General features: G+C 73.7%; 47 protein-coding genes (2 of these 47 only partly in view). 32 read left to right on the top strand and 15 right to left on the bottom strand.

Translation table 11 applies throughout. The features are described 5' to 3' along the window. From ABIH81_RS01625 to ABIH81_RS01595, 7 genes are all read left to right on the top strand, one after another. Positions 1–422 carry the 3' portion of a DUF4397 domain-containing protein gene (locus ABIH81_RS01625; protein ID WP_349878682.1) on the top strand. It extends 412 nt beyond the left edge of the window, so the window shows 422 of its 834 coding nt (coding positions 413–834); the start codon falls outside the window, past its left edge; it ends in the stop codon at positions 420–422. Beyond that, the gene (locus tag ABIH81_RS01620) at positions 419–1,084 is read left to right on the top strand and encodes a class F sortase (protein WP_349878681.1); all 666 of its coding nucleotides are present in this window, start codon (positions 419–421) and stop codon (positions 1,082–1,084) included. Before ABIH81_RS01625 ends, ABIH81_RS01620 begins: the two co-directional genes overlap by 4 nt. An 87-nt stretch (positions 1,085–1,171) precedes the next feature. Beyond that, a complete protein-coding gene (locus tag ABIH81_RS01615; RefSeq protein WP_349878680.1) occupies positions 1,172–2,347 on the top strand; it encodes a cysteine desulfurase family protein in 1,176 nt (391 codons plus the stop codon). Positions 2,348–2,384: 37 nt separating this feature from the next. Beyond that, complete coding sequence (gene mnmA / locus ABIH81_RS01610; protein WP_013284461.1) at positions 2,385–3,461, top strand: tRNA 2-thiouridine(34) synthase MnmA; 1,077 nt, start codon at positions 2,385–2,387, stop codon at positions 3,459–3,461. Positions 3,462–3,491: 30 nt separating this feature from the next. Further along, entirely contained in the window at positions 3,492–4,496 is a 1,005-nt protein-coding gene (locus ABIH81_RS01605) for a methionine synthase (protein ID WP_349878679.1), read from the top strand. A gap of 37 nt (positions 4,497–4,533) precedes the next feature. Further along, positions 4,534–4,902, top strand: a complete 369-nt coding sequence (locus ABIH81_RS01600) for a VOC family protein (RefSeq protein WP_349878678.1) — start codon at positions 4,534–4,536, stop codon at positions 4,900–4,902. A 26-nt stretch (positions 4,903–4,928) separates the two neighbouring features. Continuing rightward, the gene (locus ABIH81_RS01595) at positions 4,929–5,966 is read left to right on the top strand and encodes an ADP-ribosylglycohydrolase family protein (protein ID WP_349878677.1); all 1,038 of its coding nucleotides are present in this window, start codon (positions 4,929–4,931) and stop codon (positions 5,964–5,966) included. 184 nt (positions 5,967–6,150) lie between these two features. On the opposite strand, the gene ABIH81_RS01590 is transcribed toward ABIH81_RS01595, so the two are convergent. After that, positions 6,151–6,762, bottom strand: a complete 612-nt coding sequence (locus ABIH81_RS01590; RefSeq protein WP_349878676.1) for a type II toxin-antitoxin system PemK/MazF family toxin — start codon at positions 6,760–6,762, stop codon at positions 6,151–6,153. A gap of 201 nt (positions 6,763–6,963) precedes the next feature. On the opposite strand from ABIH81_RS01590, the gene ligA reads away from it, so the two are divergent. The 7 genes from ligA (at position 6,964) to ABIH81_RS01555 (ending at position 19,254) form a co-directional block, all read left to right on the top strand. After that, entirely contained in the window at positions 6,964–9,099 is a 2,136-nt protein-coding gene (gene ligA, locus ABIH81_RS01585) for an NAD-dependent DNA ligase LigA (protein ID WP_349878675.1), read from the top strand. Positions 9,100–9,252: 153 nt separating this feature from the next. Further along, positions 9,253–11,793 carry a bifunctional diguanylate cyclase/phosphodiesterase gene (locus tag ABIH81_RS01580; RefSeq protein ID WP_349878674.1) on the top strand — a complete coding sequence of 847 codons (2,541 nt, stop codon included), beginning with the start codon at positions 9,253–9,255 and terminating at the stop codon, positions 11,791–11,793. Positions 11,794–11,898: 105 nt separating this feature from the next. Next, entirely contained in the window at positions 11,899–12,204 is a 306-nt protein-coding gene (gatC, locus tag ABIH81_RS01575) for an Asp-tRNA(Asn)/Glu-tRNA(Gln) amidotransferase subunit GatC (protein WP_013284468.1), read from the top strand. 76 nt (positions 12,205–12,280) lie between these two features. After that, positions 12,281–13,756 (top strand): Asp-tRNA(Asn)/Glu-tRNA(Gln) amidotransferase subunit GatA, encoded by a 1,476-nt coding sequence (gene gatA / locus ABIH81_RS01570; RefSeq protein WP_349878673.1) that lies wholly within the window; start codon positions 12,281–12,283, stop codon positions 13,754–13,756. 254 nt (positions 13,757–14,010) lie between these two features. Continuing rightward, entirely contained in the window at positions 14,011–15,165 is a 1,155-nt protein-coding gene (locus ABIH81_RS01565) for a putative Ig domain-containing protein (protein ID WP_349878672.1), read from the top strand. Positions 15,166–15,286: 121 nt separating this feature from the next. After that, positions 15,287–16,780, top strand: a complete 1,494-nt coding sequence (gatB, locus tag ABIH81_RS01560; RefSeq protein WP_349878671.1) for an Asp-tRNA(Asn)/Glu-tRNA(Gln) amidotransferase subunit GatB — start codon at positions 15,287–15,289, stop codon at positions 16,778–16,780. Positions 16,781–16,896: 116 nt separating this feature from the next. Next, positions 16,897–19,254, top strand: a complete 2,358-nt coding sequence (locus ABIH81_RS01555) for a pyruvate dehydrogenase (protein WP_349878670.1) — start codon at positions 16,897–16,899, stop codon at positions 19,252–19,254. A 155-nt stretch (positions 19,255–19,409) separates the two neighbouring features. Here the strand turns inward: ABIH81_RS01555 and ABIH81_RS01550 are convergent, their stop codons facing one another. The 3 genes from ABIH81_RS01550 to ABIH81_RS01540 form a co-directional block, all read right to left on the bottom strand. Further along, positions 19,410–21,023 (bottom strand): metallophosphoesterase, encoded by a 1,614-nt coding sequence (locus ABIH81_RS01550; RefSeq protein ID WP_349878669.1) that lies wholly within the window; start codon positions 21,021–21,023, stop codon positions 19,410–19,412. Between the two features lie 53 nt (positions 21,024–21,076). Further along, entirely contained in the window at positions 21,077–22,252 is a 1,176-nt protein-coding gene (locus tag ABIH81_RS01545) for a PQQ-dependent sugar dehydrogenase (RefSeq protein ID WP_349878668.1), read from the bottom strand. A gap of 61 nt (positions 22,253–22,313) precedes the next feature. Continuing rightward, the gene (locus ABIH81_RS01540; RefSeq protein ID WP_349878667.1) at positions 22,314–24,119 is read right to left on the bottom strand and encodes a SpoIIE family protein phosphatase; all 1,806 of its coding nucleotides are present in this window, start codon (positions 24,117–24,119) and stop codon (positions 22,314–22,316) included. Positions 24,120–24,261: 142 nt separating this feature from the next. On the opposite strand from ABIH81_RS01540, the gene ABIH81_RS01535 reads away from it, so the two are divergent. Continuing rightward, a complete protein-coding gene (locus ABIH81_RS01535) occupies positions 24,262–25,188 on the top strand; it encodes a 2-hydroxyacid dehydrogenase (protein ID WP_349878666.1) in 927 nt (308 codons plus the stop codon). Here ABIH81_RS01535 and ABIH81_RS01530 read toward each other — a convergent pair. Continuing rightward, positions 25,182–25,574: a PH domain-containing protein gene (locus tag ABIH81_RS01530; RefSeq protein WP_349878665.1), complete on the bottom strand. Its 393-nt coding sequence runs from the start codon at positions 25,572–25,574 to the stop codon at positions 25,182–25,184. The two genes, ABIH81_RS01535 and ABIH81_RS01530, sit on opposite strands and share 7 nt — an antisense overlap. A 458-nt stretch (positions 25,575–26,032) precedes the next feature. Between ABIH81_RS01530 and ABIH81_RS01525 the strand changes: the two genes are divergently transcribed. Further along, positions 26,033–28,474: an EAL domain-containing protein gene (locus ABIH81_RS01525; RefSeq protein ID WP_349878664.1), complete on the top strand. Its 2,442-nt coding sequence runs from the start codon at positions 26,033–26,035 to the stop codon at positions 28,472–28,474. Between the two features lie 11 nt (positions 28,475–28,485). On the opposite strand, the gene ABIH81_RS01520 is transcribed toward ABIH81_RS01525, so the two are convergent. After that, positions 28,486–29,511 carry a LacI family DNA-binding transcriptional regulator gene (locus ABIH81_RS01520; RefSeq protein ID WP_349878663.1) on the bottom strand — a complete coding sequence of 342 codons (1,026 nt, stop codon included), beginning with the start codon at positions 29,509–29,511 and terminating at the stop codon, positions 28,486–28,488. 350 nt (positions 29,512–29,861) lie between these two features. Here ABIH81_RS01520 and ABIH81_RS01515 point away from each other — a divergent pair, with 350 nt between their 5' ends. From ABIH81_RS01515 to ABIH81_RS01490, 6 genes are all read left to right on the top strand, one after another. Then, positions 29,862–31,145 carry an extracellular solute-binding protein gene (locus ABIH81_RS01515; RefSeq protein WP_349878662.1) on the top strand — a complete coding sequence of 428 codons (1,284 nt, stop codon included), beginning with the start codon at positions 29,862–29,864 and terminating at the stop codon, positions 31,143–31,145. Between the two features lie 70 nt (positions 31,146–31,215). Further along, positions 31,216–32,229 (top strand): sugar ABC transporter permease, encoded by a 1,014-nt coding sequence (locus ABIH81_RS01510; protein ID WP_349878661.1) that lies wholly within the window; start codon positions 31,216–31,218, stop codon positions 32,227–32,229. Then, the gene (locus ABIH81_RS01505; protein WP_349878660.1) at positions 32,226–33,086 is read left to right on the top strand and encodes a carbohydrate ABC transporter permease; all 861 of its coding nucleotides are present in this window, start codon (positions 32,226–32,228) and stop codon (positions 33,084–33,086) included. The genes ABIH81_RS01510 and ABIH81_RS01505 overlap by 4 nt, the downstream gene beginning before the upstream one ends. After that, entirely contained in the window at positions 33,083–35,530 is a 2,448-nt protein-coding gene (locus tag ABIH81_RS01500; protein ID WP_349878659.1) for a glycoside hydrolase family 2 protein, read from the top strand. The genes ABIH81_RS01505 and ABIH81_RS01500 overlap by 4 nt, the downstream gene beginning before the upstream one ends. A gap of 78 nt (positions 35,531–35,608) precedes the next feature. Beyond that, positions 35,609–35,947 carry a metalloregulator ArsR/SmtB family transcription factor gene (locus tag ABIH81_RS01495; RefSeq protein ID WP_013284484.1) on the top strand — a complete coding sequence of 113 codons (339 nt, stop codon included), beginning with the start codon at positions 35,609–35,611 and terminating at the stop codon, positions 35,945–35,947. Continuing rightward, entirely contained in the window at positions 35,944–37,635 is a 1,692-nt protein-coding gene (locus tag ABIH81_RS01490; RefSeq protein WP_349878658.1) for a SulP family inorganic anion transporter, read from the top strand. Before ABIH81_RS01495 ends, ABIH81_RS01490 begins: the two co-directional genes overlap by 4 nt. Here ABIH81_RS01490 and ABIH81_RS01485 read toward each other — a convergent pair. Then, positions 37,632–38,315, bottom strand: a complete 684-nt coding sequence (locus ABIH81_RS01485; protein ID WP_349878657.1) for a DUF4386 domain-containing protein — start codon at positions 38,313–38,315, stop codon at positions 37,632–37,634. The two genes, ABIH81_RS01490 and ABIH81_RS01485, sit on opposite strands and share 4 nt — an antisense overlap. Before the next feature lie 84 nt (positions 38,316–38,399). Between ABIH81_RS01485 and ABIH81_RS01480 the strand changes: the two genes are divergently transcribed. Beyond that, a complete protein-coding gene (locus tag ABIH81_RS01480; protein ID WP_349878656.1) occupies positions 38,400–39,104 on the top strand; it encodes a TetR/AcrR family transcriptional regulator C-terminal domain-containing protein in 705 nt (234 codons plus the stop codon). A 104-nt stretch (positions 39,105–39,208) separates the two neighbouring features. Further along, a complete protein-coding gene (locus tag ABIH81_RS01475) occupies positions 39,209–39,382 on the top strand; it encodes a hypothetical protein (protein WP_349878655.1) in 174 nt (57 codons plus the stop codon). 86 nt (positions 39,383–39,468) lie between these two features. Here ABIH81_RS01475 and ABIH81_RS01470 read toward each other — a convergent pair whose 3' ends face one another. Then, positions 39,469–40,191: a hypothetical protein gene (locus ABIH81_RS01470; protein ID WP_349878654.1), complete on the bottom strand. Its 723-nt coding sequence runs from the start codon at positions 40,189–40,191 to the stop codon at positions 39,469–39,471. 82 nt (positions 40,192–40,273) lie between these two features. Beyond that, positions 40,274–42,121 carry a dihydroxy-acid dehydratase gene (ilvD, locus tag ABIH81_RS01465; RefSeq protein WP_349878653.1) on the bottom strand — a complete coding sequence of 616 codons (1,848 nt, stop codon included), beginning with the start codon at positions 42,119–42,121 and terminating at the stop codon, positions 40,274–40,276. Between the two features lie 110 nt (positions 42,122–42,231). On the opposite strand from ilvD, the gene ABIH81_RS01460 reads away from it, so the two are divergent. The 5 genes from ABIH81_RS01460 to serA all read left to right on the top strand — a co-directional run bounded on the left by ABIH81_RS01460 (position 42,232) and on the right by serA (position 50,257). Further along, complete coding sequence (locus tag ABIH81_RS01460; RefSeq protein ID WP_349878652.1) at positions 42,232–44,679, top strand: bifunctional diguanylate cyclase/phosphodiesterase; 2,448 nt, start codon at positions 42,232–42,234, stop codon at positions 44,677–44,679. Between the two features lie 180 nt (positions 44,680–44,859). After that, positions 44,860–46,755, top strand: coding sequence for an acetolactate synthase large subunit (locus ABIH81_RS01455; protein ID WP_349878651.1), 1,896 nt, complete (start codon positions 44,860–44,862; stop codon positions 46,753–46,755). Then, positions 46,756–47,271: an acetolactate synthase small subunit gene (gene ilvN, locus ABIH81_RS01450; protein ID WP_030500879.1), complete on the top strand. Its 516-nt coding sequence runs from the start codon at positions 46,756–46,758 to the stop codon at positions 47,269–47,271. 58 nt (positions 47,272–47,329) lie between these two features. Next, the gene (ilvC, locus tag ABIH81_RS01445) at positions 47,330–48,343 is read left to right on the top strand and encodes a ketol-acid reductoisomerase (protein WP_349878650.1); all 1,014 of its coding nucleotides are present in this window, start codon (positions 47,330–47,332) and stop codon (positions 48,341–48,343) included. Positions 48,344–48,658: 315 nt separating this feature from the next. Continuing rightward, positions 48,659–50,257 carry a phosphoglycerate dehydrogenase gene (serA, locus tag ABIH81_RS01440; protein WP_120571297.1) on the top strand — a complete coding sequence of 533 codons (1,599 nt, stop codon included), beginning with the start codon at positions 48,659–48,661 and terminating at the stop codon, positions 50,255–50,257. Positions 50,258–50,317: 60 nt separating this feature from the next. Here the strand turns inward: serA and ABIH81_RS01435 are convergent, their stop codons facing one another. Together ABIH81_RS01435 and ABIH81_RS01430 are read right to left on the bottom strand one after the other, a co-directional pair. Next, entirely contained in the window at positions 50,318–50,674 is a 357-nt protein-coding gene (locus tag ABIH81_RS01435; protein ID WP_262014727.1) for a hypothetical protein, read from the bottom strand. A gap of 342 nt (positions 50,675–51,016) precedes the next feature. Next, the gene (locus tag ABIH81_RS01430) at positions 51,017–51,889 is read right to left on the bottom strand and encodes an FAD:protein FMN transferase (RefSeq protein ID WP_349878649.1); all 873 of its coding nucleotides are present in this window, start codon (positions 51,887–51,889) and stop codon (positions 51,017–51,019) included. Between the two features lie 220 nt (positions 51,890–52,109). Between ABIH81_RS01430 and ABIH81_RS01425 the strand changes: the two genes are divergently transcribed. Further along, positions 52,110–53,141: a 3-isopropylmalate dehydrogenase gene (locus ABIH81_RS01425; protein ID WP_349878648.1), complete on the top strand. Its 1,032-nt coding sequence runs from the start codon at positions 52,110–52,112 to the stop codon at positions 53,139–53,141. Between the two features lie 188 nt (positions 53,142–53,329). Next, the gene (locus ABIH81_RS01420; RefSeq protein ID WP_349878647.1) at positions 53,330–54,424 is read left to right on the top strand and encodes a branched-chain amino acid aminotransferase; all 1,095 of its coding nucleotides are present in this window, start codon (positions 53,330–53,332) and stop codon (positions 54,422–54,424) included. Between the two features lie 17 nt (positions 54,425–54,441). Here ABIH81_RS01420 and ABIH81_RS01415 read toward each other — a convergent pair whose 3' ends face one another. From ABIH81_RS01415 to ABIH81_RS01400, 4 genes are all read right to left on the bottom strand, one after another. Then, a complete protein-coding gene (locus ABIH81_RS01415; protein ID WP_349878646.1) occupies positions 54,442–55,182 on the bottom strand; it encodes a tyrosine-protein phosphatase in 741 nt (246 codons plus the stop codon). A gap of 51 nt (positions 55,183–55,233) precedes the next feature. Continuing rightward, complete coding sequence (locus tag ABIH81_RS01410; protein ID WP_120571231.1) at positions 55,234–55,698, bottom strand: PRC-barrel domain containing protein; 465 nt, start codon at positions 55,696–55,698, stop codon at positions 55,234–55,236. Positions 55,699–55,899: 201 nt separating this feature from the next. Beyond that, on the bottom strand, positions 55,900–56,430 hold the full coding sequence (locus ABIH81_RS01405) for a carboxymuconolactone decarboxylase family protein (RefSeq protein ID WP_120571230.1): 531 nt from the start codon (positions 56,428–56,430) through the stop codon (positions 55,900–55,902). A 2-nt stretch (positions 56,431–56,432) separates the two neighbouring features. Beyond that, a complete protein-coding gene (locus tag ABIH81_RS01400; protein WP_128138778.1) occupies positions 56,433–56,993 on the bottom strand; it encodes a peroxiredoxin in 561 nt (186 codons plus the stop codon). A 316-nt stretch (positions 56,994–57,309) separates the two neighbouring features. Between ABIH81_RS01400 and cimA the strand changes: the two genes are divergently transcribed. Next, positions 57,310–57,671 carry the 5' portion of a citramalate synthase gene (gene cimA, locus ABIH81_RS01395; RefSeq protein ID WP_349878645.1) on the top strand. The gene runs 1,237 nt beyond the window's last position, so only the first 362 of its 1,599 coding nucleotides appear in the window; its start codon is at positions 57,310–57,312; the stop codon falls past the right edge of the window.

The raw sequence follows: 57,671 nt of genomic DNA, 5'->3' as shown, positions 1-57,671 counted from the left end.
TGATCGTCCGGCACACCGCCGCCGCGCCGGCCGTCGACGTGCGGGCCGGCGGGAAGCCGGTCTTCGAGGGCCTGACGAACCCGAAGGAGGCCAAGGCAGACGTGGCCGCCGGCTCGGTCGAGGCGGACGTGGTGCTCGCCGGCACCGACACCGTCGCCATCGGCCCGGCCGACCTGAACCTGAAGGAGGGCACCGCCACCATCGTCTACGCGATCGGCTCGGCCGAGGCGAAGAACCTGAGCGTGGTCGCCCAGACCATCAGCGGCCTGCACTCGGCGCCGGGCGGCGTGCCCAGCGGCACCGGCGGCCAGGCCGGCACCGGCGTGGACACCTGGTGGTACGTGCTGGCCGGGGCCGGCGTGCTGCTCCTGGTCGGCGGCGGGGCGCGGGTGGCGGCAACCGCCCGGGCCGGGCGCCGGTGACGGTGCGCAACCGCGGGGCGCTGGCGGCGATGGCCGCCGGCGCCGCCGCGCTCACCCTGGCGACCGTGGTGGCGTGCGGATCCGAGCCCGCCGAGGACGTCGGCGGCGACGAGGTGACGGCCCTGGCCAGCGCCACGCCCACGCCGGCGCCCTCGGCGACCGGCGGCGGCCCGGTCCCGGTGAACCCGGGCACGCTGCCCGCCGGCAGCGAGATCGTGCCGCCGGTGAAGCTGCGCATCCCGCCGATCCGGGTCACCGCCACCGTCAACCCGGTCGGCGTCAACGAGCGCACCGACGAGTTCGAGGTGCCGCCCAGCGTCGACCAGGTCGGCTGGTACCGCTACGGCCCGGGCCTGGAGGCGGACGCCGGCTCGGTGGTGATCGCCGGGCACGTGGACAGCGCCGAGCAGGGCAAGGGGGCGTTCTTCCGGCTGCGTGAGCTGGACCAGGGGGACGAGCTCACCGCCACCGGCTCGGACGGCCGCGAGCGCTCCTACCGGGTGGTGGCCCGGGAGGAGTACCGGAAGTCGAAGATCCCGCTGGAGCGGTACTTCGCCCGCGACGGCCGGCCCCGCCTCACGCTGATCACCTGCGGCGGGCCGTTCGACGCGAAGACCCGCAGCTACCGGGACAACATCGTCGTCACCGCAGTTCCCACCTGAGGCGCCGGACCGCCCGTCCCACCCCCGCGCGGGACGGGGCGGTCCGGCCCCCGGTGCCGGGTACGCAGGCCGTTAGGCTGAACCGTGATGGCATACCTTGATCACGCGGCGACGACCCCGATGCTGGACGAGGCACTCGAGGCGTACGTCGCTGTCGCCCGCGAGGTCGGCAACGCCTCGTCGCTGCACGCGGCGGGCCGCCGGGCCCGGCGACGGGTGGAGGAGTCCCGCGAGCGGGTGGCCGCCGCGCTCGGCGCCCGCCCCTCCGAAGTGATCTTCACCGGCGGCGGCACGGAGAGCGACAACCTCGCCGTGAAGGGCGTCTTCTGGGCCCGTCGCGCCGCCCGCGCCGACCGGATCCGGGTGGTCTCCAGCGCGGTCGAGCACCACGCCGTACTCGACGCGGTGGACTGGCTGGTCGAGCACGAGGGCGCGCAGGCCGGCTGGCTTCCGGTCGACGCCGCCGGGCGGCTCGATCCGGAGCGACTGCGCGCCGAGCTGGCCGAGCACGGCGAGCACGTCGCGGTGGTCACCGCCATGTGGGCGAACAACGAGGTGGGCACCGTCCAGCCGGTGGCCGAGCTGGCCGCCGTCGCCGCCGAGCACGGGGTGCCGTTCCACACCGACGCCATCCAGGCGGTCGGGCAGGTGCCTGTCGACTTCGCCGCCAGTGGCGTGTCGGCGCTCACCGTGACCGGGCACAAGCTCGGCGGCCCGGCCGGTGTGGGCGCGCTGCTGCTGGCCCGCGACGTGGCGGCCACCCCGCTGCTGCACGGCGGCGGCCAGGAGCGCGACGTACGCTCCGGGACGCTCGACACCGCGGGCATCGTCGCGTTCGCGGTCGCCGTCGAGAGCGCGGTCAAGGGCCAGCAGGAGTACGCCGCCCGCGTCGCCGCGCTCCGCGACGAGCTGGTCGAGCGGGTCCGGCAGGCCGTCCCCGAGGTGATCTTCAACGGCGACCCGGCCGACCGGCTCCCGGGCAACGCGCACTTCTCCTTCCCCGGCTGCGAGGGGGACGCGCTGCTGCTGCTCCTGGACGCCCAGGGCATCGCCTGCTCGACCGGGTCGGCCTGCTCCGCCGGGGTGGCCCAGCCCTCGCACGTACTACTGGCGATGGGCGCCGACGACGACCGGGCCCGGTCCTCGCTGCGTTTCACGCTCGGGCACACGAGCACCGGCGCGGACGTGGACGCGCTGATCGCCGCGCTGCCGGCCGCGGTGGAGCGGGCCCGCCGCGCGGCCGCCCTCCGCACTCCCCGCTGACCCGGATACGCTCGGTGAGGACGAGGGGAGTGGGCCGGTGAGGGTTCTTGCGGCGATGTCGGGCGGGGTGGACTCCGCCGTCGCGGCGGCACGGGCGGTGGAGGCCGGGCACGACGTGACGGGCGTGCACCTGGCCCTGGCCCGTAACCCGCAGACGTACCGCACCGGCGCCCGGGGCTGCTGCACGCTGGAGGACTCCCGGGACGCCCGGCGCGCCGCCGACGTGCTCGGCATCCCGTTCTACGTGTGGGACATGGCCGACCGGTTCCACGACGACGTGGTGGACGACTTCGTCGCCGAGTACGCCGCCGGGCGTACCCCGAATCCCTGCCTGCGCTGCAACGAGAAGATCAAGTTCGCCGCGGTGCTGGACCGGGCCGTGGCCCTGGGCTTCGACGCGGTGGTGACCGGCCACCACGCCCGGCTCGGCGCCGACGGCCTGCTGCGGCGCAGCGTCGACGCGGCCAAGGACCAGTCGTACGTGCTGGCGGTGCTGACCCGCGCGCAGCTCGACCGGTCGATCTTCCCGCTCGGTGACTCGACGAAGGCCGAGGTGCGCGCGGAGGCCGCCCGGCGCGGCCTCGCGGTGGCCGACAAGCCGGACTCGCACGACATCTGCTTCATCGCCGACGGCGACACCCGCGGCTTCCTGGCCGAGCGGCTCGGCGAGGCACCGGGCCAGGTGGTGGACGCGCTCACCGGCGCGGTGGTGGGCAGCCACAGCGGCGCCTACCAGTACACCGTCGGGCAGCGGCGCGGCCTGCACCTGGACCGCCCGGCGCCGGACGGCCGGCCTCGCTACGTGCTCTCCATCACCCCGACCACGAACACCGTGACGGTCGGCCCGGCCGAGGCGCTGGAGGTCTCCGACGTGCGCGCCACCCGCCCGGTGTGGACCGGCGGGCCGCGCCCGGACGGGCCGGTCGAGTGCGAGGTGCAGCTCCGGGCGCACGGCGACGTGGTGCCGGCCGCCGTCGAGGTCGACGCCGACGGACTGCGCGCGTCGCTGCGCCGCCCGGTCCGGGGTGTCGCAGCCGGCCAGGCCATCGTGGCCTACCGGCCGGACCCGGCCGGCGACGTGGTCCTCGGCTCCGCCACCATCACCGCCGCCTGACCTCGAACGGGCAGCGGATAGGCTGCGGCAGTGACTGAGCAGGCATGGCCCTGGCCCACCGGCGCGGCGACCGGCATCGGGTCGCTGCCCGGCACCGACATCGCCGAGGCGCAGCGGATCGTGCTCGGCGAGCTGCCCGCCCTGCCGCACCTGCCCGAGCTGCCCGCGCGAGGGCCGGGCGCGGACATCGTCGGCCGCACCGCCGGCCTGCTCGTCGAACTTCCGGTCGAGCTGTACGCGGCCCGCTGGCGGATCGCCCCGCGCCCCGGCCGCGACCTGCGCCGCGCCCGCGACCTGATGGAACGCGACCTCGACCAGCTCGCCGAGCAGGCCGAGGAGTACGCCGGACCGGTCAAGGTCCAGGCCGCCGGCCCGTTCACCCTCGCCGCCGCGCTGGAGCTGCCGATCGGCGGCCGGATGCTGCGCGACCCGGGCGCGGTACGCGATCTCGCCGGGGCGCTCGGCGAGGGGCTTCGCGGGCACGTCGAAGCGGTGACCCGGCGGCTGCCCCGCGCCTCGGTGCTGCTCCAGCTCGACGAGCCGTCCCTGCCGGCGGTGCTGGCCGGCCGGGTGCCCACCGAGAGCGGCTTCGGCACCCACCGACCGGTGGAGACCGAGGTGGCGCGCGGGCTGCTGCACGACGTGATCGCGGCGGCCGGCGTCCCGGCGCTCGTGCACTGCTGCGCGCCGGACGCCCCGCTGGAGCTGATCCGGTCCGCCGGGGCCGTGGGCGTCGCGCTCGACCTGTCGCTCGTCACCGACCTCGACCCGCTCGGCGAGGCGATCGACGCCGGGCTCGGGCTGCTGGCCGGCGCCGCGCCGACGCTGCCGCCGCCGTCCGGCCGGGCGCCGACGTCGGCCGAGGTCGCCGACCGGGTCCGGGGCGTCTGGGACCGGCTCGGCTTCCCCCGCCGCCGGCTGGCCGAGCAGGTGGTGGTCACCCCCGCGTGCGGCCTGGCCGGCGCCACCCCGGCGTACGCCCGCGCGGTGCTCGCCGCCTGCCGCGAGGCGGGCCGGCGGCTCGCCGAGGACTGACGTTTTTCCGTCGTACCCGCCGGGCACGATGACCGGCATGATTGGACGACTGCGTTCCACAGTGATCGACTGCCCCGATCCGCACGCGCTCGCCGCCTTCTACTCCGAGCTGCTCGGCCTGCCCGTGGTGGAGGAGAACTCCGACGGCGACGAGTGGGTGGTGCTCGGCGGCCCGCCCGGGCACCAGCCGCGGGTGGCCTTCCAGCGGGCGCCGGGCCTGCGCGCCCCCGACTGGCCCGACCCGGCCCGGCCGCAGCAGTTCCACCTCGACGTGACAGTCGACGACATCGAGGCGGCCGAGAAGGCGGCGCTGGCACTGGGCGCGCGGCGGCTGCCAGGCGAGGGGGAGGGCTTCCGGGTCTACGCCGACCCGGCCGGTCACCCGTTCTGCCTCTGCTGGGACTGATCTTCCGCGACTTGCGCGGCGGGGGCATGATCGCCACCGTGACCGCCTCCACCGCCACCGGCCGCGCCGCCGGTTCGCTGTTCGGATTGGCCTACGGCGACGCCCTGGGCAAGCCGACCGAGTTCCTCACCGTCACCGAGATCGTCCGGCGCTACGGCCCGGCCGGTCCGCGCGAGCTGACCGGCGACCCCGCCCTGGTCACCGACGACACCCAGATGGCGCTGGCCGTGGCGTGGGCGCTGCACGACGCGCCCGCGTACACGGCCGGGGTGGTGGCGCCGCTGCTGCGGCAGCGCTTCGTCGACTGGTCGGTCAGCCCGGAGAACAACCGCGCCCCCGGCATGACCTGCCTGCGGGCCTGTGCCGAGCTGGCCCGGGGCGCACGCTGGCAGGAGGCCACCGTCGCCGGCTCGAAGGGCTGCGGGGCGAACATGCGGGTCACCCCGGTCGGGCTGCTCGACGTCGACCTGGACACGATGGCCGGGCTGGCCCAGCTCCAGGCCGGTCTGACGCACGGCCACCCGACCGGGCTGGCGGCGAGCGAGCTGACCGCGTACGCGATCCGGCTGCTGCGCGACGGCGCGGCGCTGCCGGAGCTGCCCGGCCTGCTCACCGAGCGGGCCCGGGAGCAGCGCACCGTCTACCGGGACGACTGGCTCGGTGACCTGTGGCAGCGGCCCGGCGAGAGCAGTGCGGCCGAGTTCGTCGCCCGGGGCTGGGACGACTGCCTGCGCGTGCTCGCCCGGCTGGAGGCGGCGGTGGCCCGCCCGGACGACGGCGGCGACCCGTGCCGGTTCACCGGCGAGGGGTGGATCGCCGAGGAGGCGCTCGCCACCGCGCTGCTCTGCGCGCTGCGCCACACCGACGACCCGGTCGGCGCGCTGGCCCGGGGTGCCACCACCGCCGGTGACTCGGACTCCATCGCCGCGCTGGCCGGCGCGTTCGTCGGCGCCGCGTACGGCATGGCCGCCTGGCCCGCCGGGTGGGCCGGCCGGATCGAGTACGCCGGCCAGCTCACCGCGCTCGCCGAGGCGTTCGACGGAGGGGCCGAGCCCGCGCGCTGAGGTCCGGACAGCCGCACCGGCTCCGGCGGGCGCGGGCGGTCCGGACGCCGCTCCGGCTCACGCGGGCGGTCCGGACGCCGCTTCGGCTCGTGCGGGCGGTCCGGACGCCGCTCCGGCTCGCGCCGAGGGGCGGGCGTCGCTTCGCCTCGTGGGGTGGGCGGGTCCGGGTGCCGGCTACCGGGGTTCAGCCGGTGAGGTGGTCGAGGCGGCGGATGCCGCGCCACAGGGCCGGGTCGCAGGTGCCGGCCCGGTCGGCGAACGCGCTCAGCGGCACCGGGATCGGCTCGCTGACGTCGAGGTAGCTGTCGTGGCCGGCGTCCGGATCCCAGTCCCGGGTCGGGATCGGCAGGTGGTCGTCCCGGCCCGACTTGTCCTGGCTGGTGATCTTCAGCACCTCGGCGTCCCGGCCGTCGACCCGCAGCACCAGACAGGGCCGCACCTTCGAGCCGGTTCCGTCGGCGTAGGGCACGTCGGCCCACCAGATCTCCCCGGGCCGGGGCTCGTCCCGGCCGGTCCGTCCGGCGCCCCGCGGCCTCGGCGGCGCGCCGGCGCGCTCACCTCGCGACCCGCCGCCGGCCCGGTCACCGCGGCGCCCGCCGCCGGGCCGGTCAGTGCCGGTCCGGTCGCCGCCCGGCCCGCTGCTGCGGCTGCCCCGGCCGGTGCCCGGCCGCCGTCCGCCGGACCGGTCGCGCGTCCCGGCGGCGCGTTCGGCCGACCGGCGGCGCCACTCGTTCCACAGCCAGCCGGCCGCGACGCAGGCCACGATCACCAGCGCCCAGATCACCCCGTCGCGCATCCGTCGCCCGCCTTCCGACCGTTGTCGCTCAGCACCGCCGACGCGATCGTCGCACGGCCGGGGCCGACCCGCCCGGGTGCCGCGACCGGCGCCGGTTCGCCCTGCTCGGCGCGGGTGGCCGGACGACTGTCACCCCCGACCGCTACGGTTCTCGGGTAGTACGAACACGGGAGGTCGACAGCAGTGTCCGAAGGCGGCGGCGTGTCCGAAGAAGCGGTTCCCCCAGCGGTCGACGCGGCCCAGGACGCGGCGGCGGGTGCCGAGCCGACCCCGGCGGCCCGGGAGCGGCACGCCACGCTCAGCCAGGAGCTGACCGAGCACCAGTACCGCTACTACGTGCTCGACGCGCCGACCGTCACCGACGCGGAGTTCGACAGGCAACTGCGGGAGCTGGAGGCGCTGGAGGCGGAATACCCGGCGCTGCGCACCCCCGACTCGCCCACCCAGCGGGTCGGCGGCACCTTCTCCACCGACTTCACGCCCGTCGCGCACGCCGAGCGGATGCTCTCGCTCGACAACGCCTTCGCCGACGAGGAGCTTGCCGCCTGGTCCGAGCGGGTCGAGCGGGACGCGGGCGGCCCGGTGCCCTACCTGTGCGAGCTGAAGGTCGACGGGCTCGCCATCAACCTGACCTACGAGAAGGGCCGGCTGGTGCGCGCCGCCACCCGGGGCGACGGCCGCACCGGCGAGGACGTCACCGCCAACGTGCGCAGCATCAAGGGCGTGCCCGCCCGGCTGACCCCGTCCGACGACTTCCCCGACGTGCCGGAGCTCCTCGAGGTGCGCGGCGAGATCTACTTCCCGGTGGCCGCGTTCGCCGACCTGAACGCGAGCCTGGTCGAGCAGGGCAAGGCGCCGTTCGCCAACCCGCGCAACGCCGCCGCCGGCAGCCTGCGGCAGAAGGATCCGCGGGTGACCGCCTCCCGCCCGCTGCGCCTGGTGGTGCACGGCATCGGCGCGCGCACCGGGTTCCGGCCGGCCGCGCAGTCCGAGTCGTACGCCGCGCTCAAGGCGTGGGGGCTGCCCACCAGCGATCGGTGGCGGGTGGTGGACGACCTGGCCGGGGTCGCGGACTACATCGCCTACTACGGCAAGCACCGGCACGACGTCGAGCACGAGATCGACGGCGTCGTGGTCAAGGTCGACCCGGTCTCCATCCAGGGCCGCCTCGGCTCGACCAGCCGGGCGCCCCGCTGGGCGATCGCCTTCAAGTACCCGCCCGAGGAGGTCAACACCAAGCTGCTCGACATCGACGTCAACGTCGGGCGCACCGGCCGGGTCACCCCGTTCGCCGTCCTCGAACCGGTCCGGGTGGCCGGTTCCACAGTCGCGCTGGCGACGCTGCACAACGCCCGCGAGGTCGAGCGCAAGGGTGTGCTCATCGGCGACACGGTGGTGCTGCGCAAGGCCGGCGACGTGATCCCCGAGGTGCTCGGCCCGGTGGTCGAGCTGCGCCCGGCCGACGCCCGCCCGTTCGTCATGCCGACCACCTGCCCGGCCTGCGGCACCCCGCTCGCGCCGGCCAAGGAGAACGACGTCGACATCCGCTGCCCCAACGGGCGGGCCTGCCCCGGCCAGATCCGCGAGCGGGTCTTCTACCTGGCCAGCCGCAAGGTGCTCGACATCGAGGTGCTCGGCGAGAAGGGCGCGGCGGCACTGCTCGACGCGCAGATCATCGCCAACGAGGGCGACCTGTTCCAGCTCGACGCCGAGCAGTTGAGCCGGTCGCCGTTCTTCGTCAACAAGGACGGCAGCCTGGGCAGCAACGCCACCAAGCTGCTCGACAACCTCGCCGAGGCCAAGGAACGCGACCTGTGGCGGGTGCTGGTGGCGCTGTCCATCCGGCACGTCGGCCCGACCGCCGCCCAGGCGCTCGCCCGGCACTTCCGCTCGGTCGCCGCGATCGAGGCCGCCGGTGAGGAGGAGCTGTCCTCGGTGGACGGCGTCGGCCCGACCATCGCGTCGAGCGTGAAGGAGTGGTTCGCCGTCGACTGGCACCGCGACGTGGTGCGCAAGTGGGCCGAGGCGGGCGTCCGGATGGCCGAGGAGGCCGCCGACGAGGGGCCGCGACCGCTCGACGGCGTCACGGTGGTGGTCACCGGCACGCTCAGCGGGTTCAGCCGCGACCAGGCGGCCGAGGCGATCCAGGCCCGGGGCGGCAAGGTGACCGGCTCGGTCTCCAAGAAGACGGGCTTCGTGGTGGTCGGCGACAATCCCGGCTCCAAGGCCGACAAGGCCGCCACCCTGAAACTGCCGATCCTCGACGAGGACGGCTTCCGGGTGCTGCTCGACTCCGGCCCGGAGGCGGCCCGCGAGGTGGCCCGGGTGGAGGACTGACAGGCTGTTCACAGCAATCGTCCGGCGGATACCAAGTTAATTACGACTACGACCGATTCGTGACTGTCGTGTCGGGGAAATCGCCTCGGAGGGCGTTTCATTGGCGTACGACGCGTGACGGCGCGCGCCACGAGGTTCCCCCCGGGAGGTGCGATGGAGACCGGAGACCCGCGTAACTCCGTCCCGCCCGGGCGGAGCGGGCCGTTCTTCGGTTTCGTCGGCGCGATCGGCTTGGTCGCCCTGGTGGTCTCGGCCGGGCCGCTCGTCGCGCTCGCCGACAGGTGGAGCGAGCTGCCGGCCGCGTTCTGGACCATGGCGGCGCTCGCCGTCGCCTGCGACGCCCGCCCGTTCGTCCCGCCCGGCCGGCGGCAGACCTCGGCGGTGTTCCCGTCGACCTGCTTCACCTTCGCCATCCTGCTCGGCTGGGGCTTCGGTCCGGCCGTCGCGGTGCAGGCCGTGGCGGTGGCGGTCAGCGGCTGGCGGCTCGGGTACGCCCCCTGGCGCACCGGCTTCAACGCGGCGCAGTACGCCTGCGCGCTCGCCGCCGCGTACGCGGTCACCCGGCTCGGCCCGGGCGAGCTGTTCGACGGCGGCCGGCTGCACTGGACCGACGTGGCGGCGGTGGGCGGCGCGACGGTCGCCTGGTTCGTGGTCAACTACGGACTGGTCAGCTCGGCGGTCCGGTTGCGCTTCGGCGACCGGTGGTGGCCCAGTGTCCGCAGCGGCCTGGCCTACGAGCTGCTCGCCACCGGTTCGCTGCTGCTGCTCGCGCCGGTGCTGGTGGCCGCCGCCCGGGCCAGCGCGGCGCTGATCCCGCTGGTGCTGGTGCCGCTGTTCGCGGTCTACCGGATGGCCCGGCTCTCCGCCGAACGGGAACAGCTCGCCGACGTGGACCCGCTCACCGGGCTGCCCAACCGCAAGGCGCTGCTGACCGAGGTGGCCGAGCAGGTGCACCTGCACGGTGACCGGGCCGCCCGGGGCGCGCCGGACGCGCACCTGGCGCTGCTGCTGCTCGACCTCGACCGGTTCAAGCACGTCAACGACGCGCTCGGGCACGCCGTCGGCGACCGCCTGCTGGTCGAGGTGAGCGCCCGGCTGATGGGCGCCGTGGACGGCGGCGACATGGTGGCGCGGCTCGGCGGCGACGAGTTCGCCATCGTCGTACCCCGGCTCACCGACATCGACCAGGCCCGCGAGCGGGCCGACCGGGTGGTCGCCGCGCTCGCCGAGCCGGTGCCGCTCGACGGGCTGCCGCTGGACGTGGGCGGCGCCATCGGCATCGCGCTCTACCCCGACCACGGCGAGGACTTCGCCACCCTGATGCGTCACGCCGACGTGGCCATGTACGACGCGAAGCACCGCAACGACACGGTGGCGGTCTACGCGCCGGAGTCCGACCACAACTCGGCCGAGCGGCTGAGTCTGCTGGCCGATCTGCGCCGGGTGCTGGAGTCCGGCCCGTCCGCGCAGGGCGGGGAGACGGTCGGCGTACGCGGGGGTGACGGCGCCGCACTGCAGCCGGCGCTGCCGGTCCGGGCCGACCGTCCGGCCCGCAACCAGCGCCCGGCGCGCGACGGCGGCCGTGGGCGGTCCGGCGGCGGGCCGAACCGGTGGCTGCGACGGCGCCGGAACCGGGTGGAGGAGCGGCACGACGACGACCTGATCGAGCGGATCCTCACCGGCGCCGACCCGATCCGCCGCCGGGCCGCCCACGCCGGGGCGGGACCGGTCGCGGGCCCGCTCGTGGTGGGCGACGCGGAGTTCACGCCGGCCACCGGGACCGCCGACGGCGACGTCACCCACGACGCGGTGGCCGCCGTGAGCACCGGCGCGCCGGGCGTCATCGGGCCGACCGCCGACGGGAGCACCAGGGCCGAGCCGGACGACCAGGCCGGGCACCCGGGCGAGATCACCATGTACTACCAGCCGCAGATCGCCATCGCCACCGGCGAGGTGGTGGGCGTCGAGGCGCTGCTGCGCTGGCGGCACCCGCGCCGGGGCATGGTCGACCCGGGCGAGCTGATCCAGGTCGCCGAGCAGAGCGCGGTGATGCGGCTGCTCACCCGCCGCGTGGTGGACGACGTGGTGGAGCAGCTCGCCAAGTGGTCGGCGGCCGGGCTCACGCTGCGGGCCGCGCTCAACGTCAGCGTCCGTGACCTGCACACCGGCGAGATCGCCGACCAGATCGCCGACCGGCTGACCCGGTACGGCGTGCCGCCGGAGCGCCTCCAGGTGGAGATCACCGAGGGTGCGCTGATGGCCGACCCCCGGCGGGTGCTCGCCAGCATCACCCAGTTGCACCGGATCGGCGTCGGCATCGCGCTCGACGACTTCGGCACCGGCTACTCGTCGCTGCAACACCTGCGCCGGCTCCCGCTGTCCGAGGTGAAGGTGGACCGGTCGTTCGTCCTCGGGATGGCCGACGACCCGGACGACGCGGCGATCGTCCGCTCGATGATCGAACTGGCCGGCGCGCTCGGGCTGCGGGTGGTGGCCGAGGGCGTCGAGGACGAGCGCACCTGGCGGATGCTGCACGCCGCCGGGTGTGACGTGGCGCAGGGCTGGTTCCACGCCCGGCCGATGCCCGCCGAGGACCTGGTGGCCTGGCTGTCCCGCTACCGTCCGGTGCGCCCGGCGGAGGCGGGGAGCCGCAGCGGTCCGGCGCCGGAGGGGGAGTCGAAGGCGTCGTCGTGACGGCGGGACAATAGACTCGCTCCGGTCACCGCGCGTCATCGAGCACGCCCGCACGCGCGGCCGGCCCACCGCAGACGTCTCAGGACAGCCACGAAGGGGGCACTGATGGCCGCCATCTCCCGCGAGGAGGTCGCGCACCTCGCGCGACTGTCGCGGCTCGCCGTCACGGAGGAGGAACTGGACACCTTCGCCGGCCAGCTGGATGTGATCCTCCAGTCGGTCGCGCAGGTCGGCGAGGTCGCCGCGGCGGACATCCCGCCGACGTCCCACTCCGTGCCGCTGACGAACGTGCTCCGCGAGGACGTGGTGCGGCCCGGCCTGACCCCGCAGGAGGCGCTGTCGGGTGCCCCCGACGCCGAGGAGCAGCGGTTCCGCGTCCCGCGGATCCTGGACGAGGATGTGGCCTCATGAGCGAGCGCAGCGAGCGAGTCATCAGGCTCAGCGTGGCTGCCGGTCGTGACGGCACGGAGCGAAGCGGAGTGCCGGCATGACCGACCTGACGAAGCTGAACGCCGTCGAGATCGCCGGGCTGGTGGCGAGCGGCGAGACCTCCGCGGTCGAGGTCACCCAGGCCCACCTGGATCGCATCGGTGCCGTCGACGACCGGGTGCACGCGTTCCTGCACGTCGACACCGAGGGCGCGCTGACGGCCGCGCGTGCCGTGGACGAGCGGCGCGCCGCCGGTGAGGAGCTGGGCCCGCTCGCCGGTGTGCCGGTCGCGGTGAAGGACGTCCTGACCACGAAGGGCGTGCCGACCACTGTCGGGTCGAAGATCCTGGAGGGCTGGCGCCCGCCGTACGACTCGACCATCGTCGAGCGGCTGCGCGCCGCCGGCACGGTGATGCTCGGCAAGACGAACATGGACGAGTTCGCCATGGGCTCCTCCACCGAGTACTCCGCCTACGGGCCGACCCGCAACCCGTGGGACCTGGAGCGGATCCCGGGCGGCTCCGGCGGTGGCAGCGCGGCGGCGCTGGCCGCGTACGAGGCGCCGCTGTCGATCGGCTCGGACACCGGCGGCTCGATCCGCCAGCCCGGCGCGGTCACCGGCACCGTCGGCGCGAAGCCCACCTACGGCGGCACCTCCCGCTACGGCCTGGTCGCGTTCTCCTCGTCGCTGGACACGCCCGGCCCGTGCGCGCGTACCGTGCTCGACGCCGCGTTGCTGCACCAGGTGATCGGCGGTCACGACCCGCGCGACTCCACCTCGATCCCGGCCCCGGTGCCGGACGTGGTGGCCGCGGCGCGGCTCGGCGCCACCGGCGACCTGACCGGAGTGAAGCTCGGCGTGGTCACCGAGTTCACCGGTGAGGGCGCGGAGCCGGGCGTGACGGCCGCGTTCCGCGACGCCGCCGAGGCGCTGGCGAAGCTGGGCGCCGAGATCGTCGAGGTCTCCTGCCCGCACTTCAAGTACGCGCTGCCGGCCTACTACCTGATCGCGCCGAGCGAGTGCTCCTCCAACCTGGCCCGGTTCGACGGCGTCCGGTTCGGCCTGCGGGTCGGCGACGACGGCAACCGGTCGCTGGAGGAGGTCATGTCGCTGACCCGCGAGGCCGGCTTCGGTCCCGAGGTCAAGCGCCGCATCATGATCGGCACGTACGCGCTGTCGTCGGGCTACTACGATGCCTACTACGGCCAGGCGCAGAAGGTCCGCACGCTGATCACGCGGGACTTCACCAGCGCGTTCGAGCAGGTCGACGCGCTGATCTCGCCGACCACGCCGTTCGTGGCGTTCCCGATCGGGTCGCGCACCGCCGACCCGTACCAGATGTACCTGGCCGACCTGTTCACCATCCCGACGAACCTGTACGGCGGCCCGGCCATCTCCGTGCCGTGCGGCCTGTCCGAGGGGCTCCCGGTCGGCTTCCAGATCATGGCGCCGACCATGGCCGACGACCGGATGTACCGGGTCGCCGCCGCGCTGGAAGGCGCCGTCGGCACGCTCGCCCCGCCGACGCTCTGAACCCGGGGGTACGGAGGCGGGCCGCCCGCCTCCGTACCGGGAAACGTCCCGCGCCCGGTGCGGTCCCCGCGACCGCGCCGGGCGCGGCTGTCGTCGCGGCGACACGGTGATCACCGATCAGTGGATTGCCCGGGGTCACTGGCACTGGTCGAATAAACTCCGAGTCTGCTGGATCGACTGGACTGTGGCCCGCTGGCGGACGCGAGCGGTTCCGACCGAGAGCTGGATGTGCGATGGGGACACTTCGCCCGGTCATGGCCCTGACGATGGCTGCCGCGTTGCTGCTGGGCGTCGCGCAACCCGCCACCGCGCAACCGGCCACCGCCGCCACGGAGACCGTCACCATCACGTCGGGCAAGCCCCGGCCGGTCATGTACATCGGGCAGGTCTACGCGATCCACACCGTCGAGGCGACCGGCGGCACCGGGCCGTACCGGTTGTCGGTGGTGTCGGGCGGTCTGCCGCCGGGGATGCTCGTGGTGGGGACGTCGCTCGGGGGCGCCCCCACGACGCCTGGCACGTACACCTTCACGTTGCGGATGACCGACCAGAACGAGGTCTTCGACGAGCAGACGGCGGCCGTCGAGGTACGCGAACAGAAGGTCGTCATCACGTCGGGCAAGCCCCGGTCGCCCATGTACCTCGGCCGGGTGTACAGCATCCACACCGTCGAGGCCACAGGTGGCACCGAGCCGTACCGGTTGTCGGTGACCTCGGGCGCTCTGCCGCCGGGGCTGCTCGTGGTGGGGACGTCGCTCGGGGGCGCGCCGACCACGCCTGGCACGTACGCGTTCACGCTGCGGATGACCGACAAGAACGACCGCTTCGACGAGCAGAACGCCACAGTCGTCGTCGCCGAGGCGGCGACCACGTTCACCTCCGGCGAACCGCCCGCCGCGACTGTCGGTAAGCCCTACTCCTTCCGGTTCACCGCCGACGGTGACTCGGACATCGCGTTCGCCCTGACCGCGGGAGCCCCGCCGGGCGGTCTCACCCTCGACGAGGAGGGCCTGTTCAGCGGCACCCCGAGCAGCGCCGGCACGTTCACCTTCACCGTCACGGCGAAGGGATACAGCACCAGCGCCACGAAGCAGGTGTCGCTGACCGTCGCCGCCCGGACCCCGACCACCCCCACGGCGACCCCGGCCGACCCGGCGGCCACGCCCGCCCCGGCCGATCCGACGGCGACGCCGACGCCGGGCGATCCGGCCGTTACGCCGTCGGAGAGCAGCCCCGCGGCGCCCCAGCCGACGCCCTCGCCGTCGAAGGTGAGTGGCGCGTGGCTGCCGATCACCGGACCGGGCTCGCCGCTCGTGCTGCTGCTGCTGAGCGTCGTGGCCTTCTCCGTCGGCGGCATCCTGCTCGTGCTGGCCTACAACCGTCGGCGCAGCTTCACCGCACCCGAGTGACGTCCGGCCGGGCCCGGTCGTCGTGCCGGGCCCGGGCGTTGATCTCGAAGCCCGGCAGCGGGGTGGCCGGGCCAGCCGATTAGGCTGGAACGGTTCTGTCCGGATCGCGCCTGGAGCTCAGATGACGACGACACTGCCCGCGTACGACGAGGTCGTCGCGCGCTTCGAACCGGTGATCGGCCTGGAGACCCACGTCGAGCTGGGCACGAACACCAAGATGTGGTGCGGCTGCCCGACCGACTTCGGCGGCGAGCCGAACACCCGGGTCTGCCCGGTCTGCCTCGGCCTGCCCGGCTCGCTGCCGGTGGCGAACAAGGCCGCCATCGAGGCGACCATCCGGATCGGGCTGGCGCTGAACTGCTCGATCGCCGAGTGGTGCCGGTTCGCCCGGAAGAACTACTTCTACCCGGACATGCCGAAGAACTTCCAGATCAGCCAGTACGACGAGCCGCTGTGCTTCGACGGCTACCTGGACGTCGAGGTCAACGGCGAGCTGGTGCGCATCGGCATCGAGCGGGTGCACCTGGAGGAGGACACCGGCAAGACGCTGCACGTCGGCGGCGCCACCGGCCGCATCCACGGCGCCACCGAGTCGCTCGTCGACTACAACCGGGCCGGCATCCCGCTCGTCGAGATCGTCACCAGGCCCATCCCCGGCACCGGCGCGCTCGCGCCCGAGGTCGCCCGCGCGTACGTCACCGAGCTGCGTGACGTGATCCGCTCGCTCGGCGTCTCCGACGTGCGGATGGAGGAGGGCTCGCTGCGCTGCGACGTCAACACGTCGCTGAACCGGCCGGGCGAGGAGTGGGGCACCCGTACCGAGACCAAGAACGTCAACTCGCTGCGCTCGGTCGAGCGGGCGGTGCGCTCGGAGATGCTGCGCCAGGCGTCGGTGCTGGAGGCGGGCGGCCGGATCACCCAGGAGACCCGGCACTTCCACGAGGACACCGGCGACACCACGCCGGGCCGGTCCAAGGAGACCGCCACCGACTACCGGTACTTCCCGGAGCCGGACCTGGTGCCGCTCGCCCCGGACACCGCGTGGGTGGCCGAGCTGAAGGCCGCCCTGCCGGAGTTGCCGCGGCTGCGCCGCAAGCGGATCCAGCAGGAGTGGGGCCTGTCCGACCTCGACATGCAGTCGGTGGTCAACGCCGGCGCGGTCGAGCTGATCGAGGCGACGGTGGCCGCCGGCGCCACCCCTTCCGCCGCCCGCAAGTGGTGGCTGGGCGAGCTGTCCCGCCGCGCCAACGAGACCGGCGTGGAGCTGGCCGACGTGGGCGCCACCCCGGCCCAGGTCGCCGAGCTCCAGGGACTGGTCGACGCGGGCAAGCTCAACGACAAGCTGGCCCGTACCGTGCTGGAGGGCGTGGTGGCCGGCGAGGGCTCGCCGACCGAGATCATGACCAACCGCAACCTGGAGGTCGTCTCGGACACCGGCGCGCTCACCGCGGCCGTGGACGAGGCGATCGCCGCCAACCCGGACGTCGCCGACAAGATCCGTAGCGGCAAGGTCGCGGCGGCCGGCGCGCTCGTCGGCGCGGTCATGAAGACCACCCGCGGCCAGGCGGACGCGAAGACCGTCCGCGAGCTGATCCTGGCGCGCCTCGGCGCCTGACGTGTCGTAAGGAAGGGCCCCTTCTTAACGCCTGGTGCATGGGAAGGGGCCCTTCCTAACGCCTCGCCACCCCTCCCCGGACAGGGCGTCAACGGCGACGCCCGGATGGAGTCACCGTGAACCAGCACGACCTCGACGTCCTCGACGAGATCCAGCGCCGGGTGCTCTGGCTCGCCACCCGCATCGTCGACGCGGCCAACCACGACCGCGACACCGGTGACGGGGTGAAGGTCGGCGGCCACCAGGCGTCCAGCGCCTCCCTGGTCACCGCGATGACCGCGCTCTGGTTCCACCACCTGGACGCCGAGGACCGGGTCGCGGTGAAGCCGCACGCCTCGCCGGTGTTCCACGCGATCCAGTACCTGCTCGGCAACCTCGACAAGTCGTACCTGCCGAAGCTGCGGGCGCGCGGCGGGCTCCAGTCGTACCCGTCGCGGACCAAGGACCCGGACGAGGTGGACTTCTCGACCGGCTCGGTCGGCCTGGGCGCCGCCGCGCCGCTGTTCGCCGCCGTCACCCGCCGCTACGTCGACGCGCACTTCGGCCCGCGCCCGCACTCCCGGTTCGTCGCCATCATCGGTGACGCCGAGCTGGACGAGGGCAACATCTGGGAGGCGGTCGCCGACCCGGCCACCACCGGGCTCGGCAACGTGATGTGGCTCGTCGACTTCAACCGCCAGTCGCTGGACCGGGTCGTACCCGGCATCCGGATCAACCAGTGGCGCGGCCAGTTCGAGGCGGCCGGCTGGCACGTCGTGGAGGTCAAGTACGGCCGTCGGCTCGCCGAGGCGTACGCCCGGCCGGGCGGCGCGGCGCTGCGCGACTGGATCGACCGGATGCCCAACGAGCAGTACCAGTCGCTGTTCGGGCTGGCCGGCCCGGCGCTGCGCAAACAGTTCCTGGACGGCGCGCCGGCCGAGGTGGCCGCCTTCGTCGCCGACATCGCCGACGACGAGCTGGGCCCGCTCGTCACCGACCTGGGCGGGCACGACGCGCAGGCCATGCTCGACGCGTACGCCCAGTGCGACGCGGTCACCGACCGGCCCAGCGTCGTCTTCGCGTACACGGTCAAGGGCTGGGGCCTGCCGATCGCCGGCAACCCGCGCAACCACTCGGCGCTGCTCACCACCGAGCAGGTCGACGCGCTGCGCGCCGCGCACGGCCTGACCCCGGAGACCGAGTGGGAGCGCCTCGACCCGGCGTCCCCGGCCGGCATCCGGGCCGGCGAGCGCCGGGAGGCGCTGTCCCGCGCGCCGCGCGAGCGGGCGCTGGGCGTCACCGTCCCGGAAACCACGAGGGTACGGGCGAACAAGCCGGTCTCCACCCAGGAGGTCTTCGGCCGGGTGCTCGTCGACCTGGTCCGCGATCCGCAGGTGGCGCCCTACCTGGTGACCACCGCGCCGGACGTGGCGACCTCGACGAACCTGGCCGGGTTCATCAACAAGACGGGGGTCTTCGCCCCGACCGAGCAGCGTTCCTGGACCGAGGACCGGATGCTGCGCTGGACCGAGAGCCCCGCCGGGCAGCACATCGAGCTGGGCATCTCGGAGATGAACCTGTTCCTGCTGCTGGGGCAGCTCGGCCTGTCGTGGGATCTGTCGGGCCAGCCGCTGCTGCCGGTGGGCACCGTCTACGACCCCTTCGTGCTGCGCGGTCTCGACGCGTTCCTCTACGGCACGTACTCCGGCTCCCGGTTCGTGGTGGCCGGCACCCCGTCCGGCATCACGCTGGCTCCCGAGGGCGGGGCACACCAGTCCACCATCACCGCGTCGGTCGGCCTGGAGCTGCCGGGGGTGACGTTCCTGGAGCCCGCGTACGCCGGCAGCCTCGACTGGCTGCTCTGTGACGCGCTCGGGCAGATCGCCGGCGGCTCCGCACCCGCCGCGACCGCCGCGCCGGCCGAGGACGGGGCGTACTACTTCCGGCTCAGCACCCGGCCGATCGACCAGGCGCCGTTCGAGGCGGCCCGGGCGCGGCTCGGGGACGCCGTGCTGCGGCGGCAGGTGGTGGCCGGCGCGTACCGGCTCGTCGACGCGCACCAGGCGTACCCCGATCTGGCGGACGCCCCGGTCGTGCAGCTCGCCGCCTCCGGCGCGGTGCTGCCGGAGGTGCTCGCGGCCGCCGCGGAGCTGGCGGAGGAGGGCGTGGCCGCGCACGTGGTCGACGTGACCAGCCTGGACCGTCTCTACCGGGCGTGGCAGCGGACGCTGCGCCAGGGCGTGCGGACCGCGACCGTGCCGAGCGTGCCCGGCGCGCTGCGGTCGGCCTTCGCCGACCGGGTGCCGGTGGTCACCGTGCACGACGCGGCCTCGCACGCGATGGCCTGGCTGGGCTCGGCGGTCGGCGCCCCGGCGGTGCCGCTCGGCGTGGACGAGTTCGGTCAGTCCGGCAGCGTCCGGGACCTGTACGAGCTGCACGACCTGCTGCCCGGCAGCATCGTCAACGCCGCGCTGGCCGCGATCGCGCTGCGCTGAGGCGCCTCCGTCGCGCTGACCGCACCGCGCCACGGGGCCGGCCGGACATCCCGGGCGGCCCCGGGCCCCGCGCGGTGAGGTCTGGCCTCCGTGCGCGCCTCAGCCGCTCGGCGCGCCGGGCCTGACCGCGAGGGAAGGCGAGAAAACCGGGACGGTCAGCTCGTGGGGGTGGGGCTCAGCGTCGTCGTACCCGGTGACGGCGACTGGGAGGGGCCGCGGGTCGGCGTCGGGGTGACCGGCACCTGGTCCCCCTTGGCCGGGTCGCGGATGACGTGCCGTTCCAGGTTGACCTGCGACTGCCCGGTGCCGCCCACGGTGATGTCGTCGTACGCCTGGAGCAGCTTCTGCTGGTCGAAGTAGAGCACCGTCATGGTCAGCGGGGTCGGCTTCTCGCCCTCCAGGCCGCGCAGCCCGGCCCCGCCGGTGGAACCCTGCACCATCAGCGTGGTCGGCTGCTTGCCCTCGACCTGCGGCAGCTTCGACACCTGCCGCGAGTGGGTGTGCCCGGAGAGCACCAGCGGACAGGCGCCGGAGAGCGGGCCGGCCGAGGCGGGGTCGTGGACGAGCGCGATGTCGACCTTGCGCGGCGACTTCTCGATCGTGGCGGCGAGCTTCTCGCCGGTGCCGATCACCTGGTCGGCGACGGCCGAGGTGAGGCCGCTGCCGGCCGGTGAGGTCTCCTTGTCCGGGGTGAAGCGGGGGTCGCCGATGCCGGCGATGGTCAGCCCGCCCACTGTCGTGACCGAATTGTTCAGCACGATCGCGTTCGGCTGCTGCGCCACGGCGGCGGCCGTGCGCGGCGAGTCGTGGTTGCCGCGGATGAACACGTACGGCTTCTTGAGCAGGCCGATCGAGCCGACGAACGACGCCTCCGGCTCGCTGCCCCAGTCGGTCATGTCGCCGGTGTCGATCACCACGTCGATGCCGAACTGCTCGACCACGGTGCGGATCAGCTGCCACCCGGTCGGGTTGAGGTGGATGTCCGACACGTGCAGCACCCGAGTGGTGCCCGGCGACGGCTGCACCACCGGCAGGGCGGAGACCGTCGTGTAGAGCTTGCTGACGTTGCCGACCAGCCGCTGGAGCTGCTCGGCGTACTTGGTGTAGTCGTTCGCGATCCGCCGCGCGTCACCGACGATCGCCGGCGCGTTGACCAGCAGGCCCTCGTACCGTGGCTCCTCGATCGCCTGCGGGCGCAGGGTGCTCGCGGCGACACCGAGGCTGCCGGCGGTCACGACCAGCGCCAGGCCGCCGGCCCAGGCGGTACGCCGGACGTCCCGGAAGACGAGCGCCGCCAGCAGCAGCGTGGCCAGCACGGTCGAGGCGAGCGTACGCAGCCCGAGCCGCATCACGCCGTCGCGGACGTCCTGGACCGCCGACTGGCTGGCCCGGCTGATGCTGGCCGGGTCGTCGATGAGCGCCTCGGTGCGCCCCTGGTCCAGCGAGCCCACCTCGACGGTCAGGTACGCCGGGCCGTCGTGGCTGTCCAGCAGCAGCGCGCCCAGCGGCGGGATGTCGACGGTGGTGCCGCCGCTGAGCGACGGGCTGAGCTTCAGCTCGGCCCGGAACGGGCCGATGTCGGTGCCGACGTGGCCGCCCGCGTACGTGCCGACCACGATGCCGCCGAGCGTGACCGCGAGCAGAGCCAGCACGACACCCAGCCGCCGCAGCCGGTGGCCGGGCCGCCACGCCGTCCAGCGGCGGGCGCGCCCGCGCTCCGGAGACGTCTCGTCCCCGGTGCGGTGCTGCTCGTTCTCGTGGCCGTCCATGCTGAGATCTTGACCTGCCCCTTGAGCGATCTTGGCAAACCCGTTGGGCCGGATCAGCTCCGGCCGGCGCCCCCGTCGGCGAAGACGAGCCGCAGGATGCGGTCGTCCTCGGCGGTGGGCGTACCCCGCCCGTCGCGGTTCGAGGTGCTCACCCAGAGCGAGCCGTCCGGCGCCGCCGCGGCGGCCCGTAGCCGACCGTACCGGCCGGTGAGCAGGTCGCGGGGCTGACCGAGGACGGCGCCGTTGCCGGCCAGCTCCACCAGCCACAGCCGCTGGCCGCGCAGGCAGGCGGCGACGAGCAGACGGTCCGCAGCCGCCAGGCCGGAACAGGAGGCGTCACCGGTGGGCCACTGCGTGATCGGGTTCACGTAGCGCCTGTCGTCGCCGCGCCCCTCGACCCGCGGCCAGCCGTAGTTGCCGCCCTTGTCGATCTGGTTGATCTCGTCCCAGGTGTTCTGGCCGAACTCCACCGCGTACATCTTCTTGTCCGCCGTCCAGGCGAAGCCCTGGACGTTGCGGTGACCGGTCGACCAGACCGGCGACCCGGCGGTGGGGTTGCCCGGCGCCGGTTTGCCGTCCGGCGTGATCCGCAGGATCTTGCCGCCGAGACTCTTGGCGTCCTGGGCGCTCTCGGTGCGCCCGGCGTCCCCGGTGCTCGCGTAGAGGTGGCCGTCCGGACCGAAGCCCAGCCCACCGCCGTTGTGCGTGCTCGACTTCGGGATGCCGGTCAGGATCGGCTTCGGCGCCTGCCCGAGCTGCATCTTCGCGATCCGGTTGTCGTCCTCGGCCGTGTAGTAGACGAAGACCGTGCGGTCCCGGGCGTACGCGGGGGAGACCGCGATGCCGAGCAGGCCGCCCTCCCCGCCGGCGGCCACGTCCGGCACGGTCTGCACCGGCCGGACGGCCAGCCCGTCCGGGCCGGACTCCGGGCCGACCTGGAGGATCCGTCCCTTGTCCCGCTCGGTCACCAGCGCCCCGCCGTCGGGCAGGAACGCGATGCCCCACGGCACCTCCAGCCCCTTGGCCAGCACGGTGGCCACCACCTGCCGGCCGGCCCCGCCGGGACTCGCGGTGCCGGACGGTGTCGGCAGGTTGGGCGGCGCGCCGGCCGGGTCCGGCTCGGGCTCGCCGAGGGCGCAGCCGGCGGCGCCCAGCAGCAGCGTCGCGCAGGACGCCGCCAGCGCCGCCCGGAGGCGGCTGACACGGGGGTACGCAAGACGCGGGCTCACCTGCCCGAGCCTAGCCGGGCGGACCGGCGAACCGGGCGTGCCGCGCGGGGGAGGTGCCGGTTCAGCCGGCCCGCAGCGCGAGCAGGGCGACGTCGTCCTCCCACTGGTGCGCGGCGGCGAGCAGCCGGTCGCAGAGCAGGTCCAGCGGTACGCCCGGCCCGCCGGCGCGGAGGTGGGCGAGCAGGTCGGCCTGCCCCTCGTCGATCGGCTGGTCCCGGCGCTCGATCAGCCCGTCGGTGTGCAGCAGCAGCGTGTCGCCGGGCGCGAGGGCCAGCGCCCGGCCGGTGCGCCGGGGCGGCCGGGCCAGGCCGAGCAGCGGCCCGCGACCGTCCGCCACCGAGACCGTGCCGTCGGCGCGGATCAGCAACGGCGGCGGATGTCCCGCATTGCACCAGGAGACGCGCAGCCCGCCGTCGGCCGGGCGGACCCGGGCCAGCACGGCGGTGGCGACAGTGGGCACCCGCAGCCCGCCCATGGCCCGGTCGAGGTGGGCCACCAGGTCCTCCACCGGATCGTCCCGCCCGTACGCGTTGCCCCGCACCAGGTTGCGCAACTGGCCCATGGTGGCCGCCGCCTCGATGTCGTGCCCGGCGACGTCGCCGATCGCGGCGATCAGTTCGCCGTCGGGCTGGACGAAGGCGTCGTACCAGTCGCCGCCCACCTCCACCCGGTCGGCGGCCGGCAGGTAGCGGGCGGCCAGCTCGATCCCCGGCACGGCCGGCAGGGTGGGCAGCATGCTGTGCTGGAGCACCTCGGCGACGTGGCGCTGCTCGCCGTAGAGGCGGCTGTTGCCGACCGCCTGGCCGGCGCGTACCCCGATGTCCTGCGCGGTGCGCAGGTCGCTCGCGTCGAAACCGCGCCGCCCCGGACGGTTGACCAGCGTGACGGCTCCGATGACCCGGTCCCCGGCGGCGGTGATCGGCACGGTCAGGTGGGAACCGACGCCGAGCCGTTCGGCGAGCGGCACCAGCTCCGGGTGCGTGGTGCCGCGCGCCACGTCGTCCAGGCCGGCCACGGCGCGCACCGCCGGCCGTCCGGTACGCAGCACCGACCGGATCTGCGACTCCGCGCCGAGCCCGGTGGTCAGCAGCTCGGCGAAGCGGGCCAGGTCGGCCTCGTGCTCGGCGTCCCGGTGTACGCCGGTGACGGTGCGCGGCCGGCCGGCCGGGTCGACGAGCGTGATCAGGCACCAGTCGGCGAGCAGCGGCACCATCGCGTGCCCGAGCCGGTCGACGGCAGTGGCCACGTCGAGTGTGCCGCCGAGCATCTCGCTCATCCCGGCCAGCATGGCGAGCCGGTCGTGCGCCTCCTCCGTGCGGCGGCGGGCCTGCTCGGCGCCGCGGACCGCGATGCGCAGCCGCAGTTCCGAGGAGCACGCGGCGGCCAGGTCGGCGAGCGTACGCAGCTGCTCCTTCGTCCAGGCCCGGGGCTTGCTGTCGATCGCGCACAGCGAGCCGAGCACCCGCCCGTCCAGGTCGGTCAGCGGCATGCCCGCGTACGCCACCACGCCCAGATCCTCGATGGCCAGGTTGAGGCGCACCCGGGGGTAGAGGCGGGCGTCGGGCAGCACCAGCGGCACCTCGATGTCGACGACGTGCTGGCAGAACGAGTGGCTCAGCGGCGTCTCCCGGCGGGCCGCCCACGGCTCCGGCAGCCCGGTCGCGCCGGGGAAGAACTGACGGTCGGCGTCCACCAGGGAGACGAGCGCGACAGGCACGTCCAGCAGGTCGCCGACCAGCCGCGCGAACCTGTCGAACGCCTCGTCGGGTACGGCGTCGAGCCGCGTCTCGCCGAGTGAGCGCAACCGGTCGGGGTCGGCGAGCGCCGGAATCGGCACGGACACCCGTCCCCGGCCGTCCTCGCTCATCGCCACCGCCCTCAGCAAGCGGAACACCCGACCGGCGTCCCGCTCTCGGTTATACCCCGCCGGGCTGTCACCGCATGCCTCGCGCGGTGTTCGTCACGGGTCACGCCGCGCCCGCCGGCCGGGGCCGATATCGTCGGCGGTCGTGAAGGCATGGATCCCGCACCCGGAGGGCCGCCGGTTGCTCGGCGAGCTGCCGCCCGGCGTCACCGTGGAGCTGCTGGACGACCCGCGGCGGCCTCCGTCGTCCCCGGCCGGGGTGCGGTTCTGGGTGCCGCCGTTCCTGTCCGGCCCGGACGCCGGCGCGCTCCTGGCCGAGCTGCCCGACGTCGAGGTGGTGCAACTGCTCTCCGCCGGGGCGGACGCCTGGGTGGGACGGATCCCCGACGGCGTGACGCTCTGCGACGCCCGGGGCGTGCACGACTCGCCCACCGCCGAATGGGTGGTCGCCGCGATCCTCGCCTCGCTGCGCGGGTTCGCGCCGCTGGCCCGGGCGCAGGCGCGGCGCGAGTGGGCGTACGACGAGGTGGCGCCCACCGACGAGCTGGCCGGCAAGCGGGTGCTGATCGTCGGCACCGGCTCGATCGGCACCGCGGTACGCGACCGGCTCGCCCCGTTCGAGGTGAGCTTCACGCTCGTGGCCCGGACGCCGCGCCCCGGCCAGGGCGTGCACGGGGTGGACGAGCTGCCCGCGCTGCTGCCCGAGGCGGACGTGGTGGTGCTGCTGGTGCCGCTGACCGAGCAGACCCGGGGCATGGTCGACGAACGTTTCCTCGCCGCGATGCCGGACGGCGCGCTGCTCGTCAACGCGGCCCGGGGGCCGGTGGCCCGCACCTCGGCGCTGGTCGCCGAGCTGTCCTCGGGCCGCCTGCGCGCGGCGATGGACGTCACCGACCCGGAACCGCTGCCCGCCGACCATCCCCTGTGGGAGCTGCCGAACGTGCTGCTCACTCCACACGTCGCCGGCTCGGTACGCGGGCTGCTGCCCCGCGCGTACCGCCTGGTGGGTGAGCAGTTGCGCCGGTACGTGGCCGGGGAGGAGCTGACGAACCGGGTGGTCGACGGCTACTGATCGCCGGCGGCGCTGCCGGTGCCTGGCAGCTCCTGCCCGGTGACGGCGACCAGCCGGGGCAGTTCGGTGGCGCGTACCGCCGGCAGCACCACGACCTCGCCGTCGTCGAGCCGGGCGACGGCCCGGCCCCGGGGGTCACCGGCGAGTTCGGCGACCCGGTTCCACGGCACCCGGCGCTGCCCGGCGAGCGCCCGCAGCCGCAGCTCCCGGGCGTCGGCGTCGGTGCCGGCCCGCCACGCCCAGACCGCGACGGCGAGCGGCACGAGCAGCACCCAGAGCAGCCACCAGCGGGCGGAGGCCAGGGGCAGCGCGCCGACGAAGGCGACGATCGCGGCGACCAGGATGGCCTGGTTGTGACGGAAGCGGACGGTATCGGCGCGGCTCACCCCCCGATGATCCCATCCGGCCAGTTCACGCCACCCCGCGGGCGTCCCCACCCCCACCCCCCCCACCCCCACCCCCACCCCCGCCCTCCCGCTGCCCGCCACTCCCGCTGCCCGCCGAGATCTTGGTACGGCTCCGCCCCTCCCAGGGCGGTTCGGTACCAAGATCTCCCCGGGAGAGGGCGCGGGCATGGCGGCGTCGATCTTGAACGGAGTTCGTCGCTGTGACGTCTGTTGATGTGATGGACGTCACTGGTGCGGTGACGTCACCGGGCGCTTCCGGGATCGTTTCTAGGCGTGGCCGCAGCGGTCCCCGCCGATGCGTCCCGTCCGCCCCGATCCCGCACGTCGTACCGCGTACCGCAACCGCACCGCCCCCGTGCCCCCTCACGAAGGCGACCGCCGTGCCCGTCCCACCTCCCGCCGCTCCCCGTCGGCGATCGGTCCTGCCCGATGCCGCCGTGTCGCTCACCGGCGCGGCCTTCCTCCTCACCGGCGTCGCCGGTGCCCTGCCCGGTCCCGCAGCCGCCGCGCTCGCCGTCGCCGGCGGCTTCGCCCTCGCCTGCGTCCGGCTCGCCTGGCTGGCCGGAGCCGCACCGACCGACCGTCCCGCAGCCAACGGTCGCCCCGCGCCGACGGATCCCGTCGCGTCGGCCGGTCGGCCCGCGTCGGCCGGCCGCACCGCGCCGGCGGGTGATCCCGTGCCGGACGGCGTTACCGCCGAGTCCGGGCGGCCGGCTTCGGAACGCGGTAGGCACGCGGAGCCCGGACGACGAGCCGCCGAACCCGGACCGCAGCCGGCTGTCACGTTCCGGTGGCACGTCGGCGAGGCGGTGGACAACGCCCTGGCGCATGGCACATCGGCGACCGGGCGGCGGGCGCGCCGGGCCGCCCTGTCCCGCCGGGTCGCCGCCATCCTCGACAGCGCCGTCCTGGTCGCCGGGCTCACCGTCGCGGTGCTGCCGCTGAGCGACGCCGCCCACCGGCTGCCGATCGCGCTGGCCGGGCTGTGCCTCACCGGGGCGCTGCACGTGACGGCCCTGCTGCGCCTGCCCGGCCGCTCCCGGCTGTCCGGTCCGGAGCTGGTGCGCCGTACCGTCGACGTGCTCGCACTCGGCGTCAGCCTGGTCTTCGCGGGCTGGATGCTGCTGCCGGGCGGCCCGGTCCCGGCCGTCGCCGGGATCGCCGCGGCGGGCGGCGCTGTGGTGCTCGCCGTGCTCGCGGTGGCGGCCGTCGCCGAACGCCGCCGCCGGCCGGGTGCCGCGCGCTGCCATGCCGGTGCGGCCCTGACGCTCGGCGGGCTGACGCTGCTCGTGGTGCTGCTGGCCTGCGACGCGGCGGATCGGGCGCTGCCGCTCGTCGCGGCGCCGCTGGTGGCCGGGGCGCTGCTCACCGCCGCCGGTGCCCGGCGTACCTCGGGCGGTGAGCGGCCGGGCCGGGACGTGGCGCCGGCCGCCTGGCCCCGGCTCACCGCGCCGGCCGGGATCGCCGCGCTGGCCGCCGGGATCCACCTGGGTACGGCGGGGGAGTTCAGCACCGCCGCGATGGCGCTGGGCCTGGCCGTCATTCCGCCGATCATGGTGGGTGAGCTGCTCGCCGCCGCCGACCAGCGCCGCCGGGTGCAACGGCTCGCGGCCCGCGAGGCGTGGTTGCGGCGCCGGCTCGGACCGGACGTCCGGGCGGCCGGGCCCGTGCCGCTGACGCGTGCGGATCTGGTCCGGGCGATGGCGGAACGCAGTGGTGGGGCCCTGCTCGTCGTCGACCTGCACGGGGTCGGTGGCGCGGTGCCGGAGGGACCGGTGCTCACCGAGGCCGGCCGCCGGCTGCGGGCGGGCTCCGAGACGCACGATCTGGTGGCCCGGCTCGGCGACACCGGGTACGCGGTCCTCACCGACGCCGGCCCGGTGCTCGCGTACGCGCTCGGCCTGCGGCTGCTGGCGGCGCTGGCCGAGCCGTACCCCCGGCCCGGTGGCGTCGCCCGGCTGGGGGTGAGCGTCGGGCTGGCCGAGACCAGCGGCGGCGATCCGGAGGACGTGCTGCGCCAGGCGGACCTGGCCCGCCGCCGGGCGGTGCAGCTCGGCCGGGACCGGGTCGAGTGGTACGACGCCTACCTGGAGGAGCAACTGGTCCGGCGCCTGGATCTGGAGCGGGAACTGCCCGGCGCGGTGGCGCGCGGTGAGCTGGACCTGGTCTACCAGCCGGTGGTGGCGCTCGCCGACCGGACGCCGGTGGGTACGGAGGCGTTGCTGCGCTGGCGCAGCCCGGCGCTGGGCACCGTGCTCCCGGCGGAGTTGCTGCCGGTGGCGGCCGACCTCGACCTGACCGGCGAGATCGGGCGGTGGGTGCTGGACCGGGCCTGCCGGCAGCTCGCCGCGTGGTCGGAGGGCGGCCGTGAGCTGTGGATGGCGGTCAACGTGACGCCGCGCGAGCTGGCCGCGCCGGACTTCGTGGCGCGTACCGCGACCGCGCTGGCCGCGTACGACGTGGCGCCGGAACGGCTGGTGGTGGAGGTGGCCGAGCCGGTGGTGGGCGCGGAGCCGGCCACTGTGGTGGCCCGGCTGGCCGGCTTGCGGTCGATCGGCGTGCGGATCGCGCTCGACGACTTCCGGGCCGAGCACGCCTCGCTCGCGCAGCTCCGCCGGCTGCCGATCGACCTGCTCAAGGTGGGGCCGCACCTGGTCGGTCCGGGCGGGGACGGTCAGCGTCCGCTGATCGACGTGGTGGCGAACCTGGCCGACCGGCTCGGCGTGGAGCTGGTGGTCGAGGAGCTGGAGTCGGAGGTGCAGGTGGCGGGCGCGCGGCGGGCCGGCTGCCGGTACGGCCAGGGCTTCGCGCTGGCCCGGCCGGCGACCGCCGAGCGGGTCGAGGCGTGGTTCGAGGAGTACCCGTCCACCGCTCGGTGAGCTGAACCGGTTCAGCGAGCTGTCGTACGAGGTGGGGCGGTGCTGCCGCGCGGCGTCAGGTGCGCGGTCTCGTCCTGCACGACGGCGGCCGGCTCGCCCGCGATCACGGCCAGGAGCTGCCGGGCGGCGTGCGCGCCGTACGCCGGTATGTCCCGGCCCAGCGCGGTCAGCGGCGGGTGCACCAGCCGGCAGAGCGGTGAGTCGTCCCAGGCGACGATGGACAGGTCGCCGGGTACGGTCAGGCCCATCTCCTGGGCCACCGAGAGCCCGGCGATCGCCATCACGTCGTTGTCGTAGATCACCGCGGTCGGCCGGGCGGCGGAGCTGAGCAGCCGGCGGGTGGCCCGCGCGCCCTCCTCGCCGGTGTAGTCGGACCAGACGGTGGACGCCTCGTCCAGCCCGAGCCGCCGGCACACGCCGGTGAACGCCTCGGTGCGGATCTCGGTGTGCAGCAGCGAGGGCAGCCCGCCCACCCGGGCGATGCGCCGGTGGCCGAGCGCGACCAGGTACTCCACGGTCTCGACCAGGGCCGCCGCGTCGTCGGACCAGACGCTCGCCAGGCCGCCGGTGTGCCCGGGCCCGCCGATCACCACCGCCGGCAGTTGCAGTTCCTCCAGCGCCGGCACCCGCCGGTCGTCGGTGCGCAGGTCGCACACGAGCACGCCGTCCACCCGGCGTTCGGCCCACCACCGCCGGTAGACCGCGATCTCGGCCTCCTGGTCGCTCACCACCTGGAGCGTCAGCGCGTACGAGCGGGCCGACAGTTCGGCCTCGACGCCGCTGATCAGTTCCATGAAGAACGGCTCGATGCCGAGTATCCGGGCGGGCCGGCACAGCGCCAGCCCGACCGCCTTGGCGGTGGCGCCGGACAGCGCGCGGGCGGCGCTGCTGGGCCGGAACCCGATCTCGGCGGCGATGGCGAGGATCCGCCGGCGGGTCGCCTCGGAGACACCGGGCTGCCCGTTGAGCGCGTACGACACCGCGCCCTTGGAGACCCCGGCGCGCCGGGCGACGTCGGCGATGGTCGGCCGCTTCACCGAAGCGTTCCTCCACTGTGTCCGGCCCTCGCGGGCGATCTCGGTCGCCGGATCACCGGCGTCTGGTGACGCTACTGCACGCCGCGCCGGGCCCGGATGCCACCGGCGGTGGCCGCGGACGGCATCGGGCGCGCCGTCGCTTGTGCGGTTCAGCTTAGAGCGCCGACTGTCCGGCACCTGCCGTGAACGGACCTGAACCGCAGTCGTGAGCGGGGACGAGGTTACCGGACGAGCACATCGGTAACCGCCCGTTGACAGCCCCGAAGGTGAACCGTACGGTGGCTTCACTTATCCGGTTCAGTCAACGTTCCTCGATATCGGGAGCGTTCCCATTCGGCGCGGAGGATGACATGAAACGGTCCTGGACGCACCTGGCGCGCGTGGCCGCCGTCGGTGCCGTCAGCCTGGTCATGGTCGCCGCATGCAGCGGCAGGAGCACCACCGGCGGCTCGGACTCGGCCGGTGGGCAGGTCACGCTGAAAATCAACTTCTGGGGCGACTTCGGGCTCCAGGATCTGAAGGCCAAGTACGAGGCCGAGCACCCCAACGTCAAGATCCAGCTCAACTCCGGTGAGTACAACGCCCAGCACGAGGACCTGCAGAAGAAGCTGGTCGCGGGCAACGGGGCGCCGGACATCGCGGCGATCGACGAGGGCTTCATGGTCCAGTTCCGCAGCCAGTCCGACAAGTTCGTCAACCTGCTCGACAAGGGCGCCGGCTCGTACGAGAGCAAGTACCTGCCCTGGAAGTGGAAGCAGTCGCTGTCGGCCGACGGCAAGACGCAGATCGGCCTCGGCACCGACGTCGGCGGCCTGGCCATGTGCTACCGCACCGACCTGTTCAAGGCCGCCGGCCTGCCCACCGAACGCGACCAGGTGTCCGCGCTCTGGCCCACCTGGGACAGGTTCATCGAGGTCGGCCAGCAGTACACCGCCGCGACGAAGAAGAAGTTCATCGACGCCGGCACCAACCTGTTCAACCCGATCCTCGGCCAGCAGCCGGTCGGCTTCTACGACGAGCAGGACCAGCTCCGGATGGAGCAGGGCCCGAAGGTGGCGTTCGACTACACGGTCAAGGCGGTCGGCGCCGGGCTCTCGGCCAACCTGGTCAGCTTCCAGGCCGACTGGGACAAGGGCTTCACCAGCGGCGCGTTCGCGGTGCTCGCCTGCCCGGCCTGGATGCTCGGCCATATCAAGGACACCGCGCCCGGCACCGAGGGCAAGTGGGACATCGCCGCGGTACCCGGTGGCGGCGGCAACTGGGGCGGCTCCTTCCTGACGCTGCCCAAGCAGGGCAAGAACGTCGACGAGGCGTACAAGCTGCTGACCTGGCTGGTCGCGCCGGAGCAGCAGATCGAGATCTTCAAGAAGGTCGGCAACCTGCCGTCGCAGCCGGCGCTGTACGCCGACCCGGCCATCGCCGACTTCAAGAACCCGTTCTTCAACGACGCCCCGGTCGGCCAGATCTTCCCGAAGATGGCGCAGGGCCTCACCCCGCAGTACCTGGGCCGGAAGAACGGCCCGACCCGGGTGGCGGTGGAGAACGTGATCCGGCGGGTGGAGAACAAGTCGCTCAAGTCCGACGCCGCCTGGTCCGAGGCGGTCAAGGAGGCCGAGAAGGCCGCCAAGTCCTGACGTGTCAGCGGTGGCGGGGCGGCCCGGTCCGCCCCGTCACCGTCCGATCTCCCGGCCCTGGAGTGAACCGATGTCCAGCACCCGTGCCGCGCCCGCGCCGCCCGGCCGCCCACCCGCGCGCAAGCGCGGCCGTACGGCGGCCGGTGACCGGCGGATGACCTGGCGCGACCGGCTGTACCGCTTCGACATGCGGTACATGCCGTACCTCATGATCGCGCCGTTCTTCCTGCTCTTCGTGGTGTTCGGGCTGTTCCCGCTGCTGTTCAACGCGGTCGTGTCGCTGCGCAACTACCGGCTGGACGACCCGACGCTGCCGTACTGGGCCGGCGCCGGGAACTTCAGCCGCCTGATCGCCGACGAGGACTTCTGGAACGCCCTCTACAACACATTCGGCATCTTCCTGCTCTCCACCGTGCCGCAACTGCTGCTCGCGCTGCTCGTCGCGTCGCTGCTCAACCGCAGGCTGCGGGCGCAGACCTGGTGGCGGGTGGGCGTGCTGCTGCCGTACGTGACACCGATCGTGGCCTCGACGATGGTGTTCAGCGTCTTCTTCTCCCGCGACTTCGGCATGGCGAACTGGGCGCTCGGCCTGCTCGGCATCGGCGGCCCGGACGACCCGATCGACTGGCGGGCGGACAAGCTGCACGCCTGGATCGCCATCGCCACCATGGTCAACTGGAAATGGATCGGCTACAACGCGCTGCTCTACCTGGCCGCCATGCAGTCCATCCCCCGCGACGTCTACGAGGCCGCGGCGATCGACGGCGCCGGGCCGTGGAAGCAGCTCTGGCGGATCACCGTGCCGATGATCCAGCCGGTGGTCCTGTTCACGGTCATCCTGTCCACCATCGGCGGGTTGCAACTGTTCACCGAGCCGATGCTGTTCGACCCGAACGCGCAGGCCGCGACCGGCGGGCCGGACGGCGAGTGGCAGACCATCGCCCAGCTCATCTACAAGGTCGGCTGGAAGGACCTCAACCTCGGGTACGCCGCCGCGATGTCCTGGGCGCTGTTCCTGATCATCCTGATCGTGGCCGGCCTCAACTACCTGCTGACCAACCGACTCTCCGGAGGCCGCCGGTGACGACGCGACGCGTGGTGGCCCGGGCGCCACAGGACACCCCGGCCGGGCTGTGGACCTACCTGCTGCTCGCGGTGAGCATGCTGTTCGCCGCGTTCCCGCTCTACTGGATGTTCGTCATCGCCACCAGCGACGACGAGGCGCTGGCGAAGCTGCCCCCGGCGGTGATCCCCGGCGACCGTTTCCTGACCAACGTCGACGAGGTCTTCTCCCTCCAGGACGTCTACTTCGCCGCGTCGCTCGTCAACAGCGTCATCGTCTCCGCCGTGGTGACCGCCTCCGTGCTGTTCTTCTGCTCGCTGGCCGGGTTCGCCTTCGCCAAGCTGCGCTTCCGGGGCAGCCGCGCACTGATGCTGTTCGTGGTGCTCACGCTCACCGTGCCCAACCAGCTCGGCATCGTCGCGCTCTACATCGTGATGGGCAGGCTCGGCTGGAACGGCACGCTGCTCGCGGTCATCGCGCCCGGCCTGGTCACCGCGTTCGGCGTGTTCTACATGCGGCAGTTCATCGTGAACACCGTCCCGGACGAGCTGATCGAGTCCGCCCGGGTCGACGGCGCCACGACCATGCGGGTGTACGCGACGATCGTGCTCCCGGCGATCCGCCCGGCCCTGGCGGTGCTCGGCCTGCTCACGTTCGTGGCCACCTGGAACGACTTCCAGTGGCCGCTGATCACGCTCAGCGGCACCGACTACCCGACGTCGATGGTGGCGGTCTCCGACCTGGCCAGCGGCAACTACGTGATCTACCGGCGGGTGCTCGCGGGCGCGTTCATCGCCACCGTCCCCCTGCTGGTCATGCTGTTCATCGGTGGACGTCAGATCGTCCGCGGAATCATGGAAGGCGCGGTGAAGTCGTGAGCCGTCGAACGCTGCTGCACGAGGGGTGGACGCTGCGGGCCGAGCCCGGTCCGGCGGTGCCACCGGAGATCGCCGGGACGGCGGTGCCGGCCACACTCCCCGGTTGCGTCCACACCGACCTGCTCGCGGCGGGCCTCATCCCCGACCCGTACCGGGACGACAACGAGAACCGCCTCACCTGGATCGGCCGCACCGACTGGGTCTACGAGACCACGTTCACCTGGCGCCCCGGCGACGACGACCGGGTCGACCTGGTCTGCGCCGGCCTGGACACGGTCGCCACCGTCACGCTCAACGGCGTCGAGGTCGGCCGCACCGAGAACCAGCACCGCTCGTACCGCTTCGGCGTCCGCGCGCTGCTGCGCCCGGACGGCAACACCCTGGCCGTACGCTTCGACTCCCCGTACCGGTACGCCGAGGCGCACCGGGACCGGCTCGGTGACCGGCCGAACGCGTACCCGGAGCCGTTCCACTTCATCCGCAAGACCGCCTGCAACTTCGGCTGGGACTGGGGACCGACGCTCGTCACCGCCGGCGTCTGGCAGGAGATCGGCCTGCACGCCTGGTCCACCGCCCGGCTCGCGTCGGTCCGGCCGCTGGTCACGGTGGTCGACGGGACCGGCCGGGTGGAGCTGCGCGCCGAGGTCGAGCGGGCCGCCGACGAGCCGCTGACCGTCCGCGCCGCCGTCGCGGGGGTCATCGCCGAGGTCGCCGTACCGGCCGGGGAACGGACCGCCGTCGTGACGCTCACCGTCGCGGACCCCGCGCTGTGGTGGCCGGTCGGGTACGGCGACCAGCCGCTCCACGACCTCGACGTGAGCCTGCACGGCGCCGACGGCCGGGAGCTGGACGTCGCGTCCCGGCGGATCGGGTTCCGCTCGGTACGGCTCGACACCACGCCCGACGCCCACGGCACCCCGTTCGCGCTGCACGTCAACGACGTGCCGGTGTTCGTCCGGGGCGTCAACTGGATCCCCGACGACGCGTTCCCGAATCGGGTCACCCGGGAGCGCCTGGCGCAGCGGTTCGCCCAGGCGGCCGGCGCGAACGTCAACCTGCTGCGCGTCTGGGGCGGCGGCCGGTACGAGTCGGACGACTTCTACGAGCTGGCCGACTCCCTCGGGCTGCTGGTGCAGCAGGACTTCCTGTTCGCCTGCGCGGCGTACCCGGAGGAGGAACCGTTCCGCACCGAGGTCGAGGCGGAGGCGCGGGAGCAGGTGACGCGCCTGGCCGGGCACCCCTCGCTGGTGCTCTGGACCGGCAACAACGAGAACATCTGGGGCTGGCACGACTGGGACTGGCAGGAACCCCTGGCCGGGCGCACCTGGGGACGCGGCTACTACCTGGAGCTGCTGCCGGAGATCGTCGGCGAGCTGGACCCGACGGTCCCGTACTGGCCGGGTAGCCCCTGGTCGGGCAGCGAGGACGTCCACCCCAACGACCCGGCGCACGGCACCACGCACATCTGGGACGTGTGGAACACCGACGACTACACGCGCTACCGGGACTACGTGCCCCGGTTCGTGGCCGAGTTCGGTTACCAGGCGCCGCCCGCGTACGCGACGCTGCGCCGGTCCCTCTCCGACGATCCGCTCGCGCACGACTCGCCGGGCATGGCGCACCACCAGAAGGCGGCCGACGGGGACCGCAAGCTCCAGCGCGGGCTGGACGCGCACCTGCCGCCGCCCGCCGGCTTCGACGACTGGCACTACCTCACCCAGCTCAACCAGGCCCGCGCCATCCAGCTCGGCGTGGAGCACTTCCGCTCGTACCGGCCGGTCTGCACCGGCACCGTCGTGTGGCAGCTGAACGACTGCTGGCCGGTCACGTCCTGGTCGGCGATCGACGGCGACGGGCGCCGCAAACCCCTGTGGTACGCGCTGCGCCGCGCCTACGCCGACCGGCTGCTGACGGTGCAGCCGCGCGACGGCGGGCTGGCGCTGGTGGCGGTGAACGACACCGCCGACGCGTGGAGCGGGCCGGCCACCGTCACACGGCTGACCCTCACCGGGGAGCCGAGGGCGAAGACCTCGGTCGACCTCGACGTCCCGGCGTACTCCTCGGTGGTGCTGGCGCTGCCGGCGGAGCTGGCGCGGCCGGACGACGGCCGCGCGGAACTGCTCGTCGCGGACGCCGGGGACGCCGCGGAGCGCGCGCTGTGGTTCTTCGCCGAGGACCGCGACGTGCGGTGGCCCGCGGCGCAGTGGGACGCGACCGTCGAGCCGGCCGACGGCGGCCGGCGGGTCCGGGTGACCGCCCGGACGGTGCTGCGCGACCTGACGCTGTTCCCTGATCGCCTCGATCCGGCCGCGCAGGTGGACCGGGCCCTGGTGACGCTGCTGCCGGGGGAGAGCGCGACGTTCACCGTGCACGCGCCCGGCCCGCTCGACGCGGGCGCGCTCACCCGCCGCCCGGTGCTGCGCTGCGTCAACGACCTCGTCTGAGGGGTCACACCCCCATCTCCGTCGATTTGAAGATTTCTGCAAGTGCTAAAGTCTTCAGAGTCGTCGGAGGGGTGAGTCGTGTCGGTGCCGCTGTACCAGGCCAAGGCGGAGCTGTTCCGCACCCTCGGACACCCCGTCCGCATCCGGGTGCTCGAACTGCTCCAGGACGGGCCCAAGCCGGTCCGCGACCTGCTCGCGGCCATCGACGTGGAGGCGTCGAACCTCTCCCAGCAGCTCGCCGTGCTGCGCCGCGCCGGCATGGTCACCTCGTACCGGGACGGCCCGCTGGTGATGTACGCGCTCAGCACCCCCGACGTGGCCGACCTGCTCGCCGCCGGACGGCGCATCCTCGGCGCGGTCCTCACCGACCGCGACGCGCTGCTGGACGAGCTGCGGGCCTCCGGGACGGACCGGTGAGCGCGGCTGCCCTTCGCGCCGGTGACCTCGTCCGGCAGGCGGGCCGGCTGTTCCACGGGCTGCTGCCCGGCCGGGCCGACTGGGCGGCAGCGCGCCGCTCACCCCGGCGTGACCTGCTCGCCGGGCTCACCGTCGCCGTGGTGGCGCTGCCGCTGGCGCTCGCCTTCGGCGTCACCTCCGGGCTCGGCGCGCAGGCCGGCCTGGTCACCGCCGTGGTCGCCGGAGCGGTCGCGGCGGTCTTCGGCGGCTCCAACCTCCAGGTCTCCGGTCCCACCGGGGCCATGACTGTCGTGCTGGTGCCGGTGGTGCAGCAGTTCGGCGCCGGTGGCGTGCTGATGGTCGGCGCGCTGGCCGGGCTGATCCTGATCGCGCTCGCGGTGGCCCGCCTCGGCCGGTACGTCCGCTACCTGCCGTCCCCGGTGATCGAGGGCTTCACCGCCGGCATCGCCGTGGTGATCGCGCTGCAACAGGTTCCGGCCGCGCTCGGCGTCACCGGCGCGCACGGTGAGAAGGTGTGGGCGGTGGCCGCCGACGCGGTCGCCCGGTTCGCCGCGCAGCCCCGGCCCGCCGCGATCGCTTTGGCGCTCGGCGTGGCGGCGCTGATGCTGCTCGGCGGCCGGTGGCGGCCCGCCGTGCCGTTCTCCCTGGTCGGGGTGGCTGCCGCGACGATCCTCGCCGAGCTGGCCCCGATCGACCTGGCCCGGATCGGCGAGCTGCCGCAGGGGCTGCCCGCGCCGTCGCTGGACTTCGTGGACCTCGGCGCGCTGGGCGTGCTGCTGCCGAGCGCCCTGGCCGTGGCCGCGCTCGCCGCCCTGGAGAGCCTGCTCTCCGCCACGGTGGCGGACGGCATGACGGTCGGCGAGCGGCACGACCCGGACCGGGAACTGTTCGGCCAGGGCCTGGCCAACCTCGCCTCCCCGGTGTTCGGCGGCATCCCGGCGACCGCCGCCATCGCCCGTACGGCGGTGAACGTGCGCGCCGGGGCGTCCTCGAAGCTGGCCGCGCTCACCCACGCGGTCGCCCTCGCCGCGATCGTGCTCGCCGCCGCTCCGCTCGTCGGGCGCATCCCGCTGGCCGCCCTGGCCGGGGTGCTGCTCGCCACCACGGTACGGATGGTGGAGGCGGCCTCCCTGCTGGCGCTGATGCGGGCCACCCGGGCCGACGCGGTGGTGCTGGTGCTGACGTTCGCCGTCACTGTCATCTGGGATCTGGTGACGGCAGTGGTCGTCGGGCTCGCCGTCGCTGTGGTCCTCGCGCTGCGCGCGGTGGCCCGCAGCGCCAAGCTGGAACAGGTGCCGCTGGACGCGGGCGAGCACAGCGCCGAGGAGCACGCGCTGCTCGCCGAGCACATCGTCGCGTACCGGCTGGACGGGCCGCTCTTCTTCGCCGCCGCGCACACGTTCCTACTGGAGCTGGCCGAGGTGGCCGACGTACGGGTGGTGATCCTGCGCATGTCCCGTGTCTCCACCATCGACGCGACCGGCGCCCAGGTGCTCGGCGACGCCATCGCCCGGCTGCGCGCCCGGGGGATCACGGTGCTGATCTCCGGCATCACCCCCGGCCACGACCAGGTGCTCAGCACGCTCGGCGTCGCCGACGAACTGCGCCGCGAGGGCCTGGTGTTCGCGGACACCCCGGCCGCCATCCGGTACGCCCGGAGTGTCGCCCTCGCCGCGAGCCCGGCCTAGGCTTTCGTCACCTCGGCGTCCACCTCCTCCTGCTTCCGCACGCCGAAGACGATCAGGTAGCCGAGGATCCAGACCTCGCCCACTGTCGCGGGGACCACCAGCAGGTCGCCGGCGATGCCGGCGCCGGGGGCGAGGTACGCGACGAACGTCATGAGCACGTAGCCGGCACCGCCGGCGACGAGAACCCAGCCCAGCGGCCGGGGCAGCCGGCCCGACCGGAGCACGCACCAGCCCATCGGCACCAGCCAGAGGCCGAAGAAGAGCCCGCCCACCTCCCACAGGTTCCCGCTGACCAGGTAGAGCATCTGGACGGTGCCGGCGTCGCCCGGTCCGCCGGTCGCGACCTGCAGAGCCGTCGCGAGGACGGCGGCGCTGCCGAGGATCGCGACGGCGTTGACCAGCCCGAAGGCGGCGATGCTGCCCGCGGCGGTGCCGTCGACGGTACGGAACAGGCGGTAGAACCAGACGGCGGTGAGCGTCTGGGTGAGGACGACCAGCAGTTCGAGCGCGATGCCGGCGCGTGCCAGCGACTCGTGGGCCACCAGGTTGGCGAGCGTCGCGCCCGCGTCGTCGGCGTCGAAGATCATGGGACGGACGGTGAGGAACCCCAGCGCGCCGGTGACGGCGAGCCCGAGGTAGAACAGCCCGGTCACGCGGGCGGTACGGATCAGCTGGTGCATGGCGGCTCCTCGGGGGTGGTCGACGTGCCGTGGCTGGATCGCCTTACGTCGTAAGGCCAACCATACGTTGTAAGGTCAAGGGAGATGGGAAGCCGGATGGGAGCGAGGAAGCCTCGGGAGCCGCTGAGCCGCGAGCGAGCCCTGGCCAGCGCGATCGCCCTGGTGGACGCCGAGGGGATGGCGGCGCTCACGATGCGCCGGCTCGCCGCCGAACTCGGCGTCGAGGCGATGTCGCTCTACCACCACCTACCGGGCAAGGCCGGGCTGCTCGACGGCCTCGTGGACGCCGTCACCGCGGAGATCATCGCAGCCGCCGAGCGGGCCGAGGCGGACGCGCCGGGCGGGGACTGGCGAACCCGGCTGCGGCTGCGCTTCCTCGCCGCGCGTGCGGTCATGCTGCGGCACCCGTGGGCCCCGGCGCTGCTCAGCTCCCGCCCGACCGTCCCCGGCGGGGTGTACGCCTACTACGACGGCATCCTCGCCACCCTCGTCGACGGCGGCTTCTCGTACCGGATCGCCCACCGGGCGCTGCACGCGTTCGGCAGCCTGGCGCTCGGCTTCGCGCAGGAGGTGTTCCGGCCGGATGCGGGCGGAGAGGCCGACGCGGACGCGGCGGAGGCCGAGCTGATGGCGCTGGCCGAACGGCTGCCGCACCTGACCGCGATGGTCGCCGCCGAGACGCACGGCGCGGCGGATCCCACTCTGGGGTGGTGCGACAGCCAGACCGAGTTCGAGTTCACCCTCGACCTGCTCTTCGACGGCCTGGAGCGACACCGGCCGCGCGCCTGAAATCCGTCGGGTGGAACGTCCGGCCCTGACGGACAGGCGCGGGCGTCGCTCGACGGTCTTCGGACGGGCGGGTTCGGGCGACGCCGGGCGGGTACCAGGACGGCATGACTGATCCGGTTGAGCTGTCCGAACTGCACGCCGGAGGCGCCGACCTCGACGACGTCACCCCGGACGAGCCGCACGCGGACCTGGACGGAACCGACGAGAACTCACCGGCGGAGTTCGGCCTGCCGATCGACGGCACCGCCCCGGCCGAGGAGGATCCCACCCAGTCCTGACGCGCCGTGAGTGGAACGTCATGGGTGTCAAACGGGGCCGTAGACACCCATGACGTTCCACCCGACGGCTGTGAAGGTCGAGAGCGCTAGTTGGGCAGAGCGGCGAGGCCGGCCAGCAGTTCCCACCGCTCGGCCTCGGTGAGCACCGCGTACGCCGGTTCGTCGCGGCGGTCGGTGTCCGCCTCGATCGCCGCGCGTTGCGGGCCGTCCGGCAGCGCACGGATCTCGTCGGCGGTCAGCCCGGCGGCCCGCCACGCGGCCCTGTGCGCGTCGGCGCGGTGGTGGCGCAGCGAGCCCAGCCGGGTCACGAGCAGCAGCGCCGGGGAGGCGCCCTCCGGCTCGTACGGCGGCGACATCGCCCGGAACGCCGGCCCGCCGGTGGCCTGCGCGTGCGTCAGCACGCGGCCGGCCAGGTCGGCGAGGCGGGGCACGATGCTCAGGCCGGGCAGCACCCCGGGCAGCATGGTCCACAGTTCCTCGGCGGCCTCACCGGTGGCCCGCTGGGCGAACAGCGCCAGCTCGCGGCCGAGGTCGGTGAGGTGCCAGGCGCCCTCGGCGTCCCGGACGACGACGCCCTGCGCCAGTTCCTCGTCCATGCTGCCGGAGGTGTAGATCAGGCCGTCGGCCAGCGCCCCGGCCGGCATCGGCCGGGCCAGCACACCGGAGAAGAAGCTGTTCTCCGCGCCGAGTGTGCAGCCCCGCTGGGCGTAGAACGCCTCCATCCGGGCGCGGGCTGCCCAGCGGGCGCCCACGTACACCCGGTCGATCGCCGGCCGGACCAGTCGCGCGTAGCTCACCGTCGTCTCCACGCCGCCGGATGTTACCGGCGCGCGGGCGTTAAGAAGGGCCCCCTCCTCTACCGGAGGCGTTAATAGGGGGCCCTTCCTTACGTCACTCGGGGACGCGGCGGTAGGCGCCGTCGCTGGCCGAGGTCGCCATCGACGCGTACGCGCGCAGCGCCGCCGACACCGGACGCTGCCGGTCGACCGGGGTGTACGGGCGGTCGCGCTTCTCCTCGGCCACCCGGCGCGCCTCCAGCTCGTCGGCGGGCACGTTCAGCTCGATCGACCGGCCCGGGATGTCGATGACGATCTCGTCGCCGTCGCGCACCAGCGCGATCAGCCCGCCGGAGGCCGCCTCGGGGGAGACGTGCCCGATGGACAGCCCGGAGGTGCCGCCGGAGAACCGGCCGTCGGTCAGCAGCGCGCAGGAACGGCCCAGACCACGGCCCTTGAGGAACGAGGTGGGGTAGAGCATCTCCTGCATGCCGGGGCCGCCCTTCGGGCCCTCGTACCGGATCACCACCACGTCCCCGGCGACGATCTCCTTGGCGAGGATGGCGGTCACCGCGTCGTCCTGCGACTCGTAGACCTTGGCCGGGCCGCGGAACGTCAGGCACTCCTCGGGCACACCGGCGGTCTTCACCACGCAGCCGGCCGGCGCGAGGTTGCCGTGCAGGATGGCCAGGCCGCCGTCCGCGCTGTACGCGTGTTCCCGGTCCCTGATGCAGCCGCCGGCCGCGTCGGTGTCCAGCGTCGACCAGCGGTTGGTGGTGGAGAACGGCTCGGTGGTGCGCACCCCGCCCGGCGCGGCGTGGAACAGCTCGACCGCCTCTGGCGTGGCCGCGCCGCCCCGGACGTCCCAGTCGGCCAGCCACTTGTCCAGGTCGGGGGAGTGCACCGCGCGCACGTCGCGGTGCAGCAGCCCGGCGCGGTCCAGTTCGCCGAGGATGGCCGGGATGCCGCCGGCCCGGTGCACGTCCTCCATGTGGTACTGCGGCGAGTTCGGGGCGACCTTGGCCAGGCACGGCACCCGGCGGGAGATCTCGTCGATGTCGGCGACGCCGAAGTCCAGCTCCGCCTCGCGGGCGGCGGCGAGCAGGTGCAGCACGGTGTTCGTGGAGCCGCCCATCGCCACGTCGAGGGCGACCGCGTTCTCGAACGCCTCCCGGCCGGCGATCGAGCGCGGCAGCACCGAGGCGTCGTCCTTCTCGTACCACTGCTTGGCGATCTCGACGACGGTGCGCCCGGCCTCGACGAACAGCGACCGCCGCGCGGCGTGGGTGGCGAGCGTCGACCCGTTGCCGGGCAGCGCCAGGCCGATGGCCTCGGTGAGGCAGTTCATCGAGTTGGCGGTGAACATGCCGGAGCAGGAGCCGCAGGTCGGGCACGCGGAGCGCTCGATCTCGCCGAGCTGGTCGTCGGTGACCGCCTCGTTCGAGGAGGCGATCATGGCGTCGATCAGGTCGATCTTGGAGTGCACCACGCCCTCGATCGCCACCGTCTTGCCGGCCTCCATCGGGCCGCCGGAGACGAAGACGGTCGGGATGTTGAGCCGCAGCGCGGCCAGCAGCATGCCCGGGGTGATCTTGTCGCAGTTGGAGATGCAGACCAGGGCGTCCGCGCAGTGCGCGTTGACCATGTACTCCACCGCGTCGGCGATCAGCTCCCGGCTGGGCAGCGAGTAGAGCATGCCGCCGTGGCCCATGGCGATACCGTCGTCCACGGCGATGGTGTTGAACTCCCGGCCGACGCCGCCGGCCTCGGCCACCGCGTCGGCGACCAGGCCGCCGAGGTCCTTGAGGTGGACGTGACCGGGTACGAACTGGGTGAAACTGTTCGCGATGGCGACGATCGGCTTGCCGAAGTCGTCGTCGGTCATCCCGGTGGCCCGCCACAGGGCCCGGGCGCCGGCCATCGTCCGACCGTGGGTGGAGGTCCTCGACCGCAGCTCAGGCATGAGAACCAGTCTGACACCATCCGCGCGGCGACCCCCCGGCGCGCACCCTGTGTCCCAACAGTTGCACACCCGGTGCCCCACGGGAGGCGCTCATCCGGCAGAGTTGACGCGTGCAGTCGTCCCCGGGGATGGTCACCGTCGCGGTGTTGAGCGGGATCGCCGCGGCCGGTGCCGCCGTGCTGCTCGCCGCGTCGGTGCGGCGCCGCACCGGCCCCCGCCGGCCGGCCCACCTGCTGCTCGCGGTCGCCGCCGGTGCCGCCCTGTTCAGCCTCCTGGTCGGTCTGGGTGGCCTGCTGGCCGCCGGTGACCACTGGGCGCACCGGCAGGGCCAGCGGACCGGGTGGGCGGTCCTCGTCGCCGCCGGTACGACGATCGCCGCGCTCGGTCTCGGCGCCGCCGTCCTGCGGCTGCCCGGCGCCGCCGCGACCCGGGCCGCCACCGCCCGGCTGCTGCTCGACGGCCTGATCATGGGCAGCGCGCTCTGGTTCGTCGGCTGGGTGGCGTTCAGCGAGCCGACCCGGCTGTTCGGCGACGCCACCCCCGTCGCCTGCCTGCCGATCGTGCTGGCCACCGTCAGCGCGGCGCTCACCACCGGGCTCGCCATGATCGTCGTGCTGCGGGTCGCGCCGCCGCGCGGGTGGCTGACGCTGCTCGCCGCCGGCGCGATAGCGGTGACGGCCGGCGGGCTGGCCGTGTCCGCCGGGCTCTGCCAGGCCGGCCCGGGCATCGTGCTCACCGGCGCGGTGCTGACCGCCGCCGGTCTGCTGGCCACCGCCGTGGCCGGGCGCCGGGCCGACCTGACGCAGCTCGACGTCGACTTCATCCGCCGCGACGGCGAGTACGCCTTCGTGCCGATGTTCGCCATGGCGGCCTCCGCGATGTACCACCTGGTGCAGGGCGGCGGGTTCGACGGGTACGCCATCGCGGCCGGCACCGTCGAGGGGTTCGCCCTGGTGACCCGGCAATACCTCGCCCTCAACGACGTGCGCGGCTACGCCATCCGGCTGGCCGAGCGGGAGGCGCACTTCCGCGAGCTGGCACACACCGACCCGCTGACCGGGCTGGCGAACCGGCGCGGGCTGCTGCGTGCCCTGCACCGCAGTGCCGAGGCGGGCGTGCCGTGCGTGCTGCTCGGGCTCGACCTCGACGGCTTCAAGAACGTCAACGACATGCGCGGGCACGACGTCGGCGACGCGGTGCTGATCGAGGTGGGACGACGGCTGCGGGGCAACCTGCGCCCGGGCGACCTGGCCGCCCGGCTCGGCGGCGACGAGTTCGCGGTGCTGATGCACGGGTCGGCGGAGCCCGGCCCGGTCGCCGACCGCCTGCTCGGGGTGCTCGGCCGCCCGTACGAGCAGGGGGAGGGGCCGGTCTTCCTGTCGGTGAGCATCGGGGTAGCCGCCGGGCACGGTGAGCAGGACGTCGAGCTGCTGCTGCGCAACGCCGACCTGGCGCTGCGCTACGCCAAGCAGCGGGGCAAGAACCGGATCGAGCGCTACGACGCCACGTACGACCAGTTGCTGAGCCGGCGTACCCGGATGGAGCACGAGCTGCGCGGCGCGATCGAGCGCGACGAGCTGCGGCTGGTCTTCCAGCCGGTGGCCTCGCTGCCGTCGGTGCGGCCGGTCGGCGCGGAGGCGCTGCTGCGCTGGCGGCACCCGGAGCTGGGCAACGTCCGGCCGGACGAGTTCATCCCGCTCGCCGAGAAGTGCGGGATGATCGCCAAGCTCGGCGCGTGGGTGCTGCACCAGGCCTGCTACCAGCTCTCCCGCTGGCTGGCCGACGGGCACGACGTCTGGGTGTCGGTGAACGTCTCGCCGCGCGAGCTGCACGCCCCGGAGTACGTGGTCCAGGTCGCCGACGCGCTGCGCGCGCACCACGTGCCGCCGCAGCGGCTGGTGCTGGAGGTGACCGAGCACGCGGTGGCCACCGACCTGGACGAGCTGATCCGGCGGCTCACCGCGTTGCGGCTGACCGGCGTCCGGATCGCGCTGGACGACTTCGGCGCCGGCTACTCGTCGCTCGGCCAGCTCCGGCGGCTGCCGATCGACATCCTCAAGATCGACCACAGTCTGGTCGCCGAGCACGAGCCGGTACGGCCGGTCGGGCGGGACGGTCCGGCGTTCGCCCCGATGGTCGACATCGTCATGCGCCTGGGTCACCAGTTGGGCCTGGAGGTGATCGCCGAGGGCGTCACCAACCCGACCGAGCTGGCCGCCGTGGTGGCCGCCGGGTGCCGGTTCGGCCAGGGCGCGCTGTTCGGCTGGGGCGTACCGGCCGAGCACCTGGAGGCGATGCTGGAGGCGGCCACCGCGCCCGGCAACCGGCACACCGTGATGCCGCCGGTACCGCCTCCCGCACCGGCGCGCGCCCCGTCGCCGTTGCTGCCCCGGCTGCGCAACAATCCGCCCGCCGCGGTGCCCGCCCAGCGCTCCCCGATGGAGGGATCTCCGCAGGTGGCGCCGGGCGCCCAGGGGGCGTCGGCGACCGACACGCCCACGTCCGTGAACCAAAATGTGGGATCAGTTGACTCATCGCGTGAGATGCGTCAGGCTTAGCCGCATGTCGTCGAACCGGTCGCCGCGAGTACTTACCTGAGCGCACTCTCCCACCGAGAGTGCGCTGGCCCCGTGCATCCTGCACGTGGGCTTTTTTGTTGCCGTCGGACCATCGCCGGGACCTCCCCGTCCCATCCTGAGAAGCGCGTCACCCACTCACTTCCGAAGGCTTGAACCGCCATGACGAGACCCACGCCAGAGACCCTCGCCCACTCCGCCCGCCGTGCCCGTTCCGGCACCGGCGCGGCCGGTGACTCCGACCCCGCCGCCCGCCCCGGCCGTACCGTCCCGGCGGCCGCCACCACCGAGACGCCCGTACGGGAGCCCGCCACCGCGCAGGTCTCGGGCGCCGGTTCGCTCGTGCGGTCGCTCGAGGCGCTCGGCGTCGACGTGGTCTTCGGCATTCCGGGCGGCGCGATCCTGCCCGCCTACGACCCGCTCTACGACTCCACCGTCCGGCACATCCTGGTCCGGCACGAGCAGGGCGCCGGGCACGCGGCCACCGGATACGCGCAGGCCACCGGCCGGGTCGGCGTCTGCATCGCCACCTCCGGCCCGGGCGCGACGAACCTGGTGACCCCGATCGCCGACGCGTACATGGACTCGGTCCCGATGGTGGCGATCACCGGTCAGGTGGCCCGGCCGTCGATCGGCACCGACGCCTTCCAGGAGGCGGACATCCAGGGCATCACGCTGCCGATCACCAAGCACAACTTCCTGGTGCAGACCGCCGACGAGATCCCCCGCGTGCTGGCCGAGGCGTTCCACCTGGCGGCGACCGGCCGCCCCGGCCCGGTGCTCGTCGACATCCCCAAGGACGTGCTCCAGGCGCCGGCGACCTTCTCCTGGCCGCCCACGCTCGACCTGCCCGGCTACCGGCCCACGCTGCACCCGCACGGCAAGCAGATCCGCGAGGCGGCCCGGCTGATGACCGGCGCCCGCCGTCCGGTCCTCTACGTCGGCGGCGGCGTGCTCAAGGCCGGCGCCACCGAAGGGCTGCGCAAGCTGGCCGAGCAGACCGGCATCCCGGTGGTCACCACGCTGATGGCGCTCGGCGCGTTCCCCGACTCGCACCGCCAGCACCTGGGCATGCCCGGCATGCACGGCACCGTCGCCGCGGTCTACGGCCTGCAGAAGGCCGACCTGATCGTGGCGCTGGGCGCCCGTTTCGACGACCGGGTGACCGGCAAGCTGGACTCGTTCGCGCCGGACGCGACTGTCGTGCACGCCGACATCGACCCGGCCGAGATCGGCAAGAACCGGCACGCCGACGTCCCGATCGTGGGTGACGCGCGGCACGTGATCGACGAGCTGATCGCGGCGGTCACCGCCGAGCAGGCCGCCCACCCGCCGGCCGACCTGACCGACTGGTGGGCCCAGCTCGACGACCTGCGCGAGCGGTACCCGCTGGGCTTCGAGGAGCCGGCCGACGGCACGCTCTCCCCGCAGTACGTGATCAAGCGGCTGGGCGAGATCGCCGGCCCGGACGCGGTCTACGTGGCGGGCGTCGGCCAGCACCAGATGTGGGCCAGCCAGTTCATCTCGTACGAGAAGCCGCACACCTGGCTCAACTCCGGCGGCCTGGGCACCATGGGCTACGCCGTCCCGGCCGCGATGGGCGCCAAGGTCGGCAAGCCGGACACCACCGTGTGGGCGGTCGACGGTGACGGCTGCTTCCAGATGACCAACCAGGAACTGGCCACCTGCGCGCTGGAGGGCATCCCGATCAAGGTCGCCGTGATCAACAACGGCAACCTCGGCATGGTGCGGCAGTGGCAGACCCTGTTCTACGGGGAGCGCTACTCCAACACCGAGCTGGGCACGCACAAGCACCGCATCCCGGACTTCGTCAAGCTCGCCGAGGCGCTCGGCTGCGTCGGGCTGCGCTGCGAGAGCGCCGCCGACGTGGACAAGACCATCGAGGCGGCCATGGCGATCAACGACGCGCCGGTGGTCATCGACTTCGTGGTCGGCAAGGACGCGATGGTCTGGCCGATGGTCGCCGCCGGCACCAGCAACGACGAGATCATGTTCGCGCGGGGCGTGCGTCCCGCTTTCGACGAGGACGAACTCTAAATGACGATGCACACGCTGTCCGTGCTGGTGGAGAACAAGCCGGGTGTCCTGGCCCGGGTCTCCGGGCTGTTCTCCCGGCGCGGGTTCAACATCGACAGCCTCGCCGTGGGCGAGACCGAGAACCCGGACGTCTCCCGCATCACCATCGTGGTCAACGCCGAGTCCTCGCCGCTGGAGCAGGTGACCAAGCAGCTCAACAAGCTGGTCAACGTACTCAAGATCGTGGAACTGGACCCGCAGGTGTCGGTGGCGCGGGAGCTGCTGCTGGTCAAGGTCCGCGCGGACCGCACGGCCCGCGCCCAGGTCCTGGAGACGGTCGGCCTGTTCCGCGCCCGGGTGGTCGACGTCGCGCCGGACACGCTGACCGTCGAGGCCACCGGCACGCCGGACAAGCTCGACGCGCTGCTGCGCGACCTGGAGCCGTTCGGCATCAAGGAGATGGTCCAGTCCGGCACCGTGGCCATCGGGCGGGGTTCGCGGGCCATCACCGCCGGCCCGGCCCTGCGCGCCGCCTGATCCGTACCCACAAGTTTTTCGACGGGCCGACGGGCACCGCCGTACGAAAGGGAAGTCAATGAGCGTTGAGGTGTTCTACGACGACGACGCCGACCTGGGCCTGATCCAGGGCCGCAAGGTCGCCGTGATCGGGTACGGCAGCCAGGGCCACGCGCACGCGCTGTCGCTGCGCGACTCCGGCGTCGACGTGGTGATCGGCCTGCCCGCCGGGTCGAAGAGCCGGCCGAAGGCCGAGGAGCAGGGCCTGCGGGTGCTCACGCCCGCCGAGGCGGCCGCCGAGGCCGACGTGATCATGATCCTGGCGCCGGACACCGCCCAGCGTGGTCTCTACGCCGATGCCATCGCGCCGAACCTGGCCGCGGGCAAGGCGCTGTTCTTCGGGCACGGCTTCAACATCCGGTACGGCCTGATCAAGCCCCCGGCCGACGTGGACGTGGCGATGGTCGCCCCGAAGGGCCCCGGTCACCTGGTCCGCCGCCAGTACGTCGACGGCAAGGGCGTGCCCTGCCTGGTGGCGGTCGAGCAGGACGCCAGCGGCAACGCGTTCGGCCTGGCCCTGGCGTACGCCAAGGCCATCGGCGGCACCCGCGCCGGTGCGATCCGGACCACGTTCACCGAGGAGACCGAGACCGACCTGTTCGGTGAGCAGGCGGTGCTGTGCGGTGGCGCGGCGGCGCTGGTGCAGACCGGTTTCGAGGTGCTCACCGAGGCCGGCTACGCGCCCGAGGTGGCCTACTTCGAGTGCCTGCACGAGCTGAAGCTGATCGTCGACCTGATGTACGAGGGCGGTATCGCCCGGATGCGTTACAGCATCTCCGACACCGCCGAGTACGGCGACCTGTCCCGCGGCCCGCGCGTGATCGACTCGCGGGTCAAGGAGGAGATGCGCAAGATCCTCGGCGAGATCCAGTCCGGCGAGTTCGCCCGCGAGTGGGTGGCCGAGGACGAGGCCGGCCGGCCGAACTTCGCCAAGTGGCGGGCCGAGGGCGCGTCGCACCCGATCGAGGAGACCGGGCAGAAGCTGCGGGCCATGATGAGCTGGGTCGACCGGCCGATCACCGAGACCGCCTGAGCCATCCCCTCGCGCGGCCCGCGACCCGACGCTCTCCCCGGCGCCGGGCCGCGGGCCGCCGTCCGTTCACGTCCTGGGACACGGTGAGTAACGCCTCGTCCCGTACCGCCCCGGTGAACGGGGCATGACAGGCGTGCGACGGACCTGTGTGAGGGCGCTCACCCCGCAGTCCGCGACCCGGAGACCGGACAGCCCCCTACCATCCTTGGTGTGGTGCCCGAGCGCACCCGACGGCCGTGGCACGGATCGGCGCAGGGCGCAGCGCGGCGTCCCGGCGCCCCAGGCCGAACCATTACCGAGCGTCTACGAGGACCGATGAATCCTGTCGTACTGATCGCCGAAGAACTCGCCCCCGCCGCCATCGAGGTGCTCGCGCACGACTTCGACGTGCGCCACGTGGACGGCACCGACCGCCCCGCTCTGCTCTCCGCCCTCTCCGAGGCCGACGCGGTGATCGTACGCAGCGCCACCCAGATCGACGCCGAGGCGATCGCCGCCGCACCGCGGCTGAAGGTGGTCGCCCGGGCCGGCGTCGGCCTGGACAACGTCGAGGTGCCGGCCGCCACCGCGCGGGGCGTCATGGTCGTCAACGCCCCCACCTCGAACATCGTCTCCGCCGCCGAGCAGGCCGTCGCGCTGCTGCTCGCGGTGGCCCGCAACACCGCCAGCGCCAGCGCCGCGCTCAAGGCGGGGGAGTGGAAGCGGTCCAAGTACACCGGCGTCGAGATCCAGGGCAAGACCGTGGGCGTGGTCGGCCTCGGCCGCATCGGCGTGCTCTTCGCACAGCGTATCGCCGCGTTCGGCACCCGGCTGATCGCGTACGACCCGTACATCCAGCCGGCCCGCGCCGCGCAGCTCGGCGTCCGCCTGGTCGGGCTGGAGGAGCTGCTGCGGGAGAGCGACTTCATCTCGATCCACCTGCCGAAGACGCCGGAGACGGTCGGCCTGATCGGCGAGAAGGAGCTGGCGATCGTCAAGCCGGGCGTCCGGATCGTCAACGCCGCCCGGGGCGGCCTGGTCGACGAGCAGGCGCTCGCCGACGCGATCGCGGAGGGCCGGGTCGCGGGCGCCGGTGTCGACGTGTACGCCAAGGAGCCGTGCACCTCCTCGCCGCTGTTCGCCTTCGACAACGTGGTGGCCACCCCGCACCTGGGCGCCTCCACCAACGAGGCGCAGGACAAGGCCGGTCTCGCGGTGGCCAAGAGCGTCAAGCTCGCGCTCCAGGGCGAGTTCGTCCCGGACGCGGTGAACGTGCAGGCCGGCGGCGTGGTCGCCGAGGACGTCCGTCCGCTGCTGCCGCTGGCCGAGCGGCTGGGCCGGGCGTTCACCGCCCTGGCCGGCGGGGTGGCCGCCAGCGTCACCGTCGAGGTGCGTGGCGAGATCGCCGCCCACGACGTGTCGGTGCTCAAGCTCGCCGCGACCAAGGGCCTGTTCAGCTCCGTGGTGGAGGAGCAGGTCACCTACGTCAACGCGCCGCACCTGGCCGCCGAACGGGGCGTCGAGGTCACGCTCGCCACGCCGGGCGAGACCGTCGACCACCCGAACCTGGTGACCGTACGCGGGGCGCTGCCGGACGGGCGTACCGTCCGCGTCTCCGGCACCGTGGCGCACACCGGCACCCGGGACGTGTTCAAGCTGACCGAGGTGGACGGTTTCGACGTGGAGATCGGCGCGGAGGGCATCCTGGTCTTCCTGCGCTACGCCGACCGGCCCGGCGTGGTCGGCACCGTCGGCACGCTGCTCGGCGAGGCCGGCGTCAACATCGCGGCCATGCAGGTGGCCCGCCGCGAGGCCGGTGGCGAGACGCTGATGACGCTCACCGTCGACCAGGCGCTCGGCGCCGACCTGCTGACCTCCGCCGCCGACTCGATCGGCGCGGTCGCGGCCAGCGCGGCCGACCTGCGCGACGTGTAGTCCGGACAGGACACATCGGGGCCCGGCCGGATCGGCCGGGCCCTTCGTCGTCCCTGCGGGTCAGGAACGGACGCGGGCCGGTGGCGGGTAGACCGAGCCGTCCTGCGCGTCGAAGAGCATCAGGTCGTGCTCGCCGGCCAGCCGCTCGATGTCCAGCAGCACCTGGTCCGGGCAGGTCGGGTACAGGTTCATCTCGATGTGGTCGGCCGCCGTGTGCAGCGGCGCCACCTCCCATGGCGTACCGGGCCGGGCCGGGCGGTCCGGGTAGCTCGCCGTGATCGCCCGGTAGAAGGCGACGAGTCGCGGGTCGGGGTGCTGCTCGCCGTGCCAGCCCTCGCGGCACTGCTGCACCGCCGCCCGCACCTGCTCCGGTGTCGCCCCGTCCGGCAGGGCCCACACGCTCAGATCGAAACTCACGGCGGACAGCGTGCCATCCCGGGCCCGGCCCGTCACCTCTGCCCCACCGTACGTTCACCGCTGATTGCCGACATCGTTCACGCGGCGTCCGCTGTGGAGACTCTTGCGTCGAGTTGCGTCGATTCGCTAGCGTACCGATGCGGTTTCCGCTGAGTCGATCCCCGGCCCGTCTTCGGGTGGCGCGGTCGGGCGCCCGGCCCCTCGGCCCGCACCCCTCGATTGCGCGAGCCACGCGCACTCGTCGCTGACCGGCCCTCACGGTCGTTGCCGAGACCGTGGGGGCCGATCGCGCTCCGCGGCAGGCAGCCGATCAGCGCCGGTGGTGCGCGAACAGGGGACGGCTCAGCGCCGGTGCTGCGTGAACAGGGGACGGTAGTCCGCGTCGTGGCGGAACCAGGCCAGCCCGGCCGGTCCGGCGGCGTACAGGGCGGTGGCGTAGGCGTCGGCGACTGCGAGGTTCGGGCCGAGCACGGTGGCGGCCACCAGCCGGTCGGTCGGCTCTCCGGTGTGCGGGTCGACGACGTGGCCGCGCCGGCCGGTGACGCCGGACGTGCCGACCGCGCCCGTCGTCATCTCCAGCACGACCGGTGTCCGGCGGGTGTCGGTGGGGTGGTGCACCGCGACGCGCCACGGGCCGCCGTGCGCCGCGTGTCCCCGTACCGTCAGGTCGGCGCCGCTGAGCACGGCGTAGTCGTGGATGCCGGCGGCCCGCAACCGCGCCGCGGCCCGCTCCACCGCCCAGCCGCCGAGCAGGCCGCCCGGGTCGAAGCCGCCGGGCACGGCCCAGGCGTCGAACCAGCCGTCGGTGGCCGCCCGCATCGCGGCGCAGAGGTCGATCAGGTCGGCCAGCGGGGGGTACGAGTCGGGGCTGATCTCGTCGCGGCGCAGCCGGGAGACGAGGCTGTCCGGCCGGTTCGGGCCGTAGGTGAGGTCGACGGCGCGCAGTTCGGCGACGGCGTCGCGCAGCGCCTCGCTCACCGCCCGGTGGCCGAACCACTCCGGCGCGTTGAGCAGCATGGTGTAGTCGGCGGTCGAGGTGGTGACGGTGTGCCGGACGCTGATCCGGCCGGACGCGGCGGCGCCGGCCCGCTCGACGCGGTGGTTCGTGGTGCCCAGGTGCAGGTCCGGGCGGGCCGGGCGGAACGCGGACTGGTCGACCCAGCGGGTACGTGGCTGTTCGTCCGCCCAGTGGGCCCGCCGGTGCTCGGTCCGCATGACACCCGCCCCCTCGGTGGTCGCCGCCGGCGTCGCGGCGGTGCCGGATCCCGGGCCCCCGTCGACCCGGTGAACTCGACCCTAAGCAGTGGAGATGACCGCACCATGAATGTCGGCTGGGAGCCTGCTGTGATTCGCCGTCCCGGATGATGGAAGATTCGTACCGGGGGCCGGGACGGCGACGTACGGTTGCGCCTAACGACGAGACGAGGAGCGTCAGGTGGCACACATCGCGGTGGTGGCCGGCGACGGCATCGGACCCGAGGTGGTCGCGCAGGCCCGCAAGGTCCTCGACGCGGTGGTGCCCGGCATCGAGGCCACCGAGTACGACCTGGGCGCGGCGCGCTATCACCGCACCGGCGAGGTGCTGCCCGACTCCGTCCTCGACGAGCTGGCCGGTCACGACGCCATCCTGCTCGGCGCGGTGGGCGACCCGACCGTGCCGCCGGGCGTGCTGGAGCGCGGTCTGCTGCTCAAGCTCCGGTTCGCCTTCGACCAGTACGTCAACCTGCGCCCGTCCCGGCTCTGGCCCGGCGTCGCCGGTCCGCTGGCGGCGGTCAAGCCCGGCGAGGTCGACCTCGTGGTGGTCCGCGAGGGCACCGAGGGGCTGTACGCGGGCGCCGGCGGCGCGCTGCACCGGGACACCCCGGCCGAGGTGGCCACCGAGGAGAGCCTGAACACCCGGCACGGCGTCGAGCGGGTGATCCGTGACGCGTTCGCGCGCGCCGGCCGCCGCGAGCGGCGCAAGGTCACGCTCGTGCACAAGACCAACGTGCTCACCCACGCCGGGTCGCTGTGGGCGCGCGCCTTCGCCGCGGTGGCCGCCGAGCACCCGGACGTGACCACGGAATACCAGCACATCGACGCCGCCGCGATGTTCCTGGTGACGAACCCGTCGCGGTACGACGTGGTGGTCACCGACAACCTGTTCGGCGACATCCTCACCGACATCGCCGCCGCCGTGACCGGTGGCATCGGGCTCGCGGCCAGCGGCTGCATCAACCCGGAGGGGCGCTACCCGTCGATGTTCGAGCCGGTGCACGGCTCGGCGCCGGACATCGCCGGCGTCGGCGTCGCCGACCCGGTCGCCGCGGTGCTGTCCGCCGCGCTGCTGCTGGACCAGCTCGGCCACGCCGACGCCGCCGCCCGGGTCACCGCCGCGGTCGGCACCGAGCTGGCCGGGCGTACGCCGGGCGCGCCGGTGCGCACCGAGGAGGTCGGCGACCGGCTCGCCGGGTTCGCCGTAGCCTGACCGGGCCGACCCTCCTGGCGGCCCGGTACCGGGCCGCCAGACCCGTCACCGGGCCCACCCGACCGTCCGGCGAGTCGCATCCGCCGGAGCGGAGCTATCCGCTGAACGACCGTTCGGGGTAAGTTTCTGGCACCAGTGACGTCGGCGTGCGATCCCGCATGCCGTGAACCCGCAGGGAGGTCAGCGCGATGAGCGGTGGTGACAAGCTCGATTTCGAGATCCGTCCGAATCCCGCGCCGGTAACCGCCGCCGACCGGGCCGCGCTGCTGGCGAACCCGGGCTTCGGCCGGGTCTTCACCGATCACATGGTCACCATCCGCTACGCCGAGGGCAAGGGCTGGTACGACGCCCGCCTGGAGGCGCGGGCGCCGATCCCGATGGACCCGGCCGCGGCGGTGCTGCACTACGCGCAGGAGATCTTCGAAGGGCTGAAGGCGTACCGCACCGGTGACGCGGTGACGATGTTCCGCCCGGAGGCCAACGCGGCCCGGTTCAACGCCTCCGCCCGCCGGCTGGCGATGCCGGAGCTGCCGGAGGAGACGTTCGTGGAGTCGCTGCGCCGGCTGGTCGAGATCGACCAGGCGTGGATCCCCGGGCACGAGGACGCCAGCCTCTACCTGCGTCCGTTCATGTTCGCCAGCGAGGTCTTCCTCGGTGTCCGCCCCGCCAACGAATACCTCTACTGCGTGATCGCCTCGCCGGCCGGTGCGTACTTCGCCGGTGGCGTGAAGCCGGTGACGGTGTGGGTCTCGCCGGACTACACCCGGGCCGCGCCCGGCGGCACCGGCGCGGCCAAGTGCGGCGGCAACTACGCCGCCTCGCTGGCGGCCCAGGCGGAGGCGATCGAGGCCGGCTGCGACCAGGTGGTGTTCCTGGACGCGGTCGAGCGGCGGTACGTCGACGAGCTGGGCGGCATGAACGTCTTCTTCGTCTACGACGACGGCAGCATGGTCACCCCGCCGCTGGGCGGCACGATCCTGCCGGGCATCACGCGCGACGCGATCCTCACGCTGGCCGCCGAGGCCGGGCACGAGGTGCGGGAGGCGCCGGTCAGCTTCGCCGACTGGCAGGCGGACGCGGCGAGCGGGCGGCTGCGCGAGGTGTTCGCGTGCGGGACCGCCGCCGTGATCACTCCGATCGGCGGCGTGCGCTTCCCGGACGGCGAGTTCCTCATCGGCGGCGGCGAGCCGGGCCAGGCCACCATGGCCCTACGCCAGAAGCTCGTCGACATCCAGCGCGGCCGCGCCGAAGACCCCCACGGCTGGGTCACCCGAGTCCGCTGACCCCCTGCGAAGGGGGGTCAGTCCAGGAGGTGGGTGCGGAGGGACTCCAGCTGCGCCTCGGTGACGCCGGCGTGGGTCAGGTAGCCCTCGATCGAGCCGTAGCCGCCGCGCAGCTCGGCGAGGAACAGCTCCATCGCCTCGGCCGGGGAGGCCAGGAACGGCGGCGGCGGTTCCTCCGCGTCCGGCAGCGTGGCGCGTACCCACTCGGCGAAGCGCTGCGACGCGGCGCTGCTGAGCGCGTAGTCGGCGACCACGTCCTCGTCGGGCACCCCGAGCACCGCGAGCGTGAGCGCGCAGACGATGCCGGTGCGGTCCTTGCCGGCGACGCAGTGCACCACCACCGGAGCGTTGGCGCTGTCCGCGATCAGCCCGACCGCCTCGGCGAGCCCGGCGGTGCCGGTACGCGCCAGGTCGGCGTATCGGTCGGCCAGGTAGCGGGCCAGGCTGACGCCGGAGGAGTCGAACCGGTTGGCGCCCCAGTCGGCGTGCTCGGGGTGGATGTGCCGGTAGGTCAGGCCGTCGTAGGCGGGCACCCGCCCGTCGCGGTCCACCTCGGACGGCCGGCGCAGGTCGATCACGGTGCGGATGCCGAGCGCGGTGAACGCGGCCCGGTCGGTGTCGTCGATGCGGTGCAGCGAGTCGGAGCGGTAGAGCCGGCCGCGGCGGACGGTGCGACCGTCGCGAGTGGCGTATCCGCCGACGTCGCGGAAGTTGAACAGGGCGGGGAAGGGGCTCTCCGGGGCGTCCACAGCTGACACGGTAACGGCCGGCGGGGCGTTCGCACGTCCCCGCCGGCCGTCGCCGAGGTGTCAGATGCGCGGCGGTACGTCCGGCGGCAGCGCCGAGTGGTTCTCGCCGTAGTAGCCGCCCAGCCGGTCCCGGTAGCCCGGGTCGGCGTGGCTGGACTCGTCGTACTCCGGGGCGGCCTTGATCTGGTCCTTCTCCCGGTCGACGTGCACGGTGCGGGCGTCGTGGTCGACGTGGTTCACGGTGCCGGCCGGCAGCATCACCTTCTTGCCGAAGATCCACGGCCCGGTGTCCACGACCAGGTAGCTGTCGTCCACCTCGTGGCTCGCCCGGTCGATCTTGCCGATCGCGCCGTCGGTGGCCTCGACCTTGTAGCCGGTCAGGTCGGCGCTCGCCACGCCCGCCTCGTCGCGGTAGCGCCACGGGTCGAAGGCGCCCGCCGGAGCGCCCCCGGCGACCGTGCCCCGGCCGTCGTCGAGGATCGGCTCGGTGCCGCCGTGCGTGGCGCGCGGGTCCAGTCCGTCCATGTGCCGCCTCCCGTCCTCCAGGGCCGCGGCCGTCGCGGCGCCGTCATCAGTCGGGAGGGTTACCCACCCTGTCCGGGGGACAACCGCCGAAGGGCCGGCGGCCGGCCCGCCGACGCCGAGGGGCCGGCGCCACGGTGGTGACGCCGGCCCCTCGGGTCGTCGGCCCGCGCGGTGCCGGTCGGGCGCGCGCGGGCCGGTGGATCAGGCCAGTGCGGCCTCCGCGTCCAGGGTCACCGCGGCGGCGTGTACGACGGCGGCGATCCGCAGCCCCTCGTGCACCTGCTCACGGCTGAACCCGGCCGCGCGCAGCGTCTTCTCGTGCGACTCCAGGCAGACGCCGCAGCCGGTGATCGCCGAGACGGCGAGGCACCACAGCTCGAAGTCGGTCTTCTCCACGCCGGGGCGGGCGATGATCTGCATCCGCAGCCGGGCCGGCAGCGACGCGTACTGCTCGTCGCCGATGAGGTGCTTGGCCCGGTAGTAGACGTTGTTCATCGCCATGACCGCCGCCGCGCCCTTGGCCGCCTCGACCGCCTCGGGCGTGAGGTGACCGGCCGCCTCGGCGGCGATCTCCCGCAGCACCACCGGGTTGCGGGCCGCCACCGCGCAGGCCAGCGCGGTGCCCCACGCCTGCTCCGGCTTCAGCGTCGAGGTGGTGATGGTGGAGCCGAGGTTGAGCCGGATGTCCTTGGCGTACTCGGGCAGGCCCGCCTTGATCACGTCCAGACCCATGGTCAGGCCCCGGCGCCGGCGAGGAGCGCGTTGGCGTCGAGCGTCGCCGCACCCTTGTTCCAGTTGCACGGGCACAGCTCGTCGGTCTGGAGCGCGTCGAGCACCCGCAGCACCTCGGAGACGTTGCGGCCGACCGACCCGGCGGTCACCATGGCGAACTGGATCTCGTTGTTCGGGTCCACGATGAAGGTGGCCCGCTGCGCGACACCGTCTTCGCCGAGCACGCCGCAGGCGGAGGTCAGCTCACGCTTGATGTCGCTGAGCATCGGGAAGGGCAGCTCGCGCAGGTCCGGGTGGTCCTTGCGCCAGGCGTAGTGGACGAACTCGTTGTCGACGGAGACGCCGAGCACCTGGGCGTCGCGGTCGGCGAACTCGCCGTTGAGGCGGCCGAACTCGGCGATCTCGGTCGGGCAGATGAAGGTGAAGTCCTTCGGCCAGAAGAACACGACGCGCCACTGGCCCTCGTGGGACTTGTGGTTGATCGTCTCGAACGCCTTGTCGGCGTCGAGCGACACGCAGGCGGTGAGTTCGTACTCGGGGAAGTGGTCACCGACAGTGAGCACGGGTCCTCCTTGGGCGTGACCCGGCAGCACCGCCGGGCCAGTAACTGGATCTGTTCAAGATTCTTCCCGTAGCCCCGTTTGCGCTCGTGGCGGCGGTGGCCGGTTGTGAAGACGATCACCAGTCCGGCCGTCGTCCCGGAATATGGGTTTCGGCTCCCAAAACCGGGGGCGGGGTGGCAGAGTACGGGTCGTGACCAGCTTCGTCCTGATCATTAGCAGCTAGCGCGCCGGCCCTTCCCCCGCCGAGCGCGCAGACCTCCCGCATCCGCGGGGGGTCTTTTTGTTTGCTCCCCAGGGCACGAGAAGAGGACTCCCGATGACGTTCCAGGTGTACGACACGACGCTGCGCGACGGCGCGCAGCGCGAAGGGCTCACGTACTCGGTGGTCGACAAGCTGGCGGTGGCCCGCCTGCTGGACGACCTCGGAGTCGGCTTCATCGAGGGCGGCTGGCCGGGCGCGGTGCCCAAGGACACCGAGTTCTTCCGCCGCGCCCGCACCGAGCTGGAGCTGCGGCACGCGATCCTGGTCGCCTTCGGCGCCACCCGCAAGGCCGGCCTCGCGGTCGAGGACGACCCGCAGGTGCGCGGCCTGCTCGACGCCCGGACCCCGGCCGTGGCCCTGGTCGCCAAGGCGGACCTGCGGCACGTGGAGCGGGCCCTGCGCACCACCGCCGAGGA

Origin of the sequence: Micromonospora sp. HUAS YX12 (genome assembly GCF_040215685.1) — a bacterium.
GTDB lineage: Bacteria > Actinomycetota > Actinomycetes > Mycobacteriales > Micromonosporaceae > Micromonospora > Micromonospora tulbaghiae.
The sequence above is the reverse complement of the archived record's forward strand: the minus strand, read 5'-3'. Positions and strand labels throughout refer to the sequence as shown.

Coding starts and splice junctions, on each gene's coding strand:
- gatA (WP_349878673.1), top strand. CDS start 12,281: ATGACCGACCTGACGAAGCTGAACGCCGTCGAGATCGCCGGGCTGGTG.
- ABIH81_RS01430 (WP_349878649.1), bottom strand. CDS start 51,889: ATGCGGACCGAGCACCGGCGGGCCCACTGGGCGGACGAACAGCCACGT.
- serA (WP_120571297.1), top strand. CDS start 48,659: ATGAATCCTGTCGTACTGATCGCCGAAGAACTCGCCCCCGCCGCCATC.
- ilvC (WP_349878650.1), top strand. CDS start 47,330: ATGAGCGTTGAGGTGTTCTACGACGACGACGCCGACCTGGGCCTGATC.
- ABIH81_RS01480 (WP_349878656.1), top strand. CDS start 38,400: ATGGGAAGCCGGATGGGAGCGAGGAAGCCTCGGGAGCCGCTGAGCCGC.
- ABIH81_RS01405 (WP_120571230.1), bottom strand. CDS start 56,430: ATGGGTCTGGACGTGATCAAGGCGGGCCTGCCCGAGTACGCCAAGGAC.
- gatB (WP_349878671.1), top strand. CDS start 15,287: ATGACGACGACACTGCCCGCGTACGACGAGGTCGTCGCGCGCTTCGAA.
- ABIH81_RS01485 (WP_349878657.1), bottom strand. CDS start 38,315: ATGCACCAGCTGATCCGTACCGCCCGCGTGACCGGGCTGTTCTACCTC.
- ABIH81_RS01455 (WP_349878651.1), top strand. CDS start 44,860: ATGACGAGACCCACGCCAGAGACCCTCGCCCACTCCGCCCGCCGTGCC.
- ABIH81_RS01510 (WP_349878661.1), top strand. CDS start 31,216: ATGTCCAGCACCCGTGCCGCGCCCGCGCCGCCCGGCCGCCCACCCGCG.
- ABIH81_RS01565 (WP_349878672.1), top strand. CDS start 14,011: ATGGCCCTGACGATGGCTGCCGCGTTGCTGCTGGGCGTCGCGCAACCC.
- ABIH81_RS01420 (WP_349878647.1), top strand. CDS start 53,330: ATGAGCGGTGGTGACAAGCTCGATTTCGAGATCCGTCCGAATCCCGCG.
- ABIH81_RS01515 (WP_349878662.1), top strand. CDS start 29,862: ATGAAACGGTCCTGGACGCACCTGGCGCGCGTGGCCGCCGTCGGTGCC.
- ABIH81_RS01550 (WP_349878669.1), bottom strand. CDS start 21,023: ATGGACGGCCACGAGAACGAGCAGCACCGCACCGGGGACGAGACGTCT.
- ABIH81_RS01540 (WP_349878667.1), bottom strand. CDS start 24,119: ATGAGCGAGGACGGCCGGGGACGGGTGTCCGTGCCGATTCCGGCGCTC.
- ABIH81_RS01580 (WP_349878674.1), top strand. CDS start 9,253: ATGGAGACCGGAGACCCGCGTAACTCCGTCCCGCCCGGGCGGAGCGGG.
- ABIH81_RS01615 (WP_349878680.1), top strand. CDS start 1,172: ATGGCATACCTTGATCACGCGGCGACGACCCCGATGCTGGACGAGGCA.
- ABIH81_RS01590 (WP_349878676.1), bottom strand. CDS start 6,762: ATGCGCGACGGGGTGATCTGGGCGCTGGTGATCGTGGCCTGCGTCGCG.
- ABIH81_RS01600 (WP_349878678.1), top strand. CDS start 4,534: ATGATTGGACGACTGCGTTCCACAGTGATCGACTGCCCCGATCCGCAC.
- ilvD (WP_349878653.1), bottom strand. CDS start 42,121: ATGCCTGAGCTGCGGTCGAGGACCTCCACCCACGGTCGGACGATGGCC.
- ABIH81_RS01410 (WP_120571231.1), bottom strand. CDS start 55,698: ATGGACGGACTGGACCCGCGCGCCACGCACGGCGGCACCGAGCCGATC.
- ABIH81_RS01475 (WP_349878655.1), top strand. CDS start 39,209: ATGACTGATCCGGTTGAGCTGTCCGAACTGCACGCCGGAGGCGCCGAC.
- ilvN (WP_030500879.1), top strand. CDS start 46,756: ATGACGATGCACACGCTGTCCGTGCTGGTGGAGAACAAGCCGGGTGTC.
- ABIH81_RS01595 (WP_349878677.1), top strand. CDS start 4,929: ATGATCGCCACCGTGACCGCCTCCACCGCCACCGGCCGCGCCGCCGGT.
- gatC (WP_013284468.1), top strand. CDS start 11,899: ATGGCCGCCATCTCCCGCGAGGAGGTCGCGCACCTCGCGCGACTGTCG.